The following is a 57,430-nucleotide window of genomic DNA, read 5'->3' as shown; positions in this document are numbered from 1 at the left end:
TGGCTCCCAGCGCCTGTGGCCCCAGGTGTTCGACGTGGCCCTGGTTTATGCCGACAAGGTCGAGCTGATTCCGGTTACGATGAACCAGCCCACCGTTGAGCTGACCGCTGCCAGGGGCAAAACACCCCCACTGTTCATCGCCTTCAACGCCATGGGGCAGGGATACGGTCGTTTTCCCGTCGACCCGGCTACCCCAGCCCAGCTCGCCAGGGTCGGCAACCCGGTTACCCGGGCGGCTTTGTACATCAATCTGTACGAAGCCATGCTGGCCGGAGCTGGTATCGGACCAAACCAGCTCATCGATACGTACCAGACCATGCTGGCCACCGAGAAAGAGGAGCTTACGCTGCGGCTGCTGACCAGCCAGCTGACGGACCTCGTCTGGACATTCACCCGGCCCGCCGACCGGCCAGCGGTAGCGGCCCAGGTCGAACAGGCAGCCTGGCAGGCAATGGAGCAGGCACAACACCCGGGCATCACCAAACTGCTGTTTCGCCTGTACCAGAGCGTGGCGCTCAGCTCCGGCGCCCAACAACGACTGTACACGATCTGGGACCAGCAGAAAGCACCAGCGGGCGTAACCCTTACCGAAGATGACTATACCTCCCTGGCCCTGGCGCTGGCCGTACGCGACTACCCGGCCGACGGCATCCTGACCCGGCAACTCGCCCGCATCAAAAATCCCGACCGGCAGAAACGACTCGAGTTTATGATGCCCGCCCTCTCCGCCAGCGAGACCCAGCGGGATGCTTTTTTTGCGTCACTGGCCGTCGAAGCCAACCGCGACCGCGAAGCCTGGGTAACGGCGGCCCTGGGTTACCTGCACCATCCGCTCCGGTCCGTAACCTCGGCTAAGTACCTGCCCAAGAGCCTCGAGCTGCTGGAGGAGATTCAGCGAACCGGCGACATCTTCTTTCCTGAACAATGGCTTCGAGCCACGCTCAGCGCTTATCAGACTCCCGAAACGGCGCAGCTGGCCCGGCAGTTTCTGGCCGACCGGCCGGGCTATAACCCGCGTTTGCGCGCGAAACTGTTACAAGCCGCCGACGGACCTTTCCGGGCCAGCAAGCTCCTTTATCAGCCATGACCACAGATACGCATTTCCCGGCTATCAGTCCGGCCATGGCACGGGACCGGTTTCTGCTGCGCGACGACACCTGGGACAATCGGTTCAGGCCCGATTTTGACCAGTTCATTATCTCATCGTTCGAGTACGCCCGACCCGTCATCAAACTACCAGTTCCGACGGGTCGTACTGGTAACCACGCCCTCTTTCTGGTTACTGGTGGCGAAGTCTCCATCCGGATTGGCCACCGGGCGTATACGCTCACCTCACCCGAGCTGGCCATCGTTCCGGCCATGCAGATCTTCTCGATCGAAGCCATTCAGGAAAACACAACGGGGTATATGTGCTTCATCAGTCCGGAACGGCTACGGACCGCCGTTGGTCCTGCCCGCTTCGATTTTTTGAAGCTGACCAGTCAGCCCGTCGTGTCGTTGACAAGCCCCCAAACCGATTATATAGCCAATCTGCTTGGGCGGCTCGCAGCGGAGTATTACACCCACGGCAGCACGCGAACCGACCTGATTGGGCCGTATCTGCTCACGCTGATGACGGAAATCAACCAGGCTTATCTGGGCAGCGTACCGCCCCGGATTAGTGCCGGCGATCAGCTGGTTCAGCGATTTATGGACGTACTGCCCCAGCGTATTCGGCAGTCCAGAGCGGTAACGGCCTATGCTGACTGGCTCAACGTGACCCCCAATCACCTTAACAAAGTACTGAAAGCCCGAACGGGTCGGTCGCCCTCGGTCTGGATTGATGAGCATGTCGTTCTGGAAGCTAAGGTGCTGCTTTTCCAGTCTGACCTGACCGTGGGGCAGATTGCAGCCGAGCTGGGTTTCGACGATCAGTCTACCTTCGGCAAGCTGTTCAGGAAGTATGTGCAGCTGAGCCCCACGGCTTTCCGAGCGCGGCACGACCAGAAAAATGATTGATTTGGACTAATATCCAACGAATACGTCCTAACCTAACAACCGCGTATGCCCAGACCTTTGCGGTATATTACATCGGTTGTTCTATGGTTTATCCAATCATTCTGTTTCTGCATAACGCCCTGCGGTGGCTGGTACTGGGTAGCCTGCTGGCGGCTTTGTCCAGTAGTTATTCGGGCTGGCTCAGCAGCCGTCCCTACCGCCCGCTCGACCGCGCCGTGAGTGTGCTGACGACTTCTCTCGCACATACCCAGCTACTGGTTGGCTTATATCTGTACACCATCAGCCCGATTGTCAGCTATTACTGGACCTACAAACCCGGCTTCGGTGAATCGACCGAATTTCCGTTCTTTGGGCTGATTCACGGCAGCCTTATGTTTATGGCCATCGTCGTGATGACCGTTGGGGCCAGTAAAGCCAAGCGGCAGACCGATCACCGGCAGCGCTTTCGCACCACAGCCCTTTATTTCACCGTAGGTATGTTGCTGATCGGGCTTGCAATACCCTGGCCATTTTCACCCCTGGCCAGCCGCCCCTGGATACGCGGTGTTTAACCAGTACTTATTAACCACAACAATGGCAGCTACTTTTTTCAACTCCCCCAAAATCCGGCTACGGATAATCGGTTTTGCCGAGGGGCTTTCTTACCTCATTCTATTGTTCATTGCGGTACCGCTCAAGCGCATCGGCGGTCACCCGGAAGCCGTTGAGCTGGTTGGTCCCATTCACGGGCTCCTGTTTGTCCTGTATGTGCTGACGGTCATACAGGCAAAGACCGAATATCGCTGGCCGCTGGGCAAAACAGGGCTGGCCCTGCTGGCTTCGGTCCTACCCGGCGGAACGTTTTGGGCCGATTACAAACTGTTCCGGCAACTGCGCGAGCCGTCAGAATAAGTATGCCCGTACTTATCTTTCAAACAGATATGGCCGCTGCGGTCTGCGTACAAACTGTCGGAGCTGCCCTGAATGCTGTCCAGGTCATCACTCGCTGGACGGTAGATCTGGAAGACTGCGATCGGGTTCTACGAATTGAGACGGCTTCTGAATCCGTTCTGGAGGCAGCAACGGTTATCGAGCTGATGAACAGGCTGGGTTTTAGCTGTAGCGAGTTACCCTAGCATCACGTAAAAAACGGCCCCACCTTATGCATAGTATGGCATAAGGTGGGGCCGTCTGTATAGGCTTGTCGTGGATTACTTCACGGCGTCGATAGCGGCAGCGGCTTCGGCGGCTTCGATGGCGGCCCGGTTTTTGTCGCCGTACTCATCTCGCTGCTCCTCGAAATAGGCGAAGATCTGCGTGATGGCTTCTACGTTTTCGGCTATTTTGGCGTGCATATCGCCCAGATCGGTTTCCAGACGTTTGTCGTTCAGGCCGTTCATGTTGTCAACTTCAATCTGACTGATCTTCGTAATCAGTGCGGTCTGGCTATTTTGTAGATCCTCAAGCTCACGAACTACTTTGTTCATCAGTTCGAATTTCTGTAGCTTATCCATAGTAATCAGTTATTTTGTTGAGTAATACTTACCTAACAGAATGCCGACAAAATGGTTTTAGATTTTGGCTTAACAGGCATTAACATAGCCTATATGATCATATAGCAAATCAATTTGACCTATACCAGAACCTACTCTACCTTGTCACCTATCCACTAACTCTTTTCTCATCACTCACGTATCAATCGTATTAGTATGGACAACCAGCCTCAAAAGTTAACTACCGCATCAGGACGGCCCTATGCCGAAAACGAAAACAGCCAGAGTGTCGGCGCCCGCGGTCCCCTGCTGCTCCAGGATTACATCCTGCACGAAAAAATGGCCCATTTCAACCGGGAGCGGATTCCGGAGCGGGTTGTACACGCGAAAGGATCAGGCGCTTACGGTACGTTTACGGTAACGAACGACATCACCCAGTACACCCGAGCCAGGCTGTTCAATCAGGTCGGCAAAGAGACCCGGGTATTCATGCGGTTCTCGACCGTTGGTGGTGAAAAAGGATCGGCCGATACCGAGCGCGACCCACGCGGTTTTGCGGTTAAGTTCTACACTGAGGAGGGCAACTGGGATCTGGTGGGTAACAACACGCCCGTCTTCTTCGTCAAAGACCCCAAGAAATTTGGCGACTTCATTCATACCCAGAAGCGCGATCCGTATACCAACCTGAAATCGCCCACCATGATGTGGGATTACTGGAGCCTGAATCCCGAAAGCCTGCACCAGGTCATGATTCTGATGTCGGACCGGGGTACGCCGGTTGGGTACCGGTTCATGAACGGGTACGGCTCCCATACATTCTCCCTCATCAACGCCCAAGGCGAGCGGTTCTGGGTCAAATTCCACTTCAAATCCATGCAGGGCATCCGCAATTTCTCGGGCCCCGAAGCCGACGCAATGAAAGCCCGGGACCTTGATTTCGCCCAGCGCGACCTGCTCGAAGCCATTGACAATGGGCATTATCCCAAATGGGCGTTAAAGGTACAGATCATGCCCGAAGCCGAGGCCCAAACCTACCGCTGGAATCCGTTCGATCTCACAAAAGTCTGGCCGCATAAGGATTACCCGCTCATCGACGTTGGCGTGCTGGAACTCAATCAGAATCCTGACAACTACTTTGCGGAGGTCGAACAGTCGGCCTTCGCCCCGGCCCACGTGGTAGACGGTATCGGCTATTCGCCTGATAAGATGCTTCAGGGTCGATTGCTGTCGTATCCGGATGCACACCGCTATCGACTGGGCGCCAATTACGAGCAGATTCCGGTGAACCGCTGTCCCTACGCCGTTCATAACTACCAGCGCGACGGACAAATGCGGGTAGATGGTAACGGAGGCCGCAACCCCAACTACTTCCCCAACTCGTTCGATACCATTGTGGCCGACGCTTCGTACAAAGAACCCGCCCAAACGCTCGACAGCCTGGTGGCCGACTGGTACGACCGGAATGCACCCGGCGACAATGACCACTACACCCAGCCTGGTACCCTCTTCCGGGAGGTTATGACGCCCGAGCAGCAGATGGCCACGGTTCAGAATATCGTGACGGCCATGCGTGGTATTTCGGGGCCGAAAAAAGAGCAGATCGTTTTCCGGCAATTGTGCCACTTCTTCCGGGCCGACATGAGCCTGGGCATGGCCATAGCCCGGGGTTTGAACGTAAACGTCGATCAGTTTATGCCTACCGCCCAGAGCGCACACGCGTAATGGACTGACGGCTCCCCCCAACGAGACCTCTCCATCGGTCTTTTTGGGGGTATTTTTTTGCGCCGAAGTTAACCCGGATCAATGCGTAGTTGCCTGCCCGTGAGCACTTTTGTAGTATCTTCATTTAACGTACAAACACAAGATGCAAACGATACTCGGTGCGGGCGGCACCACTGCCAACGATCTGGCCAGCGCTCTGATAACCTATACTGATCAGATTCGGCTGGTCAGCCGGAACCCGAAGGCGGTTAACCCAACCGATGAGCTGGTTTCGGCCGACCTGACCGATGCCGGTGCTGTACGGCGCGCCGTGGCCGGATCGGAGGTCGTCTATCTAACGGTTGGGTACGACTATTCCGTAAAAATCTGGCAGGAGAGATGGCCTGTTACCATGCGCAACGTCATCGAGGCCTGTCAGGAGCAGGGCGCGAAACTAGTCTTCTTCGACAACGTCTACATGTACGACCGGGATCACCTAGACCCCATGACCGAAGAAACACCGATCCGGCCCACCAGCCGAAAAGGAGAAGTCAGAGCGCAGATTGCCGGTATGTTGATGGAGGCCGTACGAGCCGGTACCCTGACGGCCCTGATTGCCCGGTCGGCCGATTTTTACGGACCCGGTAATGACAAGAGCGTGCTGGTCGAAACGGTCTACAAAAACCTGAAGCAGGGCAAAGCAGCCAACTGGCTGGCCGGCCTGGACTACGTGCATAACTTCACCTACACCCCCGACGCGGGCCGGGCTACGGCTCTGCTGGGCAATACGCCCGATGCCTACGGGCAGGTCTGGCACCTGCCCACCCACCCGCAACGGCTGACAGGACGGCAATGGGTCGAGCTGTTTGCCAGGGAAATGCACGTAACACCCAAAGCCAGTGCCTTACCCGTCTGGGCCATGCTGCCTCTGGGCTGGTTTGTACCGCTCATGAAGGAACTACGCGAAATGGTTTACCAGTACGACCGGCACTACGCGTTCGACAGCAGCAAGTTCACCAGGCGATTCGGCATCGAAGCCACCTCCCCGATTGAAGGGGTGCGGGAAACGGTACGCGGCAATTGATCAGCGGGAAACAGCGGGTTGCAGGATGCGTGTGGGATTTCCCCGAGCAGCGACCTGCTTTTCGGGCCGATATGCAGCCGGTGCTGGCCGAACTGCCCGTTCAGATGACTAGTATCAGCCAGTGGGTTGCGGCCCGCAAGGCGCTTTTCTCGACCCCGGTAACCGCCTGATTAACAGACCACGCCTTTCGCTCAATCCTATCGGGCACGAGCTTGTTGCCGGTTTATATTTGATACGAGGGGTGAGTCAGGATTCAGACCCCTGCCTACCCCATGTATCAACCCTAAGCCCCTCAAAGCGAATGCGCTACAAAACCGTGTACGACATCTCGGTGGAGCCTTACGACGGCTGGATCTGGTTCATTCTGGTCGGTATTTTTGCGATTCTGGTGCTGTACAGCTTCGGTGTTCTGACCACAGTTAAGCCCGGTCTGTACTCACAGCGATACTGGGTCGTGGGGTTTGCCGTAGTTATTGCCGGGATAGCGGCCTTGTCGTACTGGGACTTTCACCGACTGCGCGACCGGCTCCTGGCTAACGACTGTCAACACCTCGACGGGATCATTCAGGGACATTGGGAAAAGAAATGGGTGGCGCGCGATGCCAACGGGAAACCAGACTGGAAACATTATGAAGGATTCTCGGTCAACGGCGTATCATTCGGTTATTACATCAAAGAAGCGGAGCATGCCGGTTTCCAGAACGGTGGCCCCACCCAGATTCTACTGCCCGACGGTATGCCTGCCCGGGTGTGGTACATCACTGACAAACATATCGACGATGGGTATCTCGAAAACCGGATTCTGAAGCTACAGCTAGGCGAACTCCCGAAAAATCGATAACTAGGCGACCGGTGCTGCCCGGGAGGCAGTAGATCAACCGATGGCGGCCTAATTCATAAATCTGGTTAATCGACCCACCATGACAAGCAGCAGCCCACTGGTATCAAAAATCAGCCAGATCATAGCGCTATCAGATGCTGAACAGGAGCTGATCGACACGCTATTCCGCCCGCAATCGCTGCACCCGGGCGACTTTTGGCTGCTGGAGGGACAGGTTTGTCGCCATGTGGCCTATATTGAAGAGGGTTTGCTGCGGTATACGGTCAACCACGATGGCGACGAACTTACGTATTCGTTCGGGAAAGAGACCGATTTTGCCAGTAGCTACGAGAGTTTTCTGACCCAGTCAGCAGCTACCTGCGCTATTCAGGCCATCGAACCAACGCGGCTCCGTTGCATTACGCATGAAGACCTTCAGCGGTTTTATCGGGAGGTAAACGAAGGCGAGCGTTTTGGGCGGCTCATCATCGAGCAAATCTTTCTGCAAACGGTGCATCAGCTAACCGGTCTCTACACCAACACGCCCGAAGACCGGTATCTGAACTTCACCCGACACTTCCACGATATTCAGCAGCGGATTCCCCAGTATTACCTGGCCTCCTACGTAGGCGTAAAACCGCAGTCGCTCAGCCGCATCCGGCGCCGGCTGGCCCGGACAGGCCGATGACTCAGCGGGGGTTACGCCGAAGGGCAGTTTAGAAACCGAGGCCAACATTCAGGCTGACGTGGCTGTTTCTGAAGGGCTGATTCTCCCCAACCCCCGTTACGTCGCCCCGTCGGTTTGCCGTTTCAAAATCGAAATCAACATTGAGCGCCGACCGTTTTTTAAGAATCGGAATAGAATAGCCCAGTCCGACCAGCAGGGTAGTACCGATGGCAAACTGATGCTCGTAGGTTTGCGTTGCGTTATACTTTGTTTTCTCCGTCATCTGGCCAATTCCGAAGCTGCTCTTTAGCGCCAGGCCCTGGTTGAAGCGTTTGCTGAACAGGTAGTATTTGGCGCCGATACCGGTATGATAGTAGTTGAAGAGGTATGTTTCGCTGTTACCGCCATTATTGGGCGTAGCAAAAAAACCTTTGATCCCTGCCCCAACACCGAGGCCCTTCCACTGGGCCGGGGCAGCGTAAAACCAGCTCGTGAGTGTGTTTCCCTGGTTTCGGCCAAAGCCACGCCCATCGTTGATCGTTTCTTTTTCGGCGAGTTTGCCCGAGAAAAAGGTGTTTCCATACCCAATACTGATAGTTGCGTAGATGGGCAGCTTGGCGGGTGCAGGCTCCGTCTGCTGCGCCCGGAGGGCAGTAGTTGCCAGGAGGAAAGAGACGGACCCGAGGAAGGTAATCTGAACGGTTTTCATACGTGCTTTCGACTGCTTTGTGATCGGTTGACTGACGATACAAAGGTGCTGCCTGACCGGGGCGTCGTGCCTTGATTTCGGTTAGCTTCGCCAGCGACGTATCTTAACCTGGGTTAAGAAATCGACCTATCCTACCGGTTATCAGCCAGTCGTTTCCGAATGCGTGACAGACTTTCGGGCTTGATACCGAGGTAAGACGCAATATGGTGCAATGGAATCCGCTCCATCACCTTGGGCCGTTCGGCAATGAGCTTGAGGTAGCGCTCTTCGGGCGTATCGAACAGTAACGAGGCTGTCCGACGCTGAGAACCGATCACTATATTCTCGGCCAGCAATCGCCCGAACCGCTCGAATACGGGTCGCTCGGCGTACAGTGCCTGCAGATCGGTTCGTTTAATGACCAGCAGTTCCGTGTCTTCGAGTGCATCGATGTACTGCACCGCTGGCTGCCCGGTTAGGAAACTCTGGTAATCACCAACCCAGGCCCCTTCGAAGAAAAACTGTCCGTTGTACTCATCCCCATCTTTCAGGTAATAGTAGCGCAGACAGCCCTGGTTGATGAAGGCGATATGCGAACACACCTCCCCGCCCCGCAGCAACGATTCGTGTTTGGCCAGTCGGCGCGGAGTGAGCAACGTAGCAAAGTACATAAACTCGTCGCGGGTAACAGGCAACAGCCGGTCCAGACTGATTTTCAGGCGGTCAAACATAGGGGTAAGCTACAACCTTTAGCGGAAAAATCCGCCTTCGAAATGCGCTCCGGGGCTGGTGACTTCCCCCAATCATTCGCCAGGTAAACGAACGTAATTAACTCAGGTGCACGAAACAGGCCAGCCAGACCCGGATTTTTGCCTGGGTTATCAACGCCGATACCCCATCACTATGTTGACATGACACGTTTATTCTGGTTTCCCTGGCTCGCTAGCCTCCTGTTGACCTCACCGGGCTTACTGGCCCAGCATCGCTTTCCCAAGCACGAGTTAAGTATCAATGGATTCCGGGCTCCGTCCATTGGTTTGGAATACCGCCACCGGGCATTCTCGGTCCATGGGGGTTATTACCTGACCAACCTGAGCCCAAACCTTACGACCCGCTTCATAAAAGCAGGGGTAACGGGCTGGTTTTTGCCGGTTGGCCAGCGGCCCAATCCGTCTTCGTTCTATGGATCGGTATCGTACCTGCGTGGTCTCAACCGCGATTACGAAGCCCAAAACGCAGCCTCGGCCGAACTCGGTTTTCGATGGATGGTCTGGCGCGGACTGAATCTGCGGATCGGCGCCATTGCGCTGGCGTCAGCAGGCCAGGCCATAAAAATCAATCCAACGCCGGGTATCAGCTATTCATTCGTTCTCCGATAATCACCCTGCTCTTATGAACTCACCAGAGAAAGTAATGCTGGCCCGGGCCGGTCAGCTGCTCATAGCCGGGGGTCTGCTGCTCCTGATTCCGTACACGATATTGACCAGTACGTTCGACTATCCGGACAGTTTACGGGCGGAGCCGGGCGCCGTGCTGAGCCGGTTCCAGGCGGGCGGGGCCAGCCTGATCTGGACCTGGCTGGCGTTCGCGCTGGTTGGTCTGCCCTTGATTCCGGGCTATGTGCTGCTGGGTCAGTGGGTCGACAAACGGGAGCCGGCAGTACGCTGGGCCACCACCGTCGGGCTTATTGGGCTGGTTGTGCAGCTGATAGGTCTGCTGCGCTGGGTATTTGTGGTGCCGGTGCTGGCTCGCATCTTCGTAACGGCCGATCGGGAAGCGGTTCGGGAGGCTGCCCGCCTGGCCTTTATCACCATCCATCAGTACGGTGGCGTGCTGCTGGGCGAGCACACAGGCCAGCTGTTTACCATTGTTTGGACGGTAGTACTCGCGGGGGCACTCGGCCGGGCCGGGCTCCTGAAACGGGGCTGGGTAGGGCTGGGCTATGTGGCTTCGACCATTTATCTGCTGGCCCAGGCCGAGCTGCTGGCCACGGTACTACCCACCTTCCCGGTCTGGAATCCGGCTGGTTTTCTGGGCAGTACGCTCTGGTTGATCTGGCTCATCGGACTGGGCCTGCGGTGCTGGCAGGTTAGCCAGGCTGAGAAATAAAAGCCCGGGGTTATGATAGAAAAAGGGGGTTGGCTATCTTCATACGGTAAAACCTAACTTCTGCAAGCCCTCATGCTTACCACAACACGCGTCAAACTGTCTGCTATGATGTTTCTCCAGTTCTTTGTCTGGGGAGCCTGGTACGGACAAATGAGCAAATACCTGCTCACGCAACTGAATGCCACCGGCGATCAGGTCGGCAACGCCTACGCGGCTTTTTCGCTCGCCATGATCATTGCGCCCTTCTTCGTGGGGATGATTGCCGACCGCTATTTTGCCGCGCAGAAAGTGCTGGGCATCCTCAACCTGCTCGGAGCGGGCGTGCTTTACCTGATTACGCAGAATACCGACCCGGGCAGTTTCTTTTACCTGATCCTGGCCTACTGCATCACCTTTGCGCCGACGCTCGCCCTGACCACATCCATTGCCATGCAGCAGATGACGAGCCCCGAGAAGGAATTTCCGGGCATCCGGGTGCTCGGTACGGTAGCCTGGATCGTGGTTACCAACATTGTTGGTTTCTACGGATTCGGCGATCAGGTCACGATCTTCCAGCTGTCGATGTACTCGGCGGTAGCCCTGGGTATCTTCTCATTCTTCCTGCCCGATACGCCCCCCAAAGCCACAGCCTCTACGTCGGTTAGCCAGATTCTGGGGCTCGATGCTTTCAAACTCTTCAAAGACCGGTCGTTCGCTATTTTCTTTCTATCGTCGGTGCTGATCTGTATTCCACTGTCGTTCTACTACGCCATGGCTAACCCCTCACTGACCGACGGCGGCATGCAGAACGTTGAGAACAAAATGTCGCTGGGTCAGGCGTCGGAGGTTATCTTCATGCTGCTGATCCCATTGGCCTATAGCCGGCTGGGTGTTAAGAAAATGTTGATCGTTGGCCTCATCGCCTGGATCGTGCGGTTCATCTGCTTTGGCTACGGCGACGTCTCGTCAGAGTGGCTCCTCTTCATTGCGATTCTGCTGCACGGCGTCTGCTACGACTTTTTCTTCGTGACGGGTCAGATCTATACCGACAACAAGGCCGGCGACAAAATCAAGTCCTCGGCACAGGGACTGATTACGCTGGCTACCTACGGCCTGGGTATGGGTATCGGCTCCAAACTGTCGGGTATCGTACTCGATATGTACACCCGCCCCGATGGCACCAAAGACTGGCTGTCGGTATGGCTCGTACCCGCCGGTATTGCCGCTGCTGTACTGATCATCTTCGTGCTGCTGTTCACCGATAACAAGAAATCCGTTCCAACCGAAGGAGAACTGGTAACAGGTCCTTTATAACGGGAAAGCCAAAAAAAACCGCCGAACACCAACGGGCATCAGGTCATGCCTCTCGGTGTTCGGCTTTCTTTGTCTGTCCTCTTCTCTTTTCATTAATGCAACTCATTTCCTACAATATCAACGGCATCCGGGCGGCCATGCGCAATGGGCTGACCGACTGGCTGAGCCGCAACGAATTCGATATTCTTTGTTTTCAGGAAGTCAAAGCCACTACCGACGTGGTAGACCTGGCGCCGTTTGAGCAGTTGGGCTACCAGTATCACTGGCACGCGGCCGAGAAGAAAGGTTACTCGGGCGTGGCTACGTTCTCCCGCATCGCTCCTACCAACGTTGTCATGGGCTGTGGTCTGGCCGTATATGATTGCGAAGGCCGCATTCTGCGCACCGATTTTGGCGACCTGACCCTGCTGAACTGTTACTTCCCCTCGGGCACCACGGGCGAGGTCCGGCAGGCGGTGAAGATGGAGTTTCTCCGTGATTTCTTCGAGTACGTCCAAACGCTGCGGCAAACCCGGCCCAACCTGATCGTAGTCGGCGATTACAACATTGCCCATACCGCCAAGGACATTCACGACCCCGTCCGCAACAAAAACACCACTGGATTTCTGCCCGAAGAACGCGCCTGGATGGATCAATGGTTTGGCTCCGGCATGGTAGACGCCTTTCGGTATACTCACCCCAACGACGTTGCCTACAGCTGGTGGAGTTACCGCGCTGGCGCCCGCACCAGTAACAAAGGCTGGCGCATCGATTACGCGTCGGTCAGCGAACCCATCCGCCACCGCATTGCCGACTGCCGAATGCTTCCCGACGCCGTCCACGCCGACCACTGCCCCGTTTGGTTATCAGTACAGGATTGAGGTCTCTGGTGAGGAGCGAGGTATATCTCCACTGTTTGCCCAACCCGTATGAACTGCACTGCTTCCTGATGTATTATCTGATCTACAAGCCGTACCTGATGCTCTCGCAGTTTTCGCGCGAGGGCGACAAACCCACGCTGGCCGATCTGGCGTACGACTTCCCGAGCGATGTTTATCCCGTTGGGCGGCTCGATGCCGACAGCGAAGGGCTGCTCCTCCTGACGAGCGATAAGCCACTCAATCATCGGCTGCTGAACCCCAGATTCAGGCACAACCGAACCTACTACGTGCAGGTAGATGGGGCGCTGACAGCCGAAGCCTGCCAGCAGTTATCGGCAGGGGTCACGATTTCGGTCGATGGCAAACCCTACGCGACCCTGCCCGCGCTGGCGAAACCGATTGTGGCGCCACCCCTGCCCGACCGCGACCCGCCCATCCGCTACCGAGCCGCCATACCGACCTCGTGGCTATCGATCAGTCTGCACGAAGGCAAGAACCGGCAGGTACGCCGAATGACGGCCGCCGTTGGGTTTCCTACGCTCCGGCTCGTGCGCTGGGCCATCGAATCACTCACGGCCGAAGGTATGATGCCCGGCGACGTTCGGCAACTGAGCCGGGGCGAGATCATGCAGGGTCTAAAGCTGTAGGCTGATCCATAGGCGCTTACAATATACCCTCGTCGGCAAAGCTGTAGTAGGCCTTGTCGGTAAAGATCAGATGGTCCAGTACCGGAATATCGAGCAGTTGCCCCGCGTCTTTCAGCTTACGGGTCAGTTCTTTGTCGGCCTGCGACGGGGTCAGGTTGCCGGAAGGGTGGTTATGAAACAGAATCATCGACGAAGCCAGGTACTCAATTGCCTGCTTGAAGATAATTTTGGGATCGGCCACCGTACCCGATACGCCCCCCGCGCTGATCAGTACCGGCCGCAGCACCTCGTTGGCGCGGTTCATCAGCAAAATCCAGAATTCTTCGTGCGGCTTATCGATCAGATGCGGAATCATCTCGTTGTAGGCATCGCGCGAGCAGGTGATTCGGGCGCGCTGCGGACGGTCCTGCTCTTTGCGCCGACGCCCTAGCTCAAGGGCAGCCACGATAGCGATGGCCCGCGCTTCGCCAATACCCCGAAATTTAGACAGGTCTTTGATGCTCAGCCGGGCCAGGTCATTCAGGTTGTTACCTACGCTCTTCAGGATGATTTTGGCGATATCGACCGCAGTCAGGTCTACCGTACCGGCGTTGATCAGAATAGCGATCAATTCGGCATCGGACAGGGCGGCTTTTCCCTTGAGCATCAACTTTTCACGGGGGCGGTCTTCTTCGGCCCAGCTTTGGATTTTTCCGGAGGTTTCGTAGGTCACGGCAGCAGTGAATCGGTCAGGAACTAAACACGAACTAACAAAATAGACACCATAAACCTCGCTGTTCTACCGCATTTCAGGCCAGTTAGGGCATAAAAAAACCTCACCCCGAAAAAGGTAAGGTTCTGATATGTCTCTGAATGACTGACAACTAGGCAGCAGCAGGCTTCAGACCGTTTACCAACCGAGCCAGTTTCGACTTGTTGTTAGACGCTTTGTTCTTGTGGATGATGTTGCGCTTTGCCAGTTTGTCCAGCGCCGACGATACGGTTTTGAACAACTCAACGGCCATAGCATGGTCGGTGGTGGTACGCAGTTTTTTCACCAGGTTCCGGGTCGTAACGTGCTGGTAGCGGTTCAACAGCCGCTTTTTGGCGCTCGACCGGATTGCTTTTTTTGCTGACTTATGGTTTGCCATCGGTATGTACTGTAAAGATCGTTTCGCGATATGAGGGCGCAAAAATAAGAAAATCAGTCAGCACATCCAAGCGTACTGACTGATTTTCTGTTATAAACCAACGCTTACGGCCGAATATCGGCATTGACGATCAGCGTTTTTTCCCAAACGCCCTGGTTCTGCGTTACAAACTGTTTGTAAGCTGGGCTGCTTTCAAAAATTTTAATGTCGGCCTCGCTCTGAAACGTCAGATAATGCACCACGTCATAGTCGGCAACGGCTCCGTTTGGCAAAATTGTCTTGCCAGACGTGTAACCAACGATGTTTGGAATTTCATGCTTTAGAGCGGCAAAACCGTTCATATGCTGCTCAACAGCTTGCGATTCAACCCCTTTTTTGAATTTCACACACACAATTTGCTGTTTCTGGGCTTTGCGCGCAGGTGAGTATGCACCATAGATTGTCAAAGCGAAAGCACACATCAGCACAACGATAAGGGCGTAACCCCGTGATTTTGGATTCATGACTATTGGTCTTTTTCTATTTTGCCAAATTTTGTTTCGATTTAACAAGCAGTTTTACAGAATAGTTAAATTATATATCCGTAAAGTGCCATGTTTTGTCAAATGTACAAACGTTTTGTTTGGTTGTATGTTTTTGTGGATTTTTTTTCGGGTTTGCTGAGCGGTCAAGCCGTACTGGCCTCCGATAAACCAGAACGAACCAGGCCCAACTGGGGGTTTTATGCCCATCAGCAGATTAACCGACTGGCCGTGTTCACGTTACCGGCCGAGATGATGCCGTTCTTTAAAAAACACATCGGTTTTCTAACTGATAATGCGGTCAACCCCGACAAACGCCGGTATGCCGTAGTTGGTGAGGCTCCGCGCCATTTCATCGACCTCGACGCATACTCCGATACCACAGCCGTTACCCTCCCCCGCTTTTACAAAGACGCTGCGGACCGGTACGGCGAAGACACGCTGGCGCTGCACGGCCTGGTACCCTGGCAGATTCAGCTGAGCAAGTACCAACTGACCGAAGCCTTCCGCCAGCGCGACGTTCGACGGATTCTCCGACTCGCGGCCGACCTGGGCCATTACATCGCCGACGCAAACGTGCCGTTGCATACGACCCGAAACTACAACGGCCAACTCACCGGTCAGCAGGGCATTCATGGCTTCTGGGAATCTCGTTTACCCGAACTCTTCAGTATGGACTACGATTTCTTCACCGGTCAGGCCGAGTATGTATACACTCCGCAAAAGGCAGCCTGGCGCGCCGTATTCAGCGCCCATGCGGCCCTCGACTCTGTCCTGCGACTGGAGCAGATACTTACGCAGGAAGTAGGAGAAACCCGCAAATACGGATTTGAGGAGCGAAACGGGATCACGACAAAAGTGTACGCATCCGATTTTTCGCGTCAGTATCATACCCGGCTGAGCGGGCAGGTAGAACGGCAGATGCGTGCATCGATAAAGATGGTCGGCAATTTCTGGTATACGGCCTGGGTTGATGCGGGCCAGCCGGATCTGAAGTCACTGGCCGGCTACCAGCTGACCGAGCAGGACAAAAATGATGAGGCAGCGGAGAAAAAGAGCTGGCTAAAACGACTGTTTTCAGCCCGGGAGGAGGGTTGATTGGTACGCGGCACCTGTTGAAACGGATTGACTCTAATTCCGGCGCAGGAAGACTTATTGGTTTTTCCTGCGCCGGAATACTACAATACTCGTAACCAAACGTTTACGTGAACGTTTAGTAGTCTGTTCAGGCAATAAATTACACAGTCAGCTTCTTCATATACTCAGCATCGTTCTTCATGCTGCCCAGTACTGACTCAGGATACTCTTCCTGCTCGACAATGAAATACTTCATACCATTGTTCATGGCCGTACGAAGCGTCTTCTTGAAGTCTACGTTACCCTTGCCAAGGTCGTCCTGAACCGGTTTACCGCCTACCTTCTTGTAATCCTTGATATGGCACAGTTCGTAGCGCTTGCCGTACTTGTTCAGGTGAGCAACGGGGTCCTGACCTGCTACATCAATCCAGCACAGATCCAGCTCGAACATGACATTTTTGGGGTCGGTGTTGGCTAGTAGGTACTCCTGTGGGATCTTACCGTCGAGGGGCTTGAACGAATAATCGTGGTTATGGTAACCAAACTTCAGCCCACCCTTACGGACCTGCTCACCAACCGTATTGAACTTGTCGGCAATTCGTTTCCAGTCGTCGAACGTCTTCTGGGCTCCAATGTAGGGACAGAGCAGGTAGCTCAGGCCAGCGCCGTTCGCCATATCGATGCTCTTACCCAGGTCTTTGTTCATATCGAAGTGGGTACTGATCATTTTCACGCCCAGCCCATCCAGAAACGACTTCATTTCCTTCGGCTGCATACCCCACAAAAAGCCCTGCGGTCCACTGTAGCTCTCAAACTGTTTGTAGCCCATCTGAGCCAGTTGCGTCATGACTCCTTTCGGGTCTTTGGGCAGAATATCGCGGGTGCTGTAGAGTTGAACACCAAAAGGGTTAATGGCTTTGCCAGGCGCGCTGGCCAGTAATTCATGACTTAGGGTAAGGGCACCTGCCGAAAGCAGGCCAGCCTGCTGGAGAAACGAACGTCGTTGCATGATAGTAGATGGTTTTGCAGAACTAAAACGTAAAAATGGATTTGTTCTACGCATTTTTTTGTCATAACCCTCAGGAAACTCCACAAAGGCACTTTTGGGCGAACCGCACCGCCCTGATCGTCAACTGCTCTGGCCGACATACAAAGCCTATCGTATCTTTGCATTCTTTTCTGATTCTGAATGACGTATTCCAAGTTATATCTGCAGGCCGGGCGCGACGAAGCCGTTCGGCGGTTTCACCCCTGGGTTTTCTCCCGGGCCATTGGTCGGTACGAAGGGAATCTGGCCGATGGCGACGTGGTTGAAGTCTACGACCGCAAAGGGCAGTACCTTGCCACGGGCCATTACCACGACGGCAGCATTGCTGTGCGTATCTTTTCCTTTGGCGCAACAACCGGCGGACCCGTTACGCCAGACCTGGCCTACTGGACCGATAAGCTGACGCACATCCGCAGCATCCGGCAGGCTATCATCAACGACGATACCAACTGCTACCGGCTGGTGCATGGCGAAGGCGATGGATGCACAGGCCTCATTATTGATATGTACAATGGCGTGGCCGTTTTGCAGGCTCACTCCATCGGGATGCACCGCGAGCGACAGCTCATTACCGAGGCCCTGCGTGCGGTTTTCGGTGATGAGCTCAAGGCCGTTTATGACAAAAGCGCCGAAACCCTGCCCGACGAGTACGGCGCCAGCGTAACCAACGGCTACCTTTTTGGCCGGACACCCGTTCCGCACCCGGTGCAGGAAAATGGTAACATGTTCCTGATCGACTGGATCACAGGCCAGAAGACAGGATTTTTTCTCGACCAGCGCGACAACCGGGCGTTGCTGGCCCGGTATGCGCCTGGCAAACGGGTGCTGAACGCCTTTTGTTATTCGGGTGGCTTCTCCGTCTACGCCCTGCAGGCCGGAGCTAGTGAGGTGCATTCGGTCGATGTGTCGCAGAAAGCGATCGATCTGACCAACCAGAACGTAGTAGCCAATTTCCCCGATCAGACTGACCGGAACGCACCGGGCCAGCACGAAGCCATTGCCGACGACGTTATGCATTACCTGAAACACCAGGATAGCCAGCCGTATGATATCGTTGTGCTTGACCCGCCGGCCTTTGCCAAAAGTCTCTCGGCGCGGCACCGGGCCGTACAGGGCTACAAACGGCTGAACGCCGAAGGACTTCGGCGGGTAGCCAAAGGGGGTATTCTCTTTACGTTTTCGTGCTCGCAGGTGGTCGATCGCGAGTTATTTTACAACACCATCGTTGCGGCTGCCATCGAAGCCGGGCGGCAGGTGCGCGTTCTGCACCACCTGAGCCAACCCGCCGACCATCCGGTAAGCCTCTTCCACCCCGAAGGCGGTTACCTCAAAGGGCTGGTGCTCTGGGTCGAGTAATAGAAAAGCCTGCCGAACGATACAACCTTGGCCGGTTTGCGCTAATTTTGGCACGTAACCTGTCCCGACTACGAACAACCCGATTTATACAGACTATATATGGCTGAATTGATTCGAATGCCCAAGATGAGCGACACCATGACCGAAGGGGTCATTGCGGAGTGGCATAAGAAAGTGGGCGATAAAGTTAAATCCGGCGACGTCCTGGCTGAAGTCGAAACGGACAAAGCCACTATGGACCTCGAAGCTTATGAAGAAGGCACCCTGCTCTACATAGGCGTCGAGAAAGGCTCGTCGGTGCCCGTTGATGGCGTTCTGGCTGTCATCGGAGCCGATGGTGAAGATTACAAATCGTTACTAAACGGTTCGAGTGGTGGCAGTCAGGAAGCCCCGGCCGCCGAAACGCCGAAACCGGCGCCGGCCGAAGCGCCCGCTCCCAGCGGAGACGCCAACAAAGCTGAGGTAGCGACCAACCTGCCCGACCAGAAAGCGGTGTCGGCTGCCCCGGCCGAAAACGTCAACGCGTCAGTAATCCGGATGCCGAAGATGAGCGACACCATGACCGAAGGAACGATCGTGGCCTGGCACAAGAAGGAAGGCGATACGGTAAAATCTGGCGATATCCTGGCCGAAGTCGAAACCGACAAGGCCACTATGGACCTCGAAGCCTACGAAGAAGGCACCCTGCTCTACGTTGGGGTGAAAGAAGGCGCCGTTGTCGGAGTCGATGAGATCATTGCCGTTGTCGGCGAAAAAGGCGCCAACTTCAAAGTCCTGATCGACAGTGGCGGAGCACCGGCTCCCCAGCCTGCCGCCAGTGGCGCTCAAACCGCCGAGCAGAACCCGCAGGCATCGGCACCGGCCAATGCCGCAACGGATCTGTCGTACGGGGGAGAAAAAGGCGACAATGCCGAATCGAACGGTCGGCTGAAGGCGTCGCCCCTGGCCAAACGCATTGCCGAAGAAAAAGGAATCGACCTCAAGCAGGTTCAGGGATCGGGTCCCGAAGGCCGCATTGTGAAAAGCGATGTTGAATCGTTTGTTCCATCGGCCGCTCCGGCCAAACCCGCAGCCGCACCAGCTCAGCCAGCAGCCGACGTATCGAAGCCAGCAGCCGCTTCGCAGCCCACACCGGCCGCTCAGCCTGCGCCCGCAGCCGGCGACTACGAAGATGTACCGGTAAGCCAGATGCGGAAAACCATTGCCCGCCGGCTTGGCGAAAGCATGTTTACGGCTCCCCACTTCTACCTGACCATGGAAATCAACATGGACAAGGCGATGGAGCTGCGCGGTACGGTCAACAGTGTGAGCCCGGTTAAGATATCGTTCAACGATTTCGTACTTAAAGCCGCGGCCGTTGCGCTCAAGCAACACCCGAACGTTAACTCGTCATGGCTCGGCGATAAGATCCGCAAGTACAAGTATGTCAACATTGGCGTCGCTGTGGCGGTCGATGAAGGGCTACTCGTTCCGGTGGTTCGTAACGCCGACCAGAAAACGCTGTCGACCATCGCGGCCGAGGTGAAAGAAATGGCGGGAAAAGCCAAGGACAAAAAGCTCCAGCCCAAAGATTGGGAAGGCAGCACCTTCTCGATCTCGAACCTGGGCATGTTCGGCATCGACGAGTTTACCGCCATCATCAACCCACCCGATTCGTGTATTCTGGCAGTAGGTGCTATCAAACAGTCGGTTAAGTTTGAGGGTGATACGGCCAGGCCTACCAACATTATGAAGGTAACCCTCTCCTGCGACCACCGCGTGGTCGACGGAGCTACGGGATCGGCTTTCCTGCAAACGCTGAAAGAAATGCTCGAAAATCCGATGCGGATGCTGGTATAAATACCATCAGATACAACGAAGAAAGGGAGCCAATTGGCTCCCTTTCTTCGTTGTATCTGATGTATGCTTAGAGCGCGGCTGGCTACAGAGCGGCCTGGAGTTTTTGCTCCAGCACACTCTTCGCCACAGCACCAATTACTTTATCGACCAGCTGACCGTTTTTGAAAACCATCAGCGTCGGGATGCTGCGGATACCGAACTTGGCGGGCACCTGCGCATTCTGATCGACGTCCATTTTCGCGATAACGGCTTTACCTTCGTATTCGCCAGCCAGTTGCTCAACAACCGGCCCGATCATCTTACATGGTCCGCACCATTCGGCCCAAAAGTCGACCAGTACGGGTTTGTCTGAATTTATCAGTTCGTTGAAGTTCGCATCGGTTGCTTCAACAGCCATGGATCCTGCTGCCATGAGTGAAATCTGTTTATTGGGTTGAACTTGTTTCAGACGTATAAACCCGCGCGGGCCGGTTTAGTTCCGAATCTACGCGACCTTACACGTGACACCCTCCATGGCTTCGAGCGCCCGCAGAAACGAGTTGGCCGGCGACACTTTCAGGGTACGCGATTGCAGGCTGACTTCGATTCGTTCGTTCGGGTCTACTACGTTCAGCGACAGCGTACAGGTGCCGGGATGAGCGCCGATCAGTTCATTGAGCTTAGCTACCAGTTGCGCGTTTACCGAATCCAGCATCAGCGACACCCGTATTTCCTTACACATCTTGTCGCGCATTTCGGTCAGCAGCCGAATGTTAACCGGTTTGAATTCGAGTTGCTCGGAATTCCATCGGTTCTGCGTTTTTCCGGTAATGTGCAGGAAACGACCCACGTCTACGTATTGCCCCATCCGCACGTAGTCATCGCCGAAGAGCGCCATTTCAATTGCCGTATTGTAATCTTCGATCTTGAAAATGCAGAACGGGTTACCGTTGCGGGCAATCTTGGTCTGCATGGCCGTGACAATACCCGCTACTTTAATTTCCGGCGATTTGACTTCGTAGATCTTATCGAGCGTACAGTTGCAGAAACCGTCCAGTTCGAGCCTGAACTCGTCGAGCGGATGGCCGGTGATATAAAAGCCAACCACGTCTTTCTCGAATTTGAGTTTTTCGATCTGGTTCCACTCCGGCACGGTGGGTGGTTTGGGCCGGGCAATCATCGGCTCTCCCCCCATCATGGCCCCGAACAGCGACTGTTGAGCGGCTGCTTTCTCGGCGTGGTAGTTGTTGGCATACCGGATTACCTTGTCCAGGAACGGCGAGGTATCTCCTTCGCCCAGCTCGAAATACTGCGCCCGGTGGTATTCGTCGATGCTATCGAACGCGCCGGCGTAGGCCAGCGATTCGAGAGTTTTCTTGTTGACCGTGCGCAGGTTGACCCGAATGGCGAAGTCGAAAATATCCTTGAAGGGCCCACCGGCTTTACGCTCTTCGATAATGGCTTCTACGGCTGCATCGCCCGCGCCCTTGATGCCACCGAGACCAAACCGGATTTCGCCTTTGTCGTTCACCCCGAAGAAACGCTCCGACTCGTTTACATCAGGGCCCAGTACCGGCAGGCCAAGATTCTTACATTCTTCCATGAAGAACGTAATTTTATCGATAGACCCCAGGCAGCTGGTAAGAACGGCCGCCATGTACTCCGACGTGTAATGGGCTTTGAGCCAGGCGGTCTGGTAAGCCACAAACGCATAACAGGTCGAGTGCGACTTGTTGAAGGCGTAACTGGCAAAGGCTTCCCAGTCGGTCCAGACTTTCTCGCAGATTTTGAGGTTCAGTCCGTTGGCCGCGCAGCCTTCCATAAACTTACCCTTCATCTTGTCAAGCACGTCTTTTTGCTTCTTACCCATGGCTTTCCGTAGCACGTCGGCATCGCCTTTGGTGAAGTTGCCGAGCTTCTGCGACAGCAGCATCAGCTGCTCCTGGTATACGGTAATGCCGTACGTATCGGCCAGGTACTCTTCCATTTCGGGGAGGTCGTACTTAACCTCCTCACGTCCGTGTTTCCGGTTGATGTAGTTCGGAATGTACTGGATCGGGCCGGGGCGGTAGAGCGCGTTCATGGCAATGAGGTCCTCGAAGCGGTCAGGCTTGAGGTCCTTCATGTGCTTCTTCATACCGTCGGATTCGAACTGGAAGATTGCGTTGGTTTCGCCCCGCTGAAACAGTTCATACGCTTTCGGATCATCGAGCGGAATAGCGTCGATGTCGATGGTACGTCCGTAGTTCTGCTTGATCAGCCGCAGACATTCCTTGATAATGGTCAGGTTGCGTAACCCCAGAAAGTCCATCTTGATTACGCCCGCGTCTTCAATCACCTTGCCCTCATACTGGGTAATGATGAGGTTGGTATCCTTGGAGGTCGAGACGGGCACAATATTGGACAGATCGTCGGGCGCGATGATGATACCGGCCGCGTGAACACCCGTATTCCGAACCGTACCTTCGAGCCGACGGGCCTGCTGCAGCACGTTCTGGACTTTTTCGGTATCAATCAGCTTCATGGCACGCCCTACGCTCTGATCACCCGCTTCGAGCGCCCGCATCCGCTTTACATTCTCGACCTCGTCCGGCTGAATAAGGCCCGACAGTCCACCCGGTCCATCGATAGGGTCTTCGAAGATCCGCCGGAGGGTCATGTTATAAGTCGGCTTATCGGGTACAAGCTTGGCCAGGGCGTTGGCGTCGTTGAGGGGCAGATCCATGACCCGGCTCACGTCCTTAATGGCCGACTTGGCCGCCATGGTACCGTAGGTCACAATAGCCGCCACCTGCTGCTTTCCGTACTTATCGACCACATAATCGATCACCTTCTGGCGTCCTTCGTCGTCGAAGTCGGTATCGATATCGGGCATTGACTTCCGGTCGGGATTCAGGAATCGCTCGAACAGCAGGTCGTATTTGATGGGGTCGATGTTGGTAATACCGATGCAGTAGGCCACCGCGCTACCGGCCGCGCTACCCCGTCCCGGACCGACCATAACGCCGAGGTCGCGCCCGGCCTTGATGAAGTCGGCCACGATCAGGAAGTAGCCCGCAAAGCCCATTGTTTTAATCGTAAACAGCTCAAAATCGAGTCGTTCCTGCACGTGGCTTTCGATCTCGCCGTACCGCTGCCGGGCGCCCTCGTAGGTAAGGTGTTTAAGGTATTCCCACTGGTTCAACACATCGTCGGCGTGCAGCTGGAACTCCTGCGGAATGGGGAAGTTGGGTAGCAGAATGTCGCGCTTGAGTTTCAGCGTCTCTACTTTTCCAACAATTTCGTTGGTATTGTCAATGGCTTCGGGCAGGTCGTGAAAGAGGGTGCTCATCTCCTGCGTGTTCTTGAAGTAGAACTGATCGCTGAAGAACGCAAACCGGGTCCCTTTCTTGGCGCCTTCGTCTTCGTTAAACTCTTTCTCGGAAGGCGTAGCCAGTTTTTCGCCGGTGTTTACGCAGAGCAGAATATCGTGGGCCACCCAGTCATCGCGGTCTACGTAGTGCGAATCGTTGGACGCAATGATCTTGACATTATACTTCCGGGCAAACTTGACCAGCACCTCATTGGCCTTGATCTGATCGGGTATTTCGTGGCGCTGCAGCTCAACATAATAATCCTCCCCGAAGCGATCGAGCCACCATTTGAACTCAATTTCGGCGGCTTCTTCCCCTTTCTTCAGAATTGTTTTCGGGACAATAGCTCCAATGCAGCAGGTGGTTGCAATGAGTCCTTCTTTATACTGGTCGATCAGCGCCTTCGTAACCCGCGGATACTTGCCATACAGGCCTTCCATGTAGCCCAATGAGCACAGCTTAGCCAGGTTTTTATACCCCTGCGCATTCTTGGCCAACAGCAGCTGGTGGTACCGAATGTCTTTCTGTTCCTTCGTAAACTGTTTTCGGGTATGATCGTCTACCACATAGAATTCGCAGCCTACGATGGGTTTGATGCCCTGTTTGCTGGCTTCGGCCACAAACTCGAAAACACCGAACATATTGCCGTGATCGGTAATCGCCACGGCGGGCATATTATCTGCTTTAGCCTTCTTGACCAGCTTTTTTATATCAGCCTGCCCGTCGAGCAGCGAATACTGGGTATGACAATGGAGGTGGGAGAATTGCATGGATACTGTTGTCTGAACCGGGATCCGTCTGATTTTTTGGTTACCCAGATAATGAGTACGACCGATACCTGATTGGATTCGCGTTGCTAAAAATAGTTAAATCCAACTGGCAGATGACTACTCTAGAACGAGAAAAATCACGTCTACTTTACAACCAGCTGTAAATGAATTATTTTGCTATTCAATCTAGACTGATAACTTATAAGTGAGGTCTATGAAAAAATCTTTGTATGCTATATTACCTGTTCTGATGCTTAAAGAGTCCTTCATAATATCTTCCTAAGTTTTTTTGCGCTTTCGACAATAAAACAAAGCAAGAGGGTATCTCTCTTTCAAAATCACTCTCGGTGTCGTCTTTTTTTATGGGATTTGCATGACCATAGTGATTTCTCTTGTAGTAAAGCAATTCGTCAGTTTTCCAGTTTGCACCTGTAGCATTAAAATACTGCCTGTATATTTTCAGCTTATCCCTCCATTTGAAGTCAATTACTGAAAGTACTTGACCAGTTAAGGCCTTTTCTATCGTATCTTTGTTCTTGTGATTTGAATATTCAAGTACCTTTCTTCCAAAGGCTGACAGCATTGTAATTTCTCCAGACTTCTCTACCAAATCATCATGAATTTTAGATATGTGTATAGTATTGATTCCGTATAAAACAATTTCTTCTAACTGTTTTATATAGTGGAAAGATGCTTCTATCAAATTTTCTTTTATTGCGGCTTTCTCCATCAAAATATAGCTATTAATTAGGTTTTCTTTTATAGTATGTTCATCCTTATATAAGTCAACCGCCCTCATTAGTATTTTCTCTAAAATACAGTGATACTCGTCTTGTGAAGTTACAAATAGAAATTTGTCATCGTTATTCATTTTCGTACGTTATTGCTAAGTAAATTTATTTGAATTAAAAAATTTTGAATATCTTTATCTTCTCCTCCCCGTACCATTTTTAAAAATTGAATTTTCCCATACAGAACATTCTGCAATTTGGGGATTTTACGTTTTCGTTGGAAAACGGCGGTTTTCGGGTAAAGCTGTTCAAAGCGGACTTGGGTAGTTTCCTCACCTTGCTTTTGCCAGTTATGGAGTATTGCCCGGAGATTGCGAATATAATCACGGTTCACGTTTATTTTCTCATTGATGACGACTCCTGTTACTTCTTGTCGCTGATTGGGGCGTAACAGCCGGGTTTTCTTGCCATTGACCATAAAGCCTTCTTCATCTAGAATCTTACCCAAGCCATAGCTAAAACTCTTTCGCGATTCATGCGACAACTGATCGAAACTTAGGGAAATATCATCAGCGTAGCGGGTGTAAGTAAGGCCATGTTTGGCTGCCAAGCCGCTGATTCGGTAGTCCAACCTCTTACAGACGAGATTAGTTATAATGGGCGATGCTGGCGAACCCTGCGGCAAGCGTCCTTGTAAACAGCAGAAATTAGCTACAATATGAGCCAGTTCGGGAGTTAAGCCATAATCAGGCAGTTGCAAGACCGCTTTAACACGGCCAAAATGAATCGTAGGAAAGAAGTCTTTCAAATCAATGTTGAAAACGTGCTGCTTACCCACGTGCGGCCGGGCGTTAGTTACGATACTCCGGTTCCGCACAAATCCGTGCGCGGCTTCACTAGGTTGATACAGGTGACTAAACACAACGTTCAGCAGCCGCTGAATTTGCTTTAGCCTTTCTTCCGGCGCATGAATGATTCGCTCACCACCAGATTTCTTCGGCATCCGATGCTCTTTGTACTTACTTTCTAGGTTATAGTAGTAATGATACACCTGCCGCACAGAAAACGACTTGTGTTCCAGTTCCAGTTTTTTCGCGATCAGTTCACCCGTCAGATTGAGCAGTGTCGTTAAATCAGCCAGATTTCTGCCGGAACGTAGGGTATTGGTAATCGTTTGCAGCTCGTCGGGAGTAAATTCCATCAACGTATAGAAAAAGAAGCACCTGCGGTTATCATCAAAAAAATAAAAATTCAAACAGCAGCAGCGTTTTAACCTTGAAAGTGGGCTATAACGCATTAAAGCATGGCGTAACGCCATACAGGTCAAGATTTTGCCGCAGGTGCTTCGTACAAAACTACACAAAAGCTGTTACGCAGCCCATGTATATAATTCTTTCCGGGCGCGGGTCAGAGCGGTGTACCGCCAGCGTAAGCTGGTCTTTTGGTAATCAGCATACAACGCGTTTCGATGGATGATTACGTTGTCCCACTCACTGCCTTGCGCTTTGTGGCAGGTCATTGCGTAGCCAAAACGTAGCATAATTGGATTATAAAACGGACTGCTCTCTATCCGGCCGTGCGTGTGTTTCTGCATCTCAGCATGAAAGTGTTTTGCCATTTCTTCATCGAGTACACCCCTCGAATCAGGGTCAGTACTAAGCGTGTCGAGCAGTGTTTTCGCTGTTACAATTACTGGGCCCCCATCTGCATTCTGGAAAGCTAACTCAACATCCGCGAAAGTAAGCCCGGCGTACTGCTCAGTTTTGCCTATAGCTCGTACATAGCCTGTTTCGCCATTGAAGACAGTTTGCCCATTGCTTTGCCACGTTTGATGTACAACGACTTGATCATCAACATGCAATTGATCCTGCTCGTAGCCAAACTGTTTACGAACAGCGCGATTCCAATAATTTACGTCTTTGTTGGAATTAGCAATTAGTATGACCTTGTCAGTATTCGCTGGATCGTACAACCGCTCGAAGTGTTGCGCCATTTGCCAAGACTTGCCGGTTATCCTAACCTGAATACGGCTGTTGTCAGGTTGTAGTCCCTGCTCGATACAGTCGCGTATATAGGTCGCATTGTCAATAATGTACGAACCGGCTCTGGCTCGCATTACTTCACTCAAAAAGTAGTCTTGAGTGTCCAAGCCGAAGCTGTGATGTAAATACTCAGCCTGCAAGGCAGGTGAATAATTTTCGGAATCGCCTGGCTGAACCGGCGGTAGCTGACAGGGATCGCCAATGAATAAAAATTTATTCTGAGCGTTTCCCCGTCTGGCATAACCAATTAAGTCTGAGAGTAACGCCCCCGCCTGTACGAACCGTTCGCTGCGGGAAAATGTATCGCTAATCATAGACGATTCGTCTACCACGTACACTGTGTACTTCTCTTCATCGTTCGGCTTACTCATAAACCGAACCCCAAGTCCATTAGGCAACTGCTCAATCTTGTAAATCGCCGAGTGAATGGTTCGGGCCGGGAGCGACGAGCCAGAAGCCATATTCTTGGCGGCTTTTCCTGTTGGGGCTATCTGAACCACACCGATACCCTGTTTCAGAAGGTGACTCACAATATGGCGCGTGAGGAACGTTTTACCAGTCCCGGCCGAGCCTTTCAGAATATGAGCATCGCTACCGAAGCCCGGACTCATCAGCGAATTCGTAATGCTGGAAAAGTAAGCTGCCTGCTGATTATTGAGAGAAGTAGATGTGTTGTTGGTCATACATGCAGAGGCTTTTGGTTAGAAGCCGGTTGCAAAATTATTTTTTAAGTATGCAATCGTACTGCATACTTAAACTTATCTTTGCGATTACTATGCCAGCAACAAAAGAACAACTTCGCCGATTGATGGAGCTAGACAAGTTCTTCCAGAACGGGCACCGGTGGAAGGCTATCGACTTACTGCGTAAATTGGAGCAAGAGGCCGATATTCAAATCAGTGATCGTACTTTAAAGGACGACCTTGCCTATCTGATTACCGAGAGTAATGGTATATTGATAAGGAAAAAAATTGGCCGAGAATGGCTGTGGTTCTACGAAGAAAGCACCTACTCACACTTTAAAAAATCGTTGCTACCTGCCGAAGTCGCCGATCTGCGAAAAATGATTGTAACGTTCAAGGAATGGGGTGATTTACCTTTCTGGCAGGAGATAGAACTACTACTGAATCAGTTTGAAACCAGATTTTCTTTTGACAATAAACCCAATCGCAAACTGATAGAATTTCAAAAACCCATTTCTATTGGTGGCAGTCAGTGGTTAAAGATGTTATATGAATGTGTTGATAAACGTAACGTAGTAAAAATTGTGCATCGTTCACTGCGTAAAGGAAATAACGTTACTGTCGAGGTGTTACCATTACTTTTAAAAGAGTATAATAATCGCTGGTGGCTGATTGTCTGGTCAGGGAGTATGATAATGCCCATTGCGCTAGAAACTATATACGACGTGGAGTTCTCAGAAACTGAGATAGAAGAACCCCTAAATTTTGATCCAGAAACCTACTTTAACAATATACTAGGAGTAACTAAAAACCAGGGAGAGATAGAGACAATTCTACTACGAATTTCGCCCGAGAGCGTTAACTATTTAATAACTAAACCGTTACATGAATCACAGAAGCCGATGAACGACGAGGGAACAGAAATTACTCTTCGCCTTATTCCTAATTTCGAGTTACAGCAAGCAATTCTTCAATATGGTCCTCAGATAGAAGTACTTGAGCCCGAAAGCCTACGAAAAGCAATCAGCGACAAGCTAAAAGAAGCATCGCAGATTTACAATTAACTCTGTATTTACTGGCTTCGGCAACGAACTCGAAAACACCGAACATGTTGCCGTGATCGGTAATTGCCACGGCGGGCATGTTATCCGCTTTAGCCTTCTTGACCAGCTTTTTTATATCAGCCTGCCCGTCGAGCAGCGAATATTGGGTATGGCAATGGAGGTGGGAGAATTGCATTAGCTGTAGTTATCTTTTCGATCGCCGATCTTTAGTATCTCGACGGTAAGTAGTGAATCCTGTACACTGTAGATGATGCGATAATCACCCACACAAATACGGTACAGGTCTCTGAATCCTTTTATATTTTACAGGCTGGCGGTCGTGGATCATCGGCCAGTTCGTTGACAGCCTCACGAATTCGGAGAATGATATGGACCGGAAGTTTAGCCAGTTCCTTTTCTGCCGACCTCGTAATGACTATCGTGTACTTACTCATTGCTGCCTTTATCGGGTAGTAATTGGCTCACTACGGTATCAAACACTTCTTTAGGCTCATCCAGACGTGCCTGTACTTCCAGCCCATCCAGAAAGTCTTCCAGTTCATCGCCATATAGAGTCAGGTCAATGACAACTGCGGTACGTTCGCCCGCGTCGTTAACGAGATAGTTAATGCCTCTCATTCGTGTATCTGTCGAATCGTTGGTTGAGTAAAGTTAATCGGTATACCCTTGCCGAAGCCCAACTAGTAGCCTGAATTTCTAAGCAGGAGCATAATCCCAATCTTTAGGTCGGGGATCGTTCGTTTGGTAGAATTGCCTGACCAGGCGGATATACTGCCGAAAATCTGTATTTTCTTCGACCAGTCGATTTACGGTATTCCAGTCAATATCAACCCGTTCTTTGGCAGGAATCAAAATCTCACTTTCGGCTGGATTCTCAGCGTTTAACCGAATCACGCCCAAACCGTGCAAACTGGTCAACATTCGTAGCTCTTTAATCGTATCGCGACCTTCAAACTCGGCAGCAACCAGATAAGCCATATTAGCCCAGCTTGAATTACTGACCGTCTGGAAGAAAACTTCTCTAACGTTAGACCGGTTGACCAGCAACTTAACCTCGAACGACCAAAGTTTTGTTTTTCGATCGGCATATTGCTTTACACAATCAATCACTTCCTGATGCCAGTCCGAACTGAGGATTTCCATGCCGACCACATCGGGGTATAACCATTTATTGCCCCCCGGCCCTTGCCTGTTACTCGACTTCTTCTCATCAATACGCTTGCTATGGACCTTTAACTCCAGATAGATGAACTCTGCCAGCTTGGGGTATAATGCATGCTCGTTAACAGATGGAGATGGCAATTCTTTAATTACTAGCACGTTACCGGTTTCAATCTGGCTTACCTCGGCCTGATCGGTTTGAGAGGTGTAGTAATATCTTCGGGGTCGTCCTTCGGTTGTTTTGATTTGAGGCAACTTCTCCTGCAAACGTTGACCCTGCGAACTGATCTCGGCGGCTATTTGAGCAATCAAATCATCATCAGTCAGCAAAGGGGCCACTGTTGCCTTACTTCGCTGTTGCTTTTCTTTACACTCTTCGGGATACGTGCTGAAAATCCACGTGGCTATTTCTCGGGTTGTGAACTTTTGCTCAGCCCTCTCCTGAAGAAATCCTGTTACTAATTTGGTGAGATTTAACGCCATGCTACGCCAGAAAGTCGATTGTATCTAAAACGGCTACCATGTCGGCCTGCCCATCGAGTAGCAAATACTGGGTATGACAATGGAGGTATCGATTGGGTAAATTTAAACCAAAGAAGCGGGGACCGGATAGTGTGCAGACTTATTTTTTGTCTTGCTACCGTCAACCCACTAAGGGTGAAATGATTCGGTTACCAGCATTTATTCGGCTAAACGTATCTGGTGCCAAGTCAATAAAAATAGGTGCTTTTATTCATAAGTTTTTCTGTGCTTCAGTATTTACTTATCAATCCCCAGGTAAAAGTACCGTATCTTTACCGACCTCCGTAACCAATGTACCTGCAGGGTAACACCTGCTGCCCGATCAAGCATGCGTGCCTTTTTCAGTAAACCGCTGTTCAGCGATTTTCGATTTATTTTCGGCGTTTATGCGCTGCTGATGGTGTTTGCCAGCATCCGGATCGTCGTCAATCAGGACTCGAATAACTACTCCATCTTTTATCATTCGCTTTATCACCTGATCAACGGCACGAGTCTGTACGCCGAGTATCCGGCTGAGTATTTCGATCACTATCACTACGCGCCCACCTTTGCGGCTTTATTCTCGCCAATCTTCGCCCTCCCATATTCGGCTGGTTTGTTTCTTTGGCAGCTGCTGTTTGCGGCCGTATGGGTCTATGCCATCTACCGCATGCCGCTAACCCATCGGCAGCGGGTGTTTGCCTATTGGTTCGGGCTGCACGAACTCTTTACGTCGATCGTCAACAGCCAGACCAATCCGCTCATTGGGGCCATTCCGCTGTTCGCCTTTCTGTGCTTCGAAAAGCGACAACCGTTCTGGGCGGCTTTCTTCATCATGCTCGGGTTCAACGTAAAAATATACAGCCTCGTGGCAGCCGGTCTCTTTGTTCTGTACCCCCAGCGCGGCCGGTTTCTGGTCTCGATGGTGGTCTGGGCGGTGGTGCTGGGGCTACTACCGCTGTTGTTCACAACGCCCGACAAGCTGGCCTGGCAGTATGACTTATGGGTCAAGCAGCTACTCATCAAATCAGACCACGACAAGTGGGCCAACACATCGATTCACCGGCTGCTCCACCTTTTCGTATCGCCCAATCTGGACACAGCCGTCATTATCGGCTCGGGCGTACTGTTATTCTGTACGGTCTATCTACACATCAAACGATACAGCGAACAGACCTTCAAACAACTCATGCTGGCGTCGATACTGATTTTTCAGGTGATCTTCAACCCGGTTTCCGAGTCGCCAACTTACATCACCGCCGTAACGGGCGTTATTCTCTGGTGGTTTGTTTGCCCGCAGTCGCGGCTGGACCACGTGTTGCTGATCAGCTGCTTTGTGCTGACGATTATGTCGCCGAGCGATTTGTTTCCGGCGTTTCTGCGCAACGAATTTGTGTTACCCTATGGTTTGAAAGCGCTGCCCTGCGTGCTGATTTGGTTTCGGGTAATTTACCTGATGCACCGGCCAATCGCCCTGCGCCAACCTGCAACCCTGCCCGCCTAAGGCATTCATCACTCATCGCTCATCATTCATCACTCATCTTATGCCTACCTGGCTCGACTTCTGGCAAAACGAAAACGAGTTCGACGACTCGATGACCGCCAATTATGCTTTTTTTCTGGATCGGGTCGAAACCTACGCGCCCCTTTCGCCGTCAACCCGGGTACTCGACATCGGGTCGGGACCGGGCAACCTGGAAGACGCCTGGCACAGCCGGGTTGGCGAGATTCATGGACTCGATATCTCAAAGCGATACAATGCGATTACCCGCGCCAAGCACGCTGGTCATCCCAACGTGCATATTCATGATATTCCGGCCGACGACTACCTGAACTTCGGCCCGGTGGCGGGTCGACAGTTCGATCTGATTATCGTCATGAGTGTGGTTCAGTACTACCGGAGTGCGGCCGAAGTTGAGCAGTTACTAACCAACATAAAAGCCGCAGCAGCACCCGGTAGTCGGGCATTGCTATGCGACCTGATCGTTGCCGAAGGCGTGCTGGGCGACGTACTTAGTATACTGGGACGTTCGTTGCGGCAGGGGCAGCTGCTATCGATGCTCAGGCTGTTGTTCCGGCTCCGCTTCTCCGACTACTACGCGGTTCGGCAACAGAACGGAATTCTGATCGTACCCGAGCGCGACTGGCTGGCCATGTGCAAACGGCTGGGTATTAACGCCCGTTTTATTGACGAACCGCTTACGCTGCAACAGGAGCGAAAAAACCTGCTGCTCCAGTTTTAGGCCCGCGGACCGACAGAGCAGCCGAACGAATCAAGGTTCGTTTATACTTAAAAAACCGGCACGGCGTTTGATAGACAAACAACAGACTTAACCCATCTTCCAATAAACATCATGGCTTTTCTTTCTATCGTTCGTTCCTATCGAAACGTACTGATGGCGCTACTCGTTGTCAGCACCCTAACTACCTCCTGTAAAAAATCGGGCGGCAGCGACCCCGACATCGACCCGCGCGAACAATACGTTGGTATGTATGACGGCGACTATCGGATTACCATCTACATTGGCTCTGACGGCCTGACCCCCGATGTGGGAAAAATCAACGTGGCCGTAACGAAGGCCTCCAATCCGAAAGAAATGTATTTCGACATGTCGTACGACGGAAACGTCAAGGAACGTGTCACGGCGGAGCTGAACGGCGACACCTTTACCATCATTGACAAGAAAACGGATCAGATTACCCTGACGCCTACTAACAGGGTCAACTCCGACTACGCAGCCACGGGCAGTTTTACCAGCACCCAGCTCCTGCTAAACGCTTCGGCCAATGCACTGCGGAACGGCACGCAGTACTCGAAAAAGTACGATATCATCGCGACCCGAAAATAAGTATCTTAGCGCCGGTTCCTAACATCCGGTCTGTTCATGAAAACACGCATGCTAACCGGCCTCATGGCCGGTTTTTTTCTGTCGGCTACGGCCCAGACACCCGCTGCCCGGGTAGTCACACGCCCCAGTTCAGCGCCCGCTATATTGCAGGAAGCCCCCGCCGAAAGCGTTGGGATGAGCACGGCCCGGCTCCGGCGCATGGACGCTGTCATTGACGATTACATCGCCAAAGGTCGTCAGGCAGGGGTTGCAGTGCTGGTGGCCCGGAATGGACGTATCGTGTATCACAAAGCCTATGGTCAGGACGATATAACGACCCGATCGCCCCTGACGCGTGACGCCATTTTCCGGCTGGCCTCGCAAACCAAAGCCATCACCAGTATTGGACTAATGATGCTCTTTGAGGAAGGCAAATTCCTGCTCGACGATCCGATCTCGAAATACATTCCGGCGTTCAAAAACCCCAAAGTACTCGACAAGTTCAACGAGAAAGACACTACGTTCACTACCGTTCCGGCCAAACGGGAGATCACGATTCGGCAGTTGCTGACGCATACGTCAGGCATCAGCTATCCGACTATCGGCACTAAAGAAGCCGTAGCCATTTACGCCAAATACAACATTCCGAGCGGAATCGGGACCCCTACCGGTACGCTGGCCGAGTCGATTCCGCGGCTGGCCGCTCTGCCGCTCATGCACAACCCCGGCGACCGGTGGACCTACGGCCTCAGCACCGACGTACTGGGCTACCTGATTGAAGTCCTGTCGGGACAGTCGCTCGACCAGTTTCTCCGGACACGCCTGTTCGAACCGCTGGGCATGAAAGACACCTATTTTTACCTGCCCGCTGCCCAGCAGCCCCGTCTGACGCGCGTCTACACCGAAGACTCGACCCGAACCCTACGACGCCTGCCCACGCAGGGGGGCATTTCGGAAGACTACCCCAAGCAGGCGGGGACCTACTACTCTGGCGGAGCAGGCCTGTCGGGTACGCTGTTCGATTACGCTATATTTCTGCAAATGCTGCTCAACGGTGGAACCTATAATGGCAAACGTATCCTGAGTCCAACAACGGTTCGACTGATTACCCAGAACCAAATCGGGGATCTGAACCAGGGTATCAACAAGTTCGGGCTGGGTTTTTCGATTACGTCCGAACGAAGCGCGGCCCGACTGCCCGTATCGCAGGGGAGCTACGACTGGGGCGGTTTTTTCGGTACTACCTACTGGGTCGACCCTAACGAAAAGGTAGTTGCCCTGCTGTATACGCAGAAAGTGCCGAACAGCTACGGCGACTTGACCGACAAGTTCAAGGTGCTGGTCTATCAGGCTATCACTGAGCTTAATCAGGCAGAGCGGTAGAAGCCCTGCGCTGTCTTCTTTAGTATCGAGTTGATAAACCCGATATCTCTCCATGAAACACCTACTCATCTTCTGCCTGCTACTCACCGCTCCCCTGGTTCAGGCTCAATCGAACGCTACCGAAAAAGCGGTACTGGACGCCGAAAAGCGCCGGTTCGACGCTCAGGTAAGCAAAGATTACTCAGCCCTCAACCAATTACTGGCCGACGATCTTGTTTACACCCACTCGAACGGCAATACGGATGGCAAGGAGTCGTATATCCAGTCGATTCGTGATGGCAAGTCCAACTACGCAGCCATTGACCCACAGGAGCAGAAAGTCCGGGTGTACGGCAATACGGCCATCATCAACGGTGTCTGTTTGATCAAAATGAATAACAACAACACCCCCACCGAACTCAAGCTTCGGTATACAGATATGTACGTAAAAAAGGGGGGACAATGGCAGATGGTAGCCTGGCAGTCGCTCCGACTGACGCAATAAATGTTCCGATTCCTTTTCTCCGGCATGAATGCCGGAGCTAGTCATTGGCGGAACTCCCTGTAGAATTTGGATTATCCAGACAATGAAAAGCCCCGGCCTTTAGGCCGGGGTTACATTTTGTTCCATCTGATTCTCTTTTCTCCGGCATGAATGCCGAAGCTAGTCATTGGCGGAGCTCCATATAGACCCCCGAACCGACGAACAATGAAAAGCCCCGGCCTTTAGGCCGGGGTTAATTTTTCGACGCCATTGCCGGGTGTGTATCTCCCCTTTACTCTACTTTTAGAAACTCCCGGAGTTCGGTGGCATCCTGGGCTTTCATACGGCCGGCGAGTACCAGGCGGAGCTGCCGCCGGCGGAGGGCGCTGGCGTACCGGTCTTTTTCTTCGTCCGTTTCAGGAACGACCGCCGGAACCTCGATGGGGCGGCCACTCTGATCGACGGCCACAAAGGTATAGAACGCGCTGTTGGTACTGACCCGTACACCCGCTGGAATGTCTTCGGCCCAGACTTCAATAAATACTTCCATCGATGAACTGAACGCGCGGGTTACCTGCGCCTTCATGGTGACGATATTGCCCAGCCGGATTGGCTCCGCAAAAGAAACGTTGTCGACCGAGGCCGTTACAACAATGCGGTTTGAGTGCTTTTGAGCAGCAATAGCAGCCGCAATGTCCATAAAATGAAGGAGTCGGCCACCCATCAGATTATTCAGGGTATTGGTATCGTTAGGCAGTACCATTTCGGTCATGACCGTCATGGACTCGCGGGCTAGTTTGGGCTGGGGCATTCGTTTTCTGTTCTGTTTTCGATGTACAGCCCGGCAATAATAACCAGCTGTATAGAGTCTGTGATGATCGGTTTCTATAAACCTACTGCAAACCAACGACCGAAAACTGAAACAGGCAAATAAGGGGTTATCAAAGAAAATACCCCTATTATTGTATAATCAAATCCAAGATTAATCCAACATACTATGGAGCGTCTGGCTGCGTATTTCGAACACATTCCATCATCTCACCGAAGCCTGATTCTGGTTGGTGGTATTACGCTGTTCTGGCTGATCGAGAGCGCGGCACCCCTCTTTCGGTTCGAGTATAACAAACTGCGCCATGCAGGCATCAATATCTTCTTCACACTAACCACGGTAGTCGTCAACTTCGCCCTGGCGTTCATCCTGCTGCGGACCAGTGACTGGGCTGTTCAGAATCACCTCGGTCTGCTGCAATGGATTGAATGGCCGCTCTGGGCCGAAGCAATACTCGGGCTGCTCGCGCTTGACCTGATCGGTGCCTGGCTCCCCCACTGGGCCGAACACCAGGTTAAATTCTTGTGGCGTTTTCACCTGATCCACCACACCGACACCTACGTCGATACCACCACCGCCAACCGCCATCATCCGGGCGAGAGCGTGATCCGGTTCGTATTTACAACGGCTGCGGTACTCGTTACAGGAGCGCCAATGTGGCTGGTCTTTTTGTACCAGGCGCTGTCGGTAGCATTATCGCAGTTCAACCACGCCAATATTGAACTACCGCGCTGGGTCGACCGGCTACTGGGGCTGTTCATCGTAACGCCAAACATGCACCATGTTCATCATCACTATGTGCTGCCCGTTACCAACATGAACTACGGCAACATTTTTCCGTACTGGGACCGGCTCTTTGGCACCTACCACGAAATGGCCGGAAAAGATCTCCGGTACGGTATCGATACCCACCTCAGCTCCAACGAGCACTCGCAGGTAAGCAACTTGCTGAAGATTCCGTTTCAGGCGTATCGGCAACCGGTAGGCCCCGAAGTTACGAAGGAAAAGCAAACGGCCTGACGTTCGTTTTTGAGCCGCTGGCGTTTACCTTCGTCGACTCGTCAACCCGCTGACGGGCAGACCCTCGCTGGCCAAAACACACGTTCCTGCTTCGTTGGGTCTGACCACTTCCTAAAGGATTGCTTCGTTCGAATTAACATTTTTTAAAGCAGGCTGCTTACAACGGTTGGTCGATTTCCGGCGTATTCGTCGGTGTAATCAACTTCCCGAATGATGAAATGCTTCCGCTTATCAGTAGCCATCCACTGGCTGGCTATCCCTGTTTCCACCTTCCTGCTAGCCCTCGCTGGCTGTAGTAATTCAGATAGCGTTACCCCCCTGGGCGACTGGCGCCGTCGATCCGACTTTGAAGGCATTGCCCGCCAGGCCGCAGCGGGCTTTGTCATCAACAACGTGGCCTATGTAGGCACCGGTAATAACGCCGATAACGAGCGCCTGCGCGATATGTGGTCGTACGATGCGGCCCGCAACACCTGGACCCAGGTAGCCGATTTTGCGGGTTCAGCCCGCCAGGCCGCCACGGGATTTTCTGTCGGCACCAAAGGCTACATCGGTACCGGCCTGAACGCGAACAGCGACCGGCTCAACGATTTCTACGAATACGACCCCGCCAGCAACCAGTGGCGACGCATTGCCGACTATGCGGGTACGGCCCGCCGAAACGCCGTGGCGTTTACGATCGGCAACAAAGGCTACGTAGGCACCGGTTTCGATGGCAACTATCTCAAGGATTTCTACGCCTATGACCCGGCTACCAACACCTGGACGCGAACGGCCAGCTTCAGCGGTTCCAAACGCCTGGGTGCCGTTGCCTTCGTGCTCAACAACCTTGGGTATGTGGTAACGGGCAATAACAACGGTACGGCCCAGAAAGATGTGTGGGCTTATGACCCGACTCAGGACACTTGGATCGAAAAAGATAAGTTCACCGACGAAGAAACGGTAGCCCGGAGCTATGGCGTTGCCTTCACGCTGAACAACAAAGCCTACGTGCTTCTTGGCGATGGTAACAGCACGGTCTGGGAGTACGACCCGGCTGCCGACGCATGGGCTGACAAAAATACGTTTGAGGGAAGCAGCCGCCTGTACAGCTGCGGCTTTGCGCTGAATAACAAAGCCTACGTAACAACCGGCAGTGTTGGCACCAGCGTGCTGGACGATCTGTGGGAGTACGACCCAAGCCTGGAACGCGACGATGACAACTAAACCGCAACTCCGTCGCACCTGGACCCTGCGCCTGATGTGGGTGCTGGCCATTGGGTTTATGGTCTGGCTGTATCAGGCATCGCCCCGCTACAGCCTGCGTACATACCTCACATCGGCGGGCTGGGGTTACGATATTCTGCGTAATAACATACCGCTCATCCATCAGCCAACCCAGCCAGCCGTAGCGGGCCGGCTGGGGTTCGAGAGCGAAGAACACGCCCGGCGCGTTGGTGAGCGGGCCCTTGCTAAAATCAGACAGGGTCAGTTCCCCCCCACCCTCAGCCCCGCTGACCTCAAATAACAGGCAGACGGCTCACCGCACATACACATGTCTATTACTTCATTTACAGCCAGGGTAACCGCCTTCCTGATTCTGCTGCTCATCGGCACGAGCTGCCAGCAGGGCGACCTCGACGTGGGGCAGCAGATAATCACTCCGCTGGAGCTGGCCATCACGCCCATCGATACGTTCCGGGTTGACGCGGCTACGGTTCTGACCGACACCTTTGCCACTTCGGCTGATAGCAGCGTACTGGTAGGTCAGTGGACCGACGCCCTGACAGGTCGCACGTCGGCGCTTGGGTTCTCGGCGGTAAGCTATGTCAGCAACGACCTGCCCGACCGGACCGGCGCCCGCTTCGACTCGCTCGTACTGGTGTTGCCACTGGGAACGGCCTACGGCGATACGACAACCCCGACGACCTTACGCGTACATCGGCTCACCGAAAGAGTGGACACCCGCATTTATTACAATCTCGACGCCGTTGGGTACGAAGCCTCGTCGTTTCTGGTAAAAACCGTTCAGCCCCGGCCCGGCTCCGGCAGCCGGCAGGTGCGGCTGAAACTACCGGACGCTTATGGACAGTCACTTTTTGCAGACCTTCGCAGCCGAACGATCTCGGACAACGAAACCTTTCACAACCTGCTGAAAGGGTTCGCCTTTGTAGCCGAACCGACCTCGGCCAATCTACTGCTCAAACTCGCTATCTCATCCGGATCGGCGGGGCTTGTGCTTTATTACCACGAAAACGATCTCAATCAGACGCGAAGCACCCTGCGGTTTCCACTGGAAGGAGGACACTTCAGTCAGATCGTAACCAGCCGGAGCGGTACTCCGCTGGTAGCGCTCACTGACCGCAGCCGTTCCGTAACCAGCAGCCAGACCGAGCGTACGAGTTTTGTTATACCGGCAGCCATGCTACAGACCCGGCTCAGCTTTCCGTCAATCGGTCAGCTGGCCCTGCTCGAAACGTTTCGGGGTCTTAATCGCGCCGAACTGATCGTTGAACCCGTTGGTCAGAACCCGCGCAGCAACGCAGCACCACCCACCCAGCTGGTCCTGTTTCAGACCAACAGTCAGAACGAACGGCTGGCCATTGTTCCTGACGGAACGGGTGGTAGCAGCACCGTAGGCGCCACGTACAGCTACAGCCTGACCGACCTCGAGCAGCAAGGCCAGTATGTGTTCGACCTGACGTATTATCTGAATGAAATTCTCAGCAATCGGCTTACCAATCGCCCCCTTTTGCTGACGGCGGTTACCAGCGCGGCCCAACTTCCGCAGGAACGGCTGACCCTCGGCGACAACAGCAACGGAACTTACCGGATGCGGCTGAAGCTGTACGCTACGTTTGGAAAGTAGGACACAGACTCAGTTTCTGTAACAAAAAGCTGCCGTAAACAAGACGGGCTAGATGTGATGGATGGCGGGGGTTACGGCTCGACACGCCCGATACCGATCCTGGTTGTCAACTATACGCCGATGGCCTGGCTGGCCGCAGCGGACGGCAAAAAACAGGCGAAACAAAGATCCTGGCCGACATCGGCACTAATCGGAAACAGGCCCGTGAGGAGTAGGCCAATAACAAAGTATTCCGCGCCTATTGCCAGACCGCATCTATTGTATCGATGGCTTCGGCAACGCTGGCTGCACCGGAGTTGATCAAAGCCATAGGGCGAGTGACTGGCAAATCCTAATAGTTTGTTTAGGGTTTTTATGCTTTTGCTAAACAATATAACCAAACAGCCGTTTGGGAAAGGTACACCCATACATATGGGAACATGTGCGCTTAATAACCAATAACAAATCGAAACATTATGTTCGCTAAAACCTCTAAGCAATCGCTCCGGGCGTTTGGTTTATTGTCTAGCCTGTTCCTGGCGCTGGCCCTGACGTTTTCGGCCTGTAAAGACGAAGAAAATCCGACAATTCCTCCCCCGCAAAATATTGTTGATCTGGTCGTTTCAGGAAACCAGTTTACGCTCCTCGAAGCAGCAGTTACGCGGGCGGGCTTGGCAACAACCCTGTCGGGCAACGGTCCTTTTACGGTATTTGCTCCTACGGATGACGCCTTCCGGGCGGCTGGTTTTGCCGATGCGGCTGCTATCAATGCAGCTCCGGTAGCTACCCTGAGCAACATTCTGTTGTATCACGTCGTGAGCGGCACGGCCGTAGCATCGTCGGCTATCCCGACGGCACAGACCTCGTATCCGACTTCGGTTTCGGGCAATGCACCGATTTTCGTTACCAAAGCCAGCTCAGGCTCGGTATCGGTTAATAACGCCCGCGTACAGCAGGCCGACAATCCGGCTACCAACGGTGTGGTTCACGTAATTGATCGGGTTCTGATGCCACCGGCCGGTAACGTACTGCAACTAGCGGCTGCCGATCCACAACTGTCGCTGCTGGTAGCCGCTGCCCAGCGGGGTGGTACAGCCGTAACGGGAGCTCTGGGCGGAACGACGCCAATTACCGTATTCGCGCCAACCAATGCCGCCTTCAACGCAGCCGGTTTTGCTGACGTAGCCGCCATCAACGCGGCTCCGGTTGCCACACTGACGGCCGTATTAACCAACCACGTGGTTGCCCCGGCCCGCGCTTACTCGCCAACGCTGGTGAATGGTCCCGTAACCACTTTTGGCGGTGGCTCAGTGACAGTAGCCGTCGGTAGCAACAACGCGGTTACGCTGCTTAGCCGTGGCAACGGTACCAACGTATCAAACGTGACAACAGCTGACATTAACGCCACCAACGGGGTGATTCACAAAATCGACCGGGTGTTACTACCGTAGTTTTTATCCGAATTCCTACCTGTGAGAGTACGGACCAGCCTTTAGAGACTGGTCCGTTTTTTTATGGGTCGCCGGCGAGTCACCCAAAGCCGCATCCTGAATCAAAACCCGGTTTTGGCTGTTGTATTTGTATACCCAACACCCCAGTTTATCGTCAATTTATCAGGGCGCAAGTAGGCTTTCTGAGCCCGACTTTCGACCTTTGGCGAATTGATCTGCGACTTTTATCGAATGGCTAAACCACAGAAAAAACTGTTTTTGTTAGACGCGCTGGCTCTTATCTACCGCGCGCATTTTGCGTTCAGCAAAGCCCCCCGCATCTCATCCAGAGGGGTCAATACCTCGGCCATCTTCGGCTTCATGAACGCCATGATCGAGGTGTTGTCGAAAGAAAAACCGACCCACATCGGTGTTGCCTTCGACTCGTCGAAGAAAACCTTCCGGCACGAACAGTTTCCGATGTACAAAGCCACCCGGCAGTCGCAGCCCGAAGACATCAGCGTGGCTACGCCCTACATCAAACAGATCATCGAAGCCATGCACATCCCGATTCTGATCATGGATGGCTACGAAGCCGATGACATTATCGGGACCATCGCCAAGAAGGCGGCCCGCGCCGATTTTGAGGTCTATATGATGACGCCCGATAAAGACTACGGACAGCTGGTCGAAGAGCACGTTCATATCTACAAGCCCGCCTTTATGGGTAAGCCCGCCGAGAAGCTGGGGGTAGCCGAAGTCCTGGAGCGCTGGCAGATCGAACGTATCGAGCAGGTTACCGATATGCTCGGACTCGTTGGCGACTCGGTCGATAACATTCCGGGCATTCCGGGCATTGGCGAAAAAACGGCTCAGAAGCTCATTGCCGACTTCGGCTCGGTCGAGAATCTGATTGCCAGTGCCGACCAACTGAAGGGCAAACTCAAAGAGAACGTTGTTAACTTTGCGGAGCAGGGCATGCTCTCGAAACAGCTGGCTACCATCCACCTCGATGTTCCGGTCGACTTCGACGAAGACCGGTTGCGGCATACCGAATACGACAAACCCCGGCTGGCCGCCCTGCTCGATGAGCTGGAGTTCCGGCAGATGAAAACGCGGCTGCTCGGCGGTACCTACGACGAAAAGCCGCTCCCCACTGCCTTTCAGAACAACCCACCGGCTCAGATGAATCTGTTCGATTCGCCCGCCGATCAGGTACCTGCCTTCCTGCCGTTCCCCAACATGAGCGCGGTAAAGCCATCGGGCGCTGACGACCTGCCCTTCGATTTCGACTCGGCGTCTCCGGCTGCGGCCCAACCCGCCGACAAACCGAAGCGTACGAAGGTGAAAGCCCCGGTCGCGTCGGCGTCGGCAGCCACACCAGATGCCGTTACCGATACCAAAACGACCGACGATGCGCCAGGCGCTACCGTCACCGAAACCAGCGAGCCAGCGTATCTGGACGTTTTTCCCGACTACGAGATTGACGAGGTTCAGCCCGAGCGCCGAAAAAATATACTCTCGGTCATTCACGACTACCGACTGGTCGACACGGCCGAGCTGCGGGCCAGTCTGGTCCATTACCTGAGCCTTCAGAGCAGCCTCTGTTTCGACTCGGAAACAACGGCCATCGACCCCGTTGAGGCCGATCTGGTCGGGCTATCGTTCGCTTACCGCCCGGGCGAGGCTTTCTACGTACCCGTTCCGGACAACCGCGCCGAAGCCCAGGCCATTGTTGATCAGTTTAAGCCGGTATTCGAGAATCCGGCTATCGAAAAAATCGGACAGAACCTCAAGTACGACCTGCTGATGCTGAAAAAGTACGGCGTCGAGGTACAGGGCAAACTGTTCGACACCATGATTGCCCACTACCTGATCGAGCCGGAAATGCGCCACAATATGGACATGATGGCCATGACCTATCTCAACTACCAGCCCGTTGAGATCGAGGCCCTGATCGGTAAGAAAGGAAAGGGACAGCTGACCATGCGCGATGTAGACGTGCAGAAAATAGTGGAGTACGCGGGCGAGGATGCCGACATCACCCTGCAACTGCGCAACGCCTTCGCGCCCCGGCTCGAAAAGGACAGCCTGCACAAACTGTTCGATCAGGTCGAGATGCCGCTTGTGCAGGTACTGGCCGATCTGGAGCTGGAAGGCATCACCCTCGATACCAACGCCCTGGCCGAACTGTCGGCTACGCTTGAGGTAGACATGCGTCAGGTACAGCAGGAGATTTTTCAGATTGCGGGCGAGTCGTTCAACATCGGGTCGCCGAAGCAGCTCGGCGAGGTTTTGTTCGACAAACTCAAGCTCGACAAGAACGCCAAGAAAACCCGCACCGGCCAGTACGCCACCGGCGAAGAAATTTTGTCGAAGCTGGAAGAAGAGCACGAAATTGCCCGCAAAATCCTCGACTACCGGGAGCTTATCAAACTGAAGAACACCTACGTCGACGCGCTGCCGTTACTGATCAGCAAGCGTACGGGCCGCATTCATACCTCCTTCAACCAGGCCGTGGCCAGCACGGGGCGGCTTTCATCGGCCAATCCCAACCTGCAGAACATCCCGATCCGTACCCCCCGTGGTCAGGAAATACGGAAGGCGTTTGTGCCGCGCGGGCCGGAGTTCCTGATTATGTCGGCCGATTATTCGCAGATCGAACTCCGGATCATGGCCGCCTTCAGCGGTGACCAGACCATGCTCGATGCGTTCAACAACAACGTCGATATCCATACGCAGACGGCCAGTAAGGTCTTCCACGTGGGACTCAACGACGTTACCAGCGACATGCGCCGGAAGGCCAAAACCATTAACTTCGGCATCATCTACGGCATATCGTCGTTTGGCCTGAGCCAGCGACTGAAGATTCCGCGCAAGGAAGCGGCCCAGATTATCGATGAGTATTTCGCCGAGTTTCCGGCCATCAAAGCCTACATGGACCAGAGCGTTGAGAAGGCGCGTGGGTTCGGATACGCTGAAACGATTCTGGGTCGGCGCCGGTATCTGCGCGACATCAACTCCCGCAACGTAACCGACCGCATGTTTGCCGAACGAAACGCCGTAAACGCGCCTATTCAGGGGAGCGCAGCCGATATGCTGAAGATTGCCATGATCCAGATCCATGACTTCATGCGCCGGGAAAAGCTGAAATCAAAGATGATCCTGACGGTACATGACGAACTGGTATTCGACGCCCACCGCGATGAGCTCGATCTGCTGCGCGAGCATGTCGATCATATCATGAAGAACGCTATTCCGATGGGGGTTCAGATGGAAACCGGCATCGGCGTCGGAGAAAACTGGCTGGTGGCCCACTAGTTCATCCGCCTTGCGGTAGATTCATCGGCTCAGCCACCCGGTCATACAATATCTCTACAATCGCAAAACCGGATGCTGTACTTTGGTGCAGCATCCGGTTTTTGTTTAAGCCCGCTCCGGTTGCAGCTATCACCCAAAGCTGTACATTGCTTTACTTATTCTTAACCTGACACGTATGATTATTCTAAGCATCCTGTTCTTTCTGGCAGTACTTATCGCGTTCCTGTCTGTCGTTATCGTTCAGCAGGGTACAGTGGCGGTTATTACCATTTTCGGGAAATATGCCCGCGTTATGACCCCGGGGCTGAACTTCAAGATTCCTTTTATCGAGTTCATCTACCGGCGCATCTCCATCCAGAACCGGTCGGTCGAGCTGGCGTTCCAGGCCATTACCGCCGACCAGGCCAACGTTAATTTCAAGGCTATGCTGGTTTATTCGGTCCTGAACCAGGCCGAAGAAACTATTAAAAACGTGGCGTTCAAGTTTATTAACGAGGTTTCGTTCATGCAGGCGCTCACCCGCACCATCGAAGGGTCCATCCGTAGTTTTGTAGCCACCAAGCGGCAGTCCGAGATTCTGGCCCTGCGCTCCGAAATTATCGAACACGTCAAATCCCAGCTCGACAGCCTGCTCGAAAGCTGGGGCTATCACCTGACCGACCTGCAACTGAATGACATTGCGTTCGACGAGGTAATCATGCGCTCGATGGCGCAGGTAGTAGCCTCCTCCAACCTCAAGGCAGCCGCTGAGAACGAAGGGCAGGCGCTGCTCATCACCAAAACCAAAGCGGCCGAAGCCGAAGGAAATGCCATAAAAATATCCGCCGAAGCCGAAAAAACGGCCGCTCAGCTGCGGGGTCAGGGTGTGGCGCTGTTCCGCGAGGAAGTAGCCAGAGGTATGGCCGAGTCGGCCAAGGTCATGAGCGAAGCCGATCTCGACGCGTCTCTAATCCTCTTCTCGATCTGGACGGAAGCCGTTAAGCATTTTGCCGAAAACAGCCGGGGCAACGTTATCTTCCTCGATGGGTCGACCGAAGGCATGGAAAAGACCATGAAACAACTGCTGGCCATCGAAAAATTAAACAGAGTCCCTGAAATAGCCTCCATCGTTACGCCCGACCCCAAAGCCCGCAACACTGACTAGTAGTTCAAACGGCCTGTCGGGTCTCACTGGCCAGCCTGGCGTTGGTCAGTGAGACCCGACAGGCTGATCGGTCAGGCGTTGGTTGATGCCATAGATAGCGTGCTGGCACAGCATAATAAACGCCAGCACCGTATGTACCGATTCGAGCAGGATACGGCCATTATTAGTATCGATTACCAGCCGCATCAACGTATGCCCCTGTTCTTCGGGTAGCGTAGACGGGAGGGTGGCGGACATCGGCACGAACAGCATCAGGAGCCAGTCGATGAGCAGACAAACTAACGACACCCACAGGAGCCAGCCCGATATACCGGCGGGTCGTTTCCAGATGATAAGCCCGTTGAGGATAGTCAGTAACAGGAACGGTATGATATGTTCCGGTATCATGCGTTGTTCGTGAAGCGCGTGATAGGTCACAAAATTAGGCACCCCCATCAGGGCCCGCGACGGATAAGCGACGAAATAGTCCATCATGGCGGTTCCGTAGCTGTAAAACGCAAGTGCGCAGAACGCACTGATGAGTAGGGTTTTGTTTACTGATGTCATGAGAGGAAAGGCTGTAGTAATTTTGGCAACAAATATAATCACAAGCAAAGCTATAGGACTATATCACTTTGCCCCTAAATACTGACAAACAGCACCTTACAATAAATATTTACCCAACCAATCGGTTAGTTTAGGAAACTGAACGGGAGAAAGGCAACCCGGCCCCCTGGCTGGATTGGGGTGTAGGAGTAGGTATTCGCCGTAAACACAGTTGTCTGTTCCTGGTTATCAGTGACAGTGAACCACCAGGCGGGCAAACTGACAGGCCCCCTGCCAGCATCAACTGTTATGACAAACCTACTTTTCCCAACTGATTTTTCGTCCAGCACCACCGCTCCGTTAAACTGGGTTCGACTGTTTGCCCGCAAGACGGGCGCCACGATCACCCTGCTGCACGTGTACCAGCCCATGATTGCCGACACGACTCTGCCTACCCTGGGCGATCCGGGCCTGGGCCTGGCCGCTTCGCAGGAGATTGAAGAGATAAGCCAGCAACGCCTGTCGCAACTGGCCGCTAACCTCCAGGCTGAAGGCCTCTCTGTCGTGACAGACTGGCGGATCGGCTCCGTTGACGATGAAATTCTCGACGCAGCCCGCGAAACCTCGGCGGATCTGATCATCATGGGCCGCAACTCGCTTAGCAGTTTCTTTGACCGACTGGCTGGCAGTGCCGTTTCGGAAGTTGCTGACTCCGCCATCTGCCCGGTTCTCATCGTTCCTATGGTCGAAGAAGGCACCCTGGCTCCCCAGGCGCAGATCCGCACCATTGCCTATGCCATGCAGTCGGGAACGACCCAGGCCAACGTGTCGGCCCAGACCGATTCTCTCGTCGATACCTTCGATGCGCAACTGCAGATACTGACCGAAGACCAGCTCAAAAATCCGCCCGTCGACCTGATTGTCATGCAGCTCTACCCCCAATCGGGTTTTCTGGATGGGCTGCTCCACCCGAACCGGACCTCGGCCCTGATCGAGACATCGGACGTACCGGTTCTGGTTTATCACCAGCCCAGGTAACATCCGCTTATACCGCTGTCGTACCATTTCGGAAGCGACGCAACGAACCGAAGCGTTCCGGCGTATCGGGACTATCCAGCAAATAGCGCATCACTACCTACCGTACGAAAACAAAATTGGCGCGTCGCCTGGCAATCTATTAACTTCCATCCTATTAGGTATCCATCCTATTAGGTAATAGAGTTCGTCGGCTACTGCATCGGTGCATCCGCATAGCGTGGCATTTACAGTATCAGAGTGCTGAGTGAATGTAGCGTTTCAGGTAACAGTGGTTGTATGCGGCTAACTCTATTTGTCTTTGTCTGGATTTTACTGATCCTTGTACCCGGTTCACTATGGGCAACCCATCAGGTAGGTGGGCAGATTGAGATGCGTTCCCTCGGCACAGTACCCGGCGCCTATCGAATCATCGTGACCAACTACATGGAAGCCGGGCGCCGGGCCGATCAGCAGGGCGGAGGAACACTGGGCATATTTCGTAAGCGCGACAATGGGCTCATGCTGTCATTCACCGTTAGCGAAACCGGCCAGCGCCAGCCTGTCATCTATGCGAACTCCGTCTGCGCCGATCAGCGTAATCTCAGCTTCATCGTGGCCACCTTTGAAGCCACTATCCAGCTCGACCCGGCCACGTACAGCGACCCGGAAGGGTATTATATCTCTTATCAGACGCGTAATCGCAACGGCAGTATTACCAACCTGGTCAACCCGGTCCAGACGGGATATACCTTTTACATGGAGTTTCCGGCGCTGGTTCAGGGAGGCCGCCTGTTCGTTAACTCATCACCCCGCTTTCCGGCTATCAACGGCGAGTATATCTGTATCAACGAACCGTTTACCTTTCCGTTCGGTGGCACAGACGCCGATGGCGACGAGCTGCGCTACTCAATGATTACGCCCCTGAACCAAAAAAACGGGAATGGCCAGGGGCAGGGTAATATTGTGGCACCGGCGCCCTACCCCGACGTAACCTGGGCCGCCGGCTATAGCGCCGATAACGCCATCAAAGCCAGCCAGCCCCTGCGCGTCAATGCCCAGACCGGACAGCTATCCGTAACAGCTACCCAGCTTGGGTTATTCGTCTTTGCGGTACGGGTCGAAGAATTTCGCAACGGGGTGAAAATCGGGGAGGTACGGCGTGATTTCCAGTTTCTGGTCGTTGATTGTCCACCAGCCCGAACCCCAGAGCCAACGGTACAGATTGTTACCCGCCCCGGCCAGCAAAGTACCACAATCTGCCGGAGCGATTCGGCCGTGCTCGAAGCGTCGTTCGATCCCAACTGGAACTACCAGTGGCGCCGTGATGGTGTCAACCTGTCGGGGGCAACCAGCGCCACCCTGGCGGCCCGGGCTACCGGCCTGTATACGGTTGTTGCTTCAACAAAAAACATATGCAGCAAAGTTGGTAATTCAGAGGTGCTGGCGGTATCTGTAGTCGGTAGCGACGCCCGATTAGCCACTGCCGGGCATTTATGCGCCACAACGGGGAGCGTTAGCCTGAGCGCCGAATCGTCCGAAACGGAGGTGACTTACCAGTGGTTCCGCAATGGCCTTCCCCTGGCCGGTCAAACCGTCGACTCGCTGCGAACCAGCCAGCCGGGACGATACTGGGTTGTCATGACCCACAAGACACTGGGTTGCCTGTCGCGCACCGACACGGCCGATGTGTCGCGCTCGGCAGCGGTTTCGGCGGTTGTTACGTCTGAATCGGGCTTCAACCGGCTTTGCCCGCAAGCGACCCTGAGCTTACGGGGAAGCGGTGGACTTACGTACAGCTGGCAGCATAATGGACAGCCCGTAGCAGGGGTTACGTCTGCTCAGTACAGCATTTCGGCCGTTGGGTCCTATGTCGTAACAGCCGAAGACATTTATGGCTGTCAGGGCGTGTCGGCCCCGATCAGCATCACCCCGGTACCGCCCATTACGGTCCTGCTCGATTCGCTACCGGCCGTTTGTGGTCCCAACGCACCGGCCTACAGCCTGCAGGGCAAGCCGGCGGGCGGAATCTACGAGGGCACGGGCGTAGCAGAAGATGAGTTCAGCCCACTACGGGCCGGCATTGGGAATCACACCATCACCTATACGGTAAAACCAGCGCCCGAATGCGCCGGGGTAGTAGCCACCCGAACGGCCGTTGTATCGCCTATTCCCACCATCGACCTGGCCGACTCCATCATTACCTACAAAGGCAATACGTTCGCCCTGACCCCGGGCCTGACTGGTAATCCGAATCAGTTTCAATGGGCATCGGGGCAGTATCTGGACAATGCAAACGCGGCCAGCCCAACGGTTCAGTCGATTCAGAGCGATATTACCTATACGCTTTACGTGGCCAACAGCTCTGGCTGCGAAGCGCGGGACACGATTCATATCACCGTATATGGCCGCGTATGGGTACCCGAAGCCTTCACTCCCAACGGCGATGGGATGAATGACACCTGGGACCTGCCGGGTATCGAAGCGTTCCCGGATGCGGTCGTAACGGTCTTCAACCGCTGGGGCGAGGTTATATTCCGGTCCGACAAAGGCTACAAGCAGCCGTTCGATGGTACGCTTAACGGAAACGTGCTGCCGCCGGGCCTATATGCCTACACAGTCTATACAGTGCCCGAAAAACCGGTATTACGCGGGAGCCTGGTGATTGCCCGGTAAAACCAGAACCGGGCAGTCGTGGCCAGCAGGCGCTCCAACTGCCCGGTTTGCTCGTTACACCTTTAGTTTCTGTACGTTTTTGAAACTAATGGCAATAGCCTCCAGTGGGGGGCGCTTGCAGACGTCCTGCTCCACAAAATAGTGGGTCATACCGGCTATGTTGCGCGCGTCGAAGATGCGCTGAAAATTGATGCTGCCCGTTCCTACTTCGGCAAAAGCCCGTTCGGGCGTTTTTTCCATGTCTTTGATGTGCCAGAGCGGGAACCGGCCGGGGTGCTTTTTGAACAGCGCTACCGGGTCCTGCCCGGCATACGTAGCCCAGTATAGATCCAGTTCCAGCTGCACCAGCTTAGGGTCTGTACCGCTCAGCAGCACATCATACGGAACTTTACCCTGCAGGGCTTTAAACTCAAAATCATGATTATGATACGCAAACTGTATGCCGGCCGCCCGGCATACTTCAGCCGACTTGTTGAAGAGGTCGACGTATTTTTTGTAATCGTCGAGTTTAGTACGCTCTTCCGGAAAGAGGTAGGCACAGACCATGTATTTCTGCCCGATGGCTGCGGCATCGTCAACCGCCCGTTTCCAGTTGTTGATCAGCGATCCTTCGTCTTTCATCATTACCTTACCCGTAACGTAATGACCACTGGGCGTCGACAGGCCCAGGTCTTTCAGCAAAGCCGCGTATTCGGCCGGTTTTTTGCCGAAGAACTTGCCCCCGGCATAGCCGAACGACTCCACCTCTTTGTAGCCGATCTGGGCTACCTTCTTCAGGGTTCCGACCGGGTCTCTGCCCATATCGTCTCGTAAGGTATATAGTTGCAGACCAACTTTCTTGGTGGGAGCTGCCAACACGTCGAAGCGCGATGTCAGGGCGGCAGCTGCAGTGAGTGCACTCAGTTTCAGAACCTGTCGGCGACCAGGCTTTTCTGGAAAATTCATAGCTATAAACCGGATTACAAAAACGCACTATGAAGTCGTGCGTTTATCAATCAAAGATAGCTTTTTCCGGATTGTATTGAATTATCGAAAGGTGGCGGGCCAGCTACTTCCCAATACAGGACCACTAAAAAAACCGGGGGGCAACTGCCTTCCGGTTTTTCTGATTATACAACTCAATGTGTGGACTATTTTATCGGCCGCTCGATGCATTACCGGACATTTTGTTCATCACCTCACGGGATACTTTCAGGTGGGCTTTCACCAGTGGGTGAGCCGCCTGCGCCACTTCTTTCAGATTACGATCCGAAGCGCTCGATTTGACCTTACTCATTACGCCGTCCAGCTTTTCGTGGCCTTTTACGCCACTTTCTGTCACGTACATCCGGTCGAACGACATGCCCGATTGTGCTTTCATTTTGTCAAGCCTGGCGGTGGTTTCGGCATCGAGAGCACTGGGGAGGGTTACGCCTTTGGCAGCAGCAATCTCCTGAAGTTTGGCCGACAGACCCGTTTGCTCCTCCACTTCGGCCTGGGCCAGTTGGCGCACTTCGTCGTTGCTGGCACTCTGCACGGCCATTTTGCTCATTTCCAGTTGCATCATCCCCCCTTTGGCTACTTCCATCATCAACGCCTGGTCGGCGCTCGACAGTTTGGCACTAGTTGGCTGAATAGCGGCTACCGTAGCGGCTCCCTTCTGGTTAGCCTGGTCAAACGATGCTTTGCTCTCGCGCCCTACCATGCCGGTTGTTCCTGCGTTCATGGTGCCGGCGCTGTTCTGCTGCGCCACGGACACTCCAGAGGCCGCCAGGACTACGGCCAGCCCAAGAATAATTCGATTGGTTTTCATAGCGTGTTCTACTGAGTATGATTAGTTTATCACTGAGGTTTCAACTAACTCGACAGCACACTGTTCCAATCAATCTTTATATTCTATAGGATATTATATAATCGAGGATTTCGGGTCCGTAGCCTCACAATTGATGCCGTATCCGCCGATGTTGGCCCTTGCTTAGAATGCCAGCCAGCCCGACACTTTAATGGCAAACGGGGTCACAGGAATGCCCGTACGGCTCAGATTATCGCGGTAGGTAAGCCGATGAATGGCGTCGACCCGAAGCACTTTGAAAATATTATCAATACCGTACCCAACTTCTACGTAGGGCGTGCGGCTCAGCGAATTAAATCCTTCAACTGCCCGCCCCTCCTCGTCTGCTGGCGGAATGAGCGCTACGTTAGCTGAGGAGACGCTGCCAACCAGCACTTTGGCGGTTACCAGCTCGCGCCATTTGAGCCGACGCAGGCCGGGAAGCCGGTTAAACAGCAAGCCGTTAAAGTTATGTTCAAACTGCGCCGATGCCCAGCGATCTGCCACGAATTCGAAGAAATTCATCAGGTTATAGGCATTGCCGACATAGAACGACGATTCGTTACCCAGGGGCGTATACAGCAGAGGATAAGGCACCGTTGACGGAATCAGCCCACCGTCGAGTGTGTAGTACGTACGGCCTAACACCCCCATCCGGAACGAATGTTTCAGCGAAAACGCCACCCGGTGGTAAGTAAAGTCGCTTCCGAAAACCTGCCGCAGTCCCAGCGTATACCGTAACGTGACGATAGGTTTACGGGTAGCTCCGGCGCTAACGCGGACGTTGTCGTTCTGTAAAATGACCTCGTCGGGGGCAAATCGGGTTTCTGAGGTAAGCTCCGTGACCTGGTAGGTAGACCGGATCGTCTGGTCATCGTCCTGCGGTTGCGGCCGGAATGCAAACGGGAAGAGCGGCTCGAAGGAACGCCGACGAAGGGCCAGCGTCTGGGTGAACCCACTGCCCATCTCCCGCCGGAAATACAGGAGTTTATCTTCCTGAAAATAAGGCCGACGAATGGTGCCGAAGCGGGAGTAGGCCGCAAAAAACGAATTGCCGCCAATGTTATCGGCCGATACCCCGATACGCTCCAGGTCGTAGGTTTGCCGATAGCCCACCACGGTCCAGGGTTTACGGCTAAGAATCCGCTCAATGCCCACGTTATACTTAAACTGCTGGTCCCGGGTGCCGTAGGCCACATATCCGCTCAGCAGCCACTTACGACTAAAACCGGTATTGGTACGCATGCCCAGCCGAAACCGGTTTCCTTCAATGTTGTTGTTCGCGTAGGAGTAGAGCAGCGGCCCGACGTCGATATGCCAGTTATCGATGGGTTTGTAGCCGAGTACGCCCAGTTTGATAATTTCACCAGCTACCTTGATAACCGGCACATTTCGTACCGAGTCAACCACCCGCATCGCCTGCCACTCGTCGGCCGAGAGCGAGTCGGGCCGAACGCGCTGCCAGAACGCCACATCGGCCGTTCGGTAGTCGTCGTCCAGCTCGATAGACGGGTCATAAAACCCGACCTCTTTCGGCTGATTCTCGACAATGTTACGGGCCGTGGCAAAGAATCGGATCAGTGCCCCCGGTGCCCGTGGGGTGGGTTCGTCGGTATCGATGGTGACCTGCGTCTGGGTCGGAAACCGCACCCCCGATACCGTCTTTTCCCACTCCTGCTCGATGTGCAGTTCGTCGACGAAGTTGATATTGGCCCGTTTGTCAACCCGCGCATCAATCTGCGCCAGCGCCACCTGCATCGTATCGATCCAGACCGTCCCCGAAAAAGCCAGATCAGCGGCTCGCTTCGGCGCGAATTCGATCTCGTAACAAACCGCATCGCCCAGAGTCATCGTATCCTTCATCCGGAAGGTATAGACCGTTTCCCACTGCGCTCCTACCGGCGAGGGTATGTCTTTCCGGAGTACATAGAGCGAGTTCCGGTAGAAATTGTACTGCTGGAACGAAGCCCCCGTCAACTGGGCAATCAGCCCGCCATCGCTCACCCCTACCCCGGTCACATGCGACTTCAGCACCCGTTCCTTCTGCTTTTCAGGGTTGGTACGGGCGTAAAAGTTGGAGAACGTTTCGGAGACAAATACCGGTACCGCCGGGTTTCCGTTGCCGTCTGTTATGGCCGGAAGCTTACCCAGCAGCCGACCGATAGGCCCTGGCGATCGGCCTTTCCGGCGTTTCTGACTGAAGTTATTAACATACCCTTCAATCTTGGTATAGCTGTCGTACTGATAGCCCGACAAACGCGTTGGGTCGTACTGGGCTCGCCGGCGGATGGCTTCCCGCATCACCCGGTAGGCCGGATCGCCCCCTTTGGCGTACACCTTAACCTCCTGGAGTTTGGTTGCCCCCGCTGTCAGTTGCGCATCGACTACCTGCGTTTCAACCGGCATGAGCCTGTAAAAGCGGCTTTGGAACCCCAGACTAAGGACTTGCAGGGAGTCGGCCAGGCGCTTGGCCCGAATGGTATAACGCCCTTCGGCATCAGACGTTGTACCGATTGTTGTTCCTTTGATGGCAATGCTGGCAAATGGTATCCCCTCTCCTGTTGCCGCATCCGTTACGCGCCCGCTAATTGTATAGGTAGTCTGCGCCATTGCCAGCCACGAGCAGCTCAATAACAGACTGATCAGCAAAAAGCGTCGTAAAAAATGCATCATTGAATCAGAGATGTTGGCAGTAGCAGGGTAACCAAAATATAGTCAACAGAGTTTACTACAGATGTTATTTTTACATGAACGCTACGAAACAGGTCATGGGCGGTATTGATCCTCAACGTATTCATGGACCCAGCTCTTCTAATCGCTACGCTTTTTACCCTCCTTCTGTTGCAGCCGGATAGACAATACAAACAAAAAGGCGCCTGCTTCCGTGCAGGCGCCTTTCGTAGCGAGTTAGTATGTACTAGGCCTGAGCGACCCGCAATTGGTGGCGCAGGTCATCCAGCTGCTTCTCGGCATCGGCAATCTTTTTATCGATGTCGGCCCGTAGCTTGTCGGCATTCTTCGAACGGGCAAAGAATTCGATGTTGTTACGATACGTAGCGATGTCGTTTTCGATGGCCGTGATGCGCCGGCGAATATCGCCTTCGCGTTTGTTGCCCCCCCCGTCGCGGTCGCCCCGGTTGTAGTCCCGATCAGCCCGATCGCGGCCACCGCCACCCCGAGTAGCTTCGGCCTCGCTCTGGAGCATGATCCGCTCTTTATCTTTAGCCGGAATCTTACCCGTGGCCCCCACCAGCGCGTTGACAGCGTTGATGTACCGCTTTTGAATCGGCTCTTTATCCTTTTTCGGTACGAAGCCGATTGCATTCCACTCTTTCTTGAACTCGTTCAGCTGCGACAGATCGGCGTTTTCCGTAGCGGCCGCTTCGATCCGCTCGATGAGCGCAATCTTTTTGGCCAGATTCCCTTCAAACTCCCGTTCTGTTTCCTGATTTTTCGAGCGCTTCTTGTTAAAGAATGCATCGCAGGCGGCTTTGAACCGGTCGAAGATCGAATTCTTCTGTTTCTCCGGAACCTGACCAATGTTCTTCCACTGGCGCTGTAGCTCGATTACGGTCTGGGTAATTTCCGGCGACTCTTCGCCCGAGGCCAGGATCGCTTCAACCTGCTCGCAGAGTTCGGTTTTCTGACGCAGGTTTTCTTCGCGCTTGCTTTCGAGCTGTTTGAAAAACTCGCCTTTGTTGTGGAAAAATGTTTTGAGGGCCGACCAGAATTTTTTGCTCAGCTCTTTACCTTCTTCGCGCGGCATTGGTCCTTTTATGGCGTTCCAGCGATCCTGGAGGGCCATCACGACCTTCGTCTTGTCGTTCCAGTCGTTGATGCTGTTCGAGGTGAACGAGGTCAGCGGTACCAGTTCTTCGTAAATAGCCGATTTCTCTTCGTACAGCTGAGCCGATTCTTTACGCTGCTCGTTGGTCTGATCACGCCGTTTGTCGTACAAAACGTCGAGCGCAGCTTTCATGCGGCCCCACAGAACTTCCTGCTCGGCTTTTGGTGCGGGACCAATGTGCTTGTATTCTTCGAACAGGGCGTTTGCTTCGTCGATAGTCTGGCGGGTTACAGGCGTCTCTTCAGCCGCCTTGGCCATCGCTTCCACTTTTTCGATCACCTCTGTTTTCAGGGTCGTATTCCGCTTTCGATCCAGCTCCTTCAGCTCGAAATAGATATTCCGGTTGCTGTAGTACCGATCGACCAGGGCGTGGTAGGTAGCCCAGAGCGTAGCGTTGTGCGGGGAATTCATGTTTCCGGCCGCTTTCCACTCGTCCTGAATCTTCTTGAACTCGTTCCAGCTGGTTTTGGGATCGCCCGCGTTGTTCTCGTCGGTCTCAACCAGTTCGCGCAGGCGGGTCAACAGCTCGGTTTTAGCCGCGAAGTTGCCGTCTTTCGCCTTATCCAGATTCTGGAAGTAAGTATTCTTAAGGCTTTTAATCTGCTTGTAAAGTTCGTCGAACCGCAGAACAGCCTCATCGTATTTATAGTCGAACCCTTCTTCAGCACCGGTATCGGCTACGTAGGCCTGCAGGGCAGCTTCCCGTTCGGCCCGCTTCATCTGATCGAACAGGGGCTTCACTTCTTTCAGTACCTGATCGGCTTTCTTGAAATCGGTGGGGGTTACCGCTGCTGCACTGACAGTTGCAAGCTGGCCTTCGAGCAGGGCTACAAAATCCTGTTTCGAGAACTGACTGTAGTCGGCCGCCGGTTGAGAAGCCGTTTCATCGGCTTCTTCGGGTTCGGCTACCGTGGCATACTGCGCCGTAACCTCATCCGTTTCGGCCGTAGACGTTTCGGAGGTAGGTTCCGTTTCGGCGGCAGCAGGAGCCTCTTCGTCGGCGACAGGCGCAGGCGTTTCAGCAACAGGCTCCTCTGACGCAATCGTCTCAGCGACGGGCGCTTCGGGTTGAGGGGCAGCGTCGGGCGCTGTTTCGGCAACCGTTTCCGGAGCGGCCTGCTCGGCTTCCTGAGGGTCAGCAGCCGACTGATCAACGACCGGCTGGGTTTCAACCTCCGGCATTACCGGCTCATTTTCAGTTAATTCTGGAACTGTCAACGTATCGTTCGATTGAGAGGTAGGTTCGTCAACACCACTAGCCTGTGGCTGAGTTGCGGCCGGCGTCTCTGTCGAGTCAGGCGTAGCAGCAGTTGCCTCGCCCGAATCCGTAGATTGCGTCGTGGTGTCTTCGGGGGTATTAACGGCCAGCGTGCCGGTTGCCTGATCTGTAGCGTCCGGCTGCTGGTTTATTTCCTGTTCTTCGTTTGCCATGTTGGGAACGTACCGATTACTTTTGCAAAATTACGACAATATGCGGATTTTCTTGCAGTTCGGCCGTTGAATTGCCGTTAAACAACCCAACAGAATGCCGTCAACAATTAGCGACTTACGGAAAGAATATACGCTTAACGGTTTGAATGTGGACGATGTTTCAGCTGATCCACTCACTCAATTCCGACTTTGGTTCGATGCAGCCCTGAGTTCAGGGGTTCCGGAGCCGAACGCCATGCACGTCAGCACCATTACTGCCGACGGCCGACCAGATGGTCGTATTGTGCT

Annotated in this window: 54 protein-coding genes and 1 pseudogene (2 of these 55 only partly in view); 33 read left to right on the top strand and 22 right to left on the bottom strand. The window is 53.7% G+C overall.

Translation table 11 applies throughout. The features are described 5' to 3' along the window. The 4 genes from FBR45_RS04615 to FBR45_RS04600 form a co-directional block, all read left to right on the top strand. Window positions 1-1,087, top strand: partial view of a M1 family metallopeptidase gene (locus tag FBR45_RS04615; protein WP_246082102.1) — the 3' portion only. The gene continues 1,445 nt to the left of window position 1, outside the view; the window shows 1,087 of its 2,532 coding nt (coding positions 1,446-2,532); its start codon lies off the left edge, out of view; its stop codon occupies window positions 1,085-1,087. Beyond that, window positions 1,084-1,998 carry a helix-turn-helix domain-containing protein gene (locus FBR45_RS04610; protein WP_138499743.1) on the top strand — a complete coding sequence of 305 codons (915 nt, stop codon included), beginning with the start codon at window positions 1,084-1,086 and terminating at the stop codon, window positions 1,996-1,998. Before FBR45_RS04615 ends, FBR45_RS04610 begins: the two co-directional genes overlap by 4 nt. Window positions 1,999-2,081: 83 nt before the next feature. Continuing rightward, window positions 2,082-2,549: a hypothetical protein gene (locus FBR45_RS04605; protein WP_138499741.1), complete on the top strand. Its 468-nt coding sequence runs from the start codon at window positions 2,082-2,084 to the stop codon at window positions 2,547-2,549. A gap of 22 nt (window positions 2,550-2,571) precedes the next feature. Further along, window positions 2,572-2,889 (top strand): DUF3817 domain-containing protein, encoded by a 318-nt coding sequence (locus FBR45_RS04600; protein WP_138499739.1) that lies wholly within the window; start codon window positions 2,572-2,574, stop codon window positions 2,887-2,889. Between the two features lie 299 nt (window positions 2,890-3,188). On the opposite strand, the gene FBR45_RS04595 is transcribed toward FBR45_RS04600, so the two are convergent. Then, window positions 3,189-3,491 (bottom strand): hypothetical protein, encoded by a 303-nt coding sequence (locus tag FBR45_RS04595; RefSeq protein WP_077919201.1) that lies wholly within the window; start codon window positions 3,489-3,491, stop codon window positions 3,189-3,191. Window positions 3,492-3,686: 195 nt separating this feature from the next. Here FBR45_RS04595 and FBR45_RS04590 point away from each other — a divergent pair, with 195 nt between their 5' ends. From FBR45_RS04590 to FBR45_RS04575, 5 genes are all read left to right on the top strand, one after another. Next, window positions 3,687-5,192, top strand: coding sequence for a catalase (locus FBR45_RS04590; protein WP_138499737.1), 1,506 nt, complete (start codon window positions 3,687-3,689; stop codon window positions 5,190-5,192). 142 nt (window positions 5,193-5,334) lie between these two features. Continuing rightward, the gene (locus FBR45_RS04585; RefSeq protein ID WP_138499735.1) at window positions 5,335-6,255 is read left to right on the top strand and encodes an NAD-dependent epimerase/dehydratase family protein; all 921 of its coding nucleotides are present in this window, start codon (window positions 5,335-5,337) and stop codon (window positions 6,253-6,255) included. Beyond that, a complete protein-coding gene (locus tag FBR45_RS26310; protein WP_171044832.1) occupies window positions 6,252-6,425 on the top strand; it encodes a hypothetical protein in 174 nt (57 codons plus the stop codon). Before FBR45_RS04585 ends, FBR45_RS26310 begins: the two co-directional genes overlap by 4 nt. 131 nt (window positions 6,426-6,556) lie before the next feature. After that, complete coding sequence (locus FBR45_RS04580; protein WP_138499733.1) at window positions 6,557-7,096, top strand: DUF4229 domain-containing protein; 540 nt, start codon at window positions 6,557-6,559, stop codon at window positions 7,094-7,096. 79 nt (window positions 7,097-7,175) lie between these two features. After that, a complete protein-coding gene (locus tag FBR45_RS04575; RefSeq protein WP_138499731.1) occupies window positions 7,176-7,763 on the top strand; it encodes a Crp/Fnr family transcriptional regulator in 588 nt (195 codons plus the stop codon). Between the two features lie 28 nt (window positions 7,764-7,791). Here the strand turns inward: FBR45_RS04575 and FBR45_RS04570 are convergent, their stop codons facing one another. Together FBR45_RS04570 and FBR45_RS04565 are read right to left on the bottom strand one after the other, a co-directional pair. Next, window positions 7,792-8,451: a hypothetical protein gene (locus FBR45_RS04570; RefSeq protein WP_138499729.1), complete on the bottom strand. Its 660-nt coding sequence runs from the start codon at window positions 8,449-8,451 to the stop codon at window positions 7,792-7,794. A 131-nt stretch (window positions 8,452-8,582) separates the two neighbouring features. After that, window positions 8,583-9,161 (bottom strand): Crp/Fnr family transcriptional regulator, encoded by a 579-nt coding sequence (locus tag FBR45_RS04565; protein WP_129600413.1) that lies wholly within the window; start codon window positions 9,159-9,161, stop codon window positions 8,583-8,585. A gap of 180 nt (window positions 9,162-9,341) precedes the next feature. Here FBR45_RS04565 and FBR45_RS04560 point away from each other — a divergent pair, with 180 nt between their 5' ends. The 5 genes from FBR45_RS04560 (at window position 9,342) to FBR45_RS04540 (ending at window position 13,339) form a co-directional block, all read left to right on the top strand. Next, window positions 9,342-9,809: a class I SAM-dependent rRNA methyltransferase gene (locus tag FBR45_RS04560; RefSeq protein WP_138499727.1), complete on the top strand. Its 468-nt coding sequence runs from the start codon at window positions 9,342-9,344 to the stop codon at window positions 9,807-9,809. A 13-nt stretch (window positions 9,810-9,822) separates the two neighbouring features. Next, on the top strand, window positions 9,823-10,539 hold the full coding sequence (locus FBR45_RS04555) for a DUF4386 domain-containing protein (protein WP_138499724.1): 717 nt from the start codon (window positions 9,823-9,825) through the stop codon (window positions 10,537-10,539). Window positions 10,540-10,611: 72 nt separating this feature from the next. Then, window positions 10,612-11,832: a nucleoside permease gene (locus tag FBR45_RS04550; protein ID WP_138499722.1), complete on the top strand. Its 1,221-nt coding sequence runs from the start codon at window positions 10,612-10,614 to the stop codon at window positions 11,830-11,832. A gap of 95 nt (window positions 11,833-11,927) precedes the next feature. Continuing rightward, on the top strand, window positions 11,928-12,692 hold the full coding sequence (locus tag FBR45_RS04545) for an exodeoxyribonuclease III (RefSeq protein WP_138499719.1): 765 nt from the start codon (window positions 11,928-11,930) through the stop codon (window positions 12,690-12,692). Between the two features lie 68 nt (window positions 12,693-12,760). After that, on the top strand, window positions 12,761-13,339 hold the full coding sequence (locus FBR45_RS04540) for a pseudouridine synthase (protein WP_138501926.1): 579 nt from the start codon (window positions 12,761-12,763) through the stop codon (window positions 13,337-13,339). Between the two features lie 16 nt (window positions 13,340-13,355). On the opposite strand, the gene radC is transcribed toward FBR45_RS04540, so the two are convergent. The 3 genes from radC to FBR45_RS04525 form a co-directional block, all read right to left on the bottom strand. Then, window positions 13,356-14,051: a RadC family protein gene (gene radC / locus FBR45_RS04535; protein WP_138499717.1), complete on the bottom strand. Its 696-nt coding sequence runs from the start codon at window positions 14,049-14,051 to the stop codon at window positions 13,356-13,358. Window positions 14,052-14,202: 151 nt separating this feature from the next. Beyond that, a complete protein-coding gene (rpsT, locus tag FBR45_RS04530; protein ID WP_077919215.1) occupies window positions 14,203-14,469 on the bottom strand; it encodes a 30S ribosomal protein S20 in 267 nt (88 codons plus the stop codon). A gap of 104 nt (window positions 14,470-14,573) precedes the next feature. Then, on the bottom strand, window positions 14,574-14,972 hold the full coding sequence (locus FBR45_RS04525) for a Dabb family protein (RefSeq protein WP_077919216.1): 399 nt from the start codon (window positions 14,970-14,972) through the stop codon (window positions 14,574-14,576). A gap of 90 nt (window positions 14,973-15,062) precedes the next feature. Here FBR45_RS04525 and FBR45_RS04520 point away from each other — a divergent pair, with 90 nt between their 5' ends. Further along, on the top strand, window positions 15,063-16,088 hold the full coding sequence (locus tag FBR45_RS04520; protein ID WP_138499715.1) for a zinc dependent phospholipase C family protein: 1,026 nt from the start codon (window positions 15,063-15,065) through the stop codon (window positions 16,086-16,088). Between the two features lie 139 nt (window positions 16,089-16,227). On the opposite strand, the gene FBR45_RS04515 is transcribed toward FBR45_RS04520, so the two are convergent. Then, complete coding sequence (locus FBR45_RS04515; RefSeq protein WP_138499713.1) at window positions 16,228-17,076, bottom strand: sugar phosphate isomerase/epimerase family protein; 849 nt, start codon at window positions 17,074-17,076, stop codon at window positions 16,228-16,230. Between the two features lie 180 nt (window positions 17,077-17,256). Between FBR45_RS04515 and FBR45_RS04510 the strand changes: the two genes are divergently transcribed. Both FBR45_RS04510 and FBR45_RS04505 read left to right on the top strand, forming a co-directional pair. Further along, entirely contained in the window at window positions 17,257-18,471 is a 1,215-nt protein-coding gene (locus FBR45_RS04510) for a class I SAM-dependent rRNA methyltransferase (protein WP_138499711.1), read from the top strand. A gap of 99 nt (window positions 18,472-18,570) precedes the next feature. Continuing rightward, window positions 18,571-20,310 (top strand): pyruvate dehydrogenase complex dihydrolipoamide acetyltransferase, encoded by a 1,740-nt coding sequence (locus tag FBR45_RS04505; RefSeq protein ID WP_138499709.1) that lies wholly within the window; start codon window positions 18,571-18,573, stop codon window positions 20,308-20,310. 82 nt (window positions 20,311-20,392) lie between these two features. Here the strand turns inward: FBR45_RS04505 and trxA are convergent, their stop codons facing one another. The 5 genes from trxA to FBR45_RS04480 all read right to left on the bottom strand — a co-directional run bounded on the left by trxA (window position 20,393) and on the right by FBR45_RS04480 (window position 27,868). Continuing rightward, window positions 20,393-20,722: a thioredoxin gene (trxA, locus tag FBR45_RS04500; RefSeq protein ID WP_138499707.1), complete on the bottom strand. Its 330-nt coding sequence runs from the start codon at window positions 20,720-20,722 to the stop codon at window positions 20,393-20,395. A gap of 72 nt (window positions 20,723-20,794) precedes the next feature. After that, on the bottom strand, window positions 20,795-24,412 hold the full coding sequence (gene dnaE, locus FBR45_RS04495; RefSeq protein ID WP_138499705.1) for a DNA polymerase III subunit alpha: 3,618 nt from the start codon (window positions 24,410-24,412) through the stop codon (window positions 20,795-20,797). A gap of 238 nt (window positions 24,413-24,650) precedes the next feature. Next, the gene (locus FBR45_RS04490; RefSeq protein WP_138499703.1) at window positions 24,651-25,283 is read right to left on the bottom strand and encodes a hypothetical protein; all 633 of its coding nucleotides are present in this window, start codon (window positions 25,281-25,283) and stop codon (window positions 24,651-24,653) included. Continuing rightward, window positions 25,280-26,344, bottom strand: a complete 1,065-nt coding sequence (locus FBR45_RS04485; RefSeq protein WP_171044831.1) for a reverse transcriptase domain-containing protein — start codon at window positions 26,342-26,344, stop codon at window positions 25,280-25,282. The genes FBR45_RS04490 and FBR45_RS04485 overlap by 4 nt, the downstream gene beginning before the upstream one ends. Window positions 26,345-26,512: 168 nt before the next feature. Then, the gene (locus FBR45_RS04480; RefSeq protein WP_138499699.1) at window positions 26,513-27,868 is read right to left on the bottom strand and encodes an ATP-dependent DNA helicase; all 1,356 of its coding nucleotides are present in this window, start codon (window positions 27,866-27,868) and stop codon (window positions 26,513-26,515) included. 92 nt (window positions 27,869-27,960) lie between these two features. On the opposite strand from FBR45_RS04480, the gene FBR45_RS04475 reads away from it, so the two are divergent. After that, a complete protein-coding gene (locus FBR45_RS04475; RefSeq protein ID WP_171044830.1) occupies window positions 27,961-28,932 on the top strand; it encodes a helix-turn-helix transcriptional regulator in 972 nt (323 codons plus the stop codon). 7 nt (window positions 28,933-28,939) lie between these two features. Here the strand turns inward: FBR45_RS04475 and FBR45_RS26840 are convergent. From FBR45_RS26840 to FBR45_RS04455, 4 genes and pseudogenes are all read right to left on the bottom strand, one after another. Beyond that, a pseudogene (locus FBR45_RS26840) lies at window positions 28,940-29,107 on the bottom strand (PHP domain-containing protein); the annotation flags it as partial. Continuing rightward, window positions 29,107-29,199: a type II toxin-antitoxin system RelE family toxin gene (locus FBR45_RS26835; protein ID WP_212748615.1), complete on the bottom strand. Its 93-nt coding sequence runs from the start codon at window positions 29,197-29,199 to the stop codon at window positions 29,107-29,109. The gene FBR45_RS26835 and the pseudogene FBR45_RS26840, both read right to left, overlap by 1 nt. A 159-nt stretch (window positions 29,200-29,358) precedes the next feature. Further along, the gene (locus FBR45_RS04460) at window positions 29,359-29,550 is read right to left on the bottom strand and encodes a hypothetical protein (protein ID WP_138499694.1); all 192 of its coding nucleotides are present in this window, start codon (window positions 29,548-29,550) and stop codon (window positions 29,359-29,361) included. A gap of 78 nt (window positions 29,551-29,628) precedes the next feature. Beyond that, complete coding sequence (locus FBR45_RS04455) at window positions 29,629-30,576, bottom strand: COG2958 family protein (RefSeq protein ID WP_138499692.1); 948 nt, start codon at window positions 30,574-30,576, stop codon at window positions 29,629-29,631. Window positions 30,577-30,943: 367 nt separating this feature from the next. On the opposite strand from FBR45_RS04455, the gene FBR45_RS04450 reads away from it, so the two are divergent. From FBR45_RS04450 to FBR45_RS04430, 5 genes are all read left to right on the top strand, one after another. Beyond that, complete coding sequence (locus tag FBR45_RS04450) at window positions 30,944-32,098, top strand: glycosyltransferase family 87 protein (RefSeq protein WP_138499690.1); 1,155 nt, start codon at window positions 30,944-30,946, stop codon at window positions 32,096-32,098. A 40-nt stretch (window positions 32,099-32,138) separates the two neighbouring features. Continuing rightward, complete coding sequence (locus FBR45_RS04445; protein ID WP_138499688.1) at window positions 32,139-32,837, top strand: class I SAM-dependent methyltransferase; 699 nt, start codon at window positions 32,139-32,141, stop codon at window positions 32,835-32,837. A gap of 111 nt (window positions 32,838-32,948) precedes the next feature. Beyond that, window positions 32,949-33,443 carry a hypothetical protein gene (locus FBR45_RS04440; RefSeq protein WP_138499686.1) on the top strand — a complete coding sequence of 165 codons (495 nt, stop codon included), beginning with the start codon at window positions 32,949-32,951 and terminating at the stop codon, window positions 33,441-33,443. 36 nt (window positions 33,444-33,479) lie between these two features. Next, window positions 33,480-34,805 carry a serine hydrolase domain-containing protein gene (locus FBR45_RS04435; protein WP_138499683.1) on the top strand — a complete coding sequence of 442 codons (1,326 nt, stop codon included), beginning with the start codon at window positions 33,480-33,482 and terminating at the stop codon, window positions 34,803-34,805. A 52-nt stretch (window positions 34,806-34,857) separates the two neighbouring features. Then, window positions 34,858-35,289, top strand: a complete 432-nt coding sequence (locus FBR45_RS04430) for a nuclear transport factor 2 family protein (RefSeq protein ID WP_129600427.1) — start codon at window positions 34,858-34,860, stop codon at window positions 35,287-35,289. 271 nt (window positions 35,290-35,560) lie between these two features. Here FBR45_RS04430 and FBR45_RS04425 read toward each other — a convergent pair whose 3' ends face one another. Continuing rightward, window positions 35,561-36,079, bottom strand: coding sequence for an acyl-CoA thioesterase (locus FBR45_RS04425; protein WP_077919230.1), 519 nt, complete (start codon window positions 36,077-36,079; stop codon window positions 35,561-35,563). A 186-nt stretch (window positions 36,080-36,265) separates the two neighbouring features. Between FBR45_RS04425 and FBR45_RS04420 the strand changes: the two genes are divergently transcribed. From FBR45_RS04420 to FBR45_RS04390, 7 genes are all read left to right on the top strand, one after another. Continuing rightward, window positions 36,266-37,117, top strand: a complete 852-nt coding sequence (locus FBR45_RS04420; protein ID WP_138499681.1) for a sterol desaturase family protein — start codon at window positions 36,266-36,268, stop codon at window positions 37,115-37,117. A gap of 210 nt (window positions 37,118-37,327) precedes the next feature. Then, window positions 37,328-38,323, top strand: a complete 996-nt coding sequence (locus FBR45_RS04415; protein WP_138499679.1) for a Kelch repeat-containing protein — start codon at window positions 37,328-37,330, stop codon at window positions 38,321-38,323. After that, window positions 38,313-38,624: a DUF4907 domain-containing protein gene (locus FBR45_RS04410; protein ID WP_138499677.1), complete on the top strand. Its 312-nt coding sequence runs from the start codon at window positions 38,313-38,315 to the stop codon at window positions 38,622-38,624. Before FBR45_RS04415 ends, FBR45_RS04410 begins: the two co-directional genes overlap by 11 nt. Before the next feature lie 27 nt (window positions 38,625-38,651). Further along, window positions 38,652-39,965, top strand: coding sequence for a DUF4270 family protein (locus FBR45_RS04405; RefSeq protein WP_138499675.1), 1,314 nt, complete (start codon window positions 38,652-38,654; stop codon window positions 39,963-39,965). Window positions 39,966-40,420: 455 nt separating this feature from the next. Continuing rightward, window positions 40,421-41,395 (top strand): fasciclin domain-containing protein, encoded by a 975-nt coding sequence (locus FBR45_RS04400; RefSeq protein ID WP_138499673.1) that lies wholly within the window; start codon window positions 40,421-40,423, stop codon window positions 41,393-41,395. A gap of 231 nt (window positions 41,396-41,626) precedes the next feature. Further along, entirely contained in the window at window positions 41,627-44,695 is a 3,069-nt protein-coding gene (gene polA, locus FBR45_RS04395) for a DNA polymerase I (protein WP_138499671.1), read from the top strand. A gap of 175 nt (window positions 44,696-44,870) precedes the next feature. Further along, the gene (locus tag FBR45_RS04390; RefSeq protein WP_138499669.1) at window positions 44,871-45,839 is read left to right on the top strand and encodes an SPFH domain-containing protein; all 969 of its coding nucleotides are present in this window, start codon (window positions 44,871-44,873) and stop codon (window positions 45,837-45,839) included. 45 nt (window positions 45,840-45,884) lie between these two features. On the opposite strand, the gene FBR45_RS04385 is transcribed toward FBR45_RS04390, so the two are convergent. Continuing rightward, window positions 45,885-46,385: a hypothetical protein gene (locus FBR45_RS04385; RefSeq protein WP_138499667.1), complete on the bottom strand. Its 501-nt coding sequence runs from the start codon at window positions 46,383-46,385 to the stop codon at window positions 45,885-45,887. Between the two features lie 288 nt (window positions 46,386-46,673). Here FBR45_RS04385 and FBR45_RS04380 point away from each other — a divergent pair, with 288 nt between their 5' ends. Next, entirely contained in the window at window positions 46,674-47,402 is a 729-nt protein-coding gene (locus FBR45_RS04380) for a universal stress protein (protein ID WP_138499664.1), read from the top strand. Between the two features lie 276 nt (window positions 47,403-47,678). Further along, entirely contained in the window at window positions 47,679-50,054 is a 2,376-nt protein-coding gene (locus FBR45_RS04375; RefSeq protein ID WP_138499662.1) for a gliding motility-associated C-terminal domain-containing protein, read from the top strand. A 54-nt stretch (window positions 50,055-50,108) separates the two neighbouring features. Here FBR45_RS04375 and FBR45_RS04370 read toward each other — a convergent pair whose 3' ends face one another. The 4 genes from FBR45_RS04370 to FBR45_RS04355 all read right to left on the bottom strand — a co-directional run bounded on the left by FBR45_RS04370 (window position 50,109) and on the right by FBR45_RS04355 (window position 57,142). After that, window positions 50,109-50,999 carry a sugar phosphate isomerase/epimerase family protein gene (locus tag FBR45_RS04370; RefSeq protein ID WP_138499660.1) on the bottom strand — a complete coding sequence of 297 codons (891 nt, stop codon included), beginning with the start codon at window positions 50,997-50,999 and terminating at the stop codon, window positions 50,109-50,111. A gap of 190 nt (window positions 51,000-51,189) precedes the next feature. Then, window positions 51,190-51,846, bottom strand: a complete 657-nt coding sequence (locus FBR45_RS04365) for a DUF4142 domain-containing protein (RefSeq protein ID WP_138499658.1) — start codon at window positions 51,844-51,846, stop codon at window positions 51,190-51,192. A 162-nt stretch (window positions 51,847-52,008) separates the two neighbouring features. Continuing rightward, entirely contained in the window at window positions 52,009-54,537 is a 2,529-nt protein-coding gene (locus FBR45_RS04360; RefSeq protein WP_138499656.1) for a DUF5686 and carboxypeptidase-like regulatory domain-containing protein, read from the bottom strand. A 244-nt stretch (window positions 54,538-54,781) separates the two neighbouring features. Continuing rightward, the gene (locus FBR45_RS04355; RefSeq protein WP_138499654.1) at window positions 54,782-57,142 is read right to left on the bottom strand and encodes a DUF349 domain-containing protein; all 2,361 of its coding nucleotides are present in this window, start codon (window positions 57,140-57,142) and stop codon (window positions 54,782-54,784) included. 94 nt (window positions 57,143-57,236) lie between these two features. Between FBR45_RS04355 and pdxH the strand changes: the two genes are divergently transcribed. Then, window positions 57,237-57,430, top strand: partial view of a pyridoxamine 5'-phosphate oxidase gene (gene pdxH / locus FBR45_RS04350; RefSeq protein ID WP_138499652.1) — the beginning only. It continues 448 nt past the right edge of the window; only the first 194 of its 642 coding nucleotides appear in the window; its start codon is at window positions 57,237-57,239; its stop codon lies off the right edge, out of view.

It is taken from the genome of Spirosoma lacussanchae, from assembly GCF_005870035.1.
GTDB lineage: Bacteria > Bacteroidota > Bacteroidia > Cytophagales > Spirosomataceae > Spirosoma > Spirosoma lacussanchae.
Note: the sequence above shows the minus strand (reverse complement) of the source record. Positions and strands in the feature narration are given on the sequence as shown.

Excerpts from the sequence above, each read along its gene's own strand:
- FBR45_RS04425 (WP_077919230.1), bottom strand. The coding sequence starts at position 36,079 with ATGCCCCAGCCCAAACTAGCCCGCGAGTCCATGACGGTCATGACCGAA.
- FBR45_RS04545 (WP_138499719.1), top strand. The coding sequence starts at position 11,928 with ATGCAACTCATTTCCTACAATATCAACGGCATCCGGGCGGCCATGCGC.
- dnaE (WP_138499705.1), bottom strand. The coding sequence starts at position 24,412 with ATGCAATTCTCCCACCTCCATTGTCATACCCAGTATTCGCTGCTCGAC.
- FBR45_RS04450 (WP_138499690.1), top strand. The coding sequence starts at position 30,944 with ATGCGTGCCTTTTTCAGTAAACCGCTGTTCAGCGATTTTCGATTTATT.
- FBR45_RS04590 (WP_138499737.1), top strand. The coding sequence starts at position 3,687 with ATGGACAACCAGCCTCAAAAGTTAACTACCGCATCAGGACGGCCCTAT.
- FBR45_RS04360 (WP_138499656.1), bottom strand. The coding sequence starts at position 54,537 with ATGATGCATTTTTTACGACGCTTTTTGCTGATCAGTCTGTTATTGAGC.
- FBR45_RS04560 (WP_138499727.1), top strand. The coding sequence starts at position 9,342 with ATGACACGTTTATTCTGGTTTCCCTGGCTCGCTAGCCTCCTGTTGACC.
- FBR45_RS04485 (WP_171044831.1), bottom strand. The coding sequence starts at position 26,344 with ATGGAATTTACTCCCGACGAGCTGCAAACGATTACCAATACCCTACGT.
- FBR45_RS04555 (WP_138499724.1), top strand. The coding sequence starts at position 9,823 with ATGAACTCACCAGAGAAAGTAATGCTGGCCCGGGCCGGTCAGCTGCTC.
- FBR45_RS04420 (WP_138499681.1), top strand. The coding sequence starts at position 36,266 with ATGGAGCGTCTGGCTGCGTATTTCGAACACATTCCATCATCTCACCGA.
- FBR45_RS04385 (WP_138499667.1), bottom strand. The coding sequence starts at position 46,385 with ATGACATCAGTAAACAAAACCCTACTCATCAGTGCGTTCTGCGCACTT.
- FBR45_RS04445 (WP_138499688.1), top strand. The coding sequence starts at position 32,139 with ATGCCTACCTGGCTCGACTTCTGGCAAAACGAAAACGAGTTCGACGAC.
- FBR45_RS04380 (WP_138499664.1), top strand. The coding sequence starts at position 46,674 with ATGACAAACCTACTTTTCCCAACTGATTTTTCGTCCAGCACCACCGCT.
- FBR45_RS04525 (WP_077919216.1), bottom strand. The coding sequence starts at position 14,972 with ATGAATCCAAAATCACGGGGTTACGCCCTTATCGTTGTGCTGATGTGT.
- FBR45_RS04510 (WP_138499711.1), top strand. The coding sequence starts at position 17,257 with ATGACGTATTCCAAGTTATATCTGCAGGCCGGGCGCGACGAAGCCGTT.
- FBR45_RS04610 (WP_138499743.1), top strand. The coding sequence starts at position 1,084 with ATGACCACAGATACGCATTTCCCGGCTATCAGTCCGGCCATGGCACGG.
- FBR45_RS04505 (WP_138499709.1), top strand. The coding sequence starts at position 18,571 with ATGGCTGAATTGATTCGAATGCCCAAGATGAGCGACACCATGACCGAA.
- FBR45_RS04570 (WP_138499729.1), bottom strand. The coding sequence starts at position 8,451 with ATGAAAACCGTTCAGATTACCTTCCTCGGGTCCGTCTCTTTCCTCCTG.
- FBR45_RS04475 (WP_171044830.1), top strand. The coding sequence starts at position 27,961 with ATGCCAGCAACAAAAGAACAACTTCGCCGATTGATGGAGCTAGACAAG.
- FBR45_RS04550 (WP_138499722.1), top strand. The coding sequence starts at position 10,612 with ATGCTTACCACAACACGCGTCAAACTGTCTGCTATGATGTTTCTCCAG.
- trxA (WP_138499707.1), bottom strand. The coding sequence starts at position 20,722 with ATGGCAGCAGGATCCATGGCTGTTGAAGCAACCGATGCGAACTTCAAC.
- FBR45_RS04455 (WP_138499692.1), bottom strand. The coding sequence starts at position 30,576 with ATGGCGTTAAATCTCACCAAATTAGTAACAGGATTTCTTCAGGAGAGG.
- FBR45_RS04375 (WP_138499662.1), top strand. The coding sequence starts at position 47,679 with ATGCGGCTAACTCTATTTGTCTTTGTCTGGATTTTACTGATCCTTGTA.
- FBR45_RS04390 (WP_138499669.1), top strand. The coding sequence starts at position 44,871 with ATGATTATTCTAAGCATCCTGTTCTTTCTGGCAGTACTTATCGCGTTC.
- FBR45_RS04580 (WP_138499733.1), top strand. The coding sequence starts at position 6,557 with ATGCGCTACAAAACCGTGTACGACATCTCGGTGGAGCCTTACGACGGC.
- FBR45_RS04600 (WP_138499739.1), top strand. The coding sequence starts at position 2,572 with ATGGCAGCTACTTTTTTCAACTCCCCCAAAATCCGGCTACGGATAATC.
- FBR45_RS04370 (WP_138499660.1), bottom strand. The coding sequence starts at position 50,999 with ATGAATTTTCCAGAAAAGCCTGGTCGCCGACAGGTTCTGAAACTGAGT.
- FBR45_RS04355 (WP_138499654.1), bottom strand. The coding sequence starts at position 57,142 with ATGGCAAACGAAGAACAGGAAATAAACCAGCAGCCGGACGCTACAGAT.
- FBR45_RS04480 (WP_138499699.1), bottom strand. The coding sequence starts at position 27,868 with ATGACCAACAACACATCTACTTCTCTCAATAATCAGCAGGCAGCTTAC.
- FBR45_RS04410 (WP_138499677.1), top strand. The coding sequence starts at position 38,313 with ATGACAACTAAACCGCAACTCCGTCGCACCTGGACCCTGCGCCTGATG.
- FBR45_RS04430 (WP_129600427.1), top strand. The coding sequence starts at position 34,858 with ATGAAACACCTACTCATCTTCTGCCTGCTACTCACCGCTCCCCTGGTT.
- FBR45_RS04405 (WP_138499675.1), top strand. The coding sequence starts at position 38,652 with ATGTCTATTACTTCATTTACAGCCAGGGTAACCGCCTTCCTGATTCTG.
- FBR45_RS04540 (WP_138501926.1), top strand. The coding sequence starts at position 12,761 with ATGTATTATCTGATCTACAAGCCGTACCTGATGCTCTCGCAGTTTTCG.
- rpsT (WP_077919215.1), bottom strand. The coding sequence starts at position 14,469 with ATGGCAAACCATAAGTCAGCAAAAAAAGCAATCCGGTCGAGCGCCAAA.
- polA (WP_138499671.1), top strand. The coding sequence starts at position 41,627 with ATGGCTAAACCACAGAAAAAACTGTTTTTGTTAGACGCGCTGGCTCTT.
- FBR45_RS04460 (WP_138499694.1), bottom strand. The coding sequence starts at position 29,550 with ATGAGAGGCATTAACTATCTCGTTAACGACGCGGGCGAACGTACCGCA.
- FBR45_RS04605 (WP_138499741.1), top strand. The coding sequence starts at position 2,082 with ATGGTTTATCCAATCATTCTGTTTCTGCATAACGCCCTGCGGTGGCTG.
- FBR45_RS04565 (WP_129600413.1), bottom strand. The coding sequence starts at position 9,161 with ATGTTTGACCGCCTGAAAATCAGTCTGGACCGGCTGTTGCCTGTTACC.
- FBR45_RS04365 (WP_138499658.1), bottom strand. The coding sequence starts at position 51,846 with ATGAAAACCAATCGAATTATTCTTGGGCTGGCCGTAGTCCTGGCGGCC.
- FBR45_RS04440 (WP_138499686.1), top strand. The coding sequence starts at position 32,949 with ATGGCTTTTCTTTCTATCGTTCGTTCCTATCGAAACGTACTGATGGCG.
- FBR45_RS04435 (WP_138499683.1), top strand. The coding sequence starts at position 33,480 with ATGAAAACACGCATGCTAACCGGCCTCATGGCCGGTTTTTTTCTGTCG.
- FBR45_RS04595 (WP_077919201.1), bottom strand. The coding sequence starts at position 3,491 with ATGGATAAGCTACAGAAATTCGAACTGATGAACAAAGTAGTTCGTGAG.
- FBR45_RS04400 (WP_138499673.1), top strand. The coding sequence starts at position 40,421 with ATGTTCGCTAAAACCTCTAAGCAATCGCTCCGGGCGTTTGGTTTATTG.
- FBR45_RS04490 (WP_138499703.1), bottom strand. The coding sequence starts at position 25,283 with ATGAATAACGATGACAAATTTCTATTTGTAACTTCACAAGACGAGTAT.
- FBR45_RS04520 (WP_138499715.1), top strand. The coding sequence starts at position 15,063 with ATGTTTTGTCAAATGTACAAACGTTTTGTTTGGTTGTATGTTTTTGTG.
- FBR45_RS04515 (WP_138499713.1), bottom strand. The coding sequence starts at position 17,076 with ATGCAACGACGTTCGTTTCTCCAGCAGGCTGGCCTGCTTTCGGCAGGT.
- FBR45_RS04415 (WP_138499679.1), top strand. The coding sequence starts at position 37,328 with ATGATGAAATGCTTCCGCTTATCAGTAGCCATCCACTGGCTGGCTATC.
- FBR45_RS04575 (WP_138499731.1), top strand. The coding sequence starts at position 7,176 with ATGACAAGCAGCAGCCCACTGGTATCAAAAATCAGCCAGATCATAGCG.
- FBR45_RS04585 (WP_138499735.1), top strand. The coding sequence starts at position 5,335 with ATGCAAACGATACTCGGTGCGGGCGGCACCACTGCCAACGATCTGGCC.